At 46.6% G+C, this 57,671-nt stretch carries 49 protein-coding genes and 11 pseudogenes (1 of these 60 running past the window's edge); 31 read left to right on the top strand and 29 right to left on the bottom strand.

Annotated features, from left to right (window positions below; genetic code table 11):
- Nucleotides 1–877, bottom strand: partial view of a H(+)/Cl(-) exchange transporter ClcA gene (gene clcA, locus TZ48_RS11120; RefSeq protein ID WP_112479198.1) — the 5' portion only. 527 nt of this gene lie to the left of the window's left edge; 877 of the gene's 1,404 nt are visible here — the first part of the coding sequence; its start codon is at nt 875–877; its stop codon lies off the left edge, out of view.
- 543 nt (nt 878–1,420) lie between these two features.
- Here clcA and TZ48_RS11115 point away from each other — a divergent pair.
- From TZ48_RS11115 to paeA, 12 genes and pseudogenes are all read left to right on the top strand, one after another.
- A complete protein-coding gene (locus TZ48_RS11115) occupies nt 1,421–2,413 on the top strand; it encodes a CobW family GTP-binding protein (RefSeq protein ID WP_112479197.1) in 993 nt (330 codons plus the stop codon).
- A 168-nt stretch (nt 2,414–2,581) separates the two neighbouring features.
- On the top strand, nt 2,582–4,858 hold the full coding sequence (locus TZ48_RS11110) for a multiheme c-type cytochrome (RefSeq protein ID WP_112479196.1): 2,277 nt from the start codon (nt 2,582–2,584) through the stop codon (nt 4,856–4,858).
- Nucleotides 4,859–4,973: 115 nt separating this feature from the next.
- A pseudogene (locus TZ48_RS26325) lies at nt 4,974–5,551 on the top strand (AAA family ATPase); the annotation flags it as partial.
- 72 nt (nt 5,552–5,623) lie between these two features.
- Nucleotides 5,624–5,970: pseudogene (locus TZ48_RS26320) on the top strand (AAA family ATPase); the annotation flags it as partial.
- 74 nt (nt 5,971–6,044) lie between these two features.
- Nucleotides 6,045–6,947: a DUF58 domain-containing protein gene (locus tag TZ48_RS11100; RefSeq protein ID WP_239670802.1), complete on the top strand. Its 903-nt coding sequence runs from the start codon at nt 6,045–6,047 to the stop codon at nt 6,945–6,947.
- Entirely contained in the window at nt 6,944–7,510 is a 567-nt protein-coding gene (locus tag TZ48_RS11095) for a DUF4381 domain-containing protein (RefSeq protein ID WP_112479194.1), read from the top strand. The genes TZ48_RS11100 and TZ48_RS11095 overlap by 4 nt, the downstream gene beginning before the upstream one ends.
- Nucleotides 7,507–8,547, top strand: coding sequence for a VWA domain-containing protein (locus tag TZ48_RS11090; RefSeq protein ID WP_112479193.1), 1,041 nt, complete (start codon nt 7,507–7,509; stop codon nt 8,545–8,547). The genes TZ48_RS11095 and TZ48_RS11090 overlap by 4 nt, the downstream gene beginning before the upstream one ends.
- Entirely contained in the window at nt 8,544–10,226 is a 1,683-nt protein-coding gene (locus TZ48_RS11085; protein WP_112479192.1) for a vWA domain-containing protein, read from the top strand. Before TZ48_RS11090 ends, TZ48_RS11085 begins: the two co-directional genes overlap by 4 nt.
- Nucleotides 10,223–11,542 carry a BatD family protein gene (locus TZ48_RS11080; RefSeq protein WP_112479191.1) on the top strand — a complete coding sequence of 440 codons (1,320 nt, stop codon included), beginning with the start codon at nt 10,223–10,225 and terminating at the stop codon, nt 11,540–11,542. The genes TZ48_RS11085 and TZ48_RS11080 overlap by 4 nt, the downstream gene beginning before the upstream one ends.
- Before the next feature lie 27 nt (nt 11,543–11,569).
- The gene (locus tag TZ48_RS11075) at nt 11,570–12,478 is read left to right on the top strand and encodes a LysR family transcriptional regulator (RefSeq protein WP_112479190.1); all 909 of its coding nucleotides are present in this window, start codon (nt 11,570–11,572) and stop codon (nt 12,476–12,478) included.
- Between the two features lie 27 nt (nt 12,479–12,505).
- The gene (locus TZ48_RS11070; RefSeq protein ID WP_112479189.1) at nt 12,506–13,462 is read left to right on the top strand and encodes a Gfo/Idh/MocA family protein; all 957 of its coding nucleotides are present in this window, start codon (nt 12,506–12,508) and stop codon (nt 13,460–13,462) included.
- An 840-nt stretch (nt 13,463–14,302) separates the two neighbouring features.
- Complete coding sequence (gene paeA, locus TZ48_RS11065; protein ID WP_112479188.1) at nt 14,303–15,631, top strand: polyamine export protein PaeA; 1,329 nt, start codon at nt 14,303–14,305, stop codon at nt 15,629–15,631.
- A 190-nt stretch (nt 15,632–15,821) separates the two neighbouring features.
- On the opposite strand, the gene TZ48_RS11060 is transcribed toward paeA, so the two are convergent.
- Together TZ48_RS11060 and TZ48_RS11055 are read right to left on the bottom strand one after the other, a co-directional pair.
- Entirely contained in the window at nt 15,822–17,099 is a 1,278-nt protein-coding gene (locus TZ48_RS11060) for an NAD(P)/FAD-dependent oxidoreductase (protein ID WP_112479187.1), read from the bottom strand.
- Between the two features lie 14 nt (nt 17,100–17,113).
- On the bottom strand, nt 17,114–18,472 hold the full coding sequence (locus TZ48_RS11055; RefSeq protein WP_338062264.1) for a glutamine synthetase family protein: 1,359 nt from the start codon (nt 18,470–18,472) through the stop codon (nt 17,114–17,116).
- Nucleotides 18,473–18,760: 288 nt separating this feature from the next.
- Here TZ48_RS11055 and TZ48_RS26120 point away from each other — a divergent pair.
- The 12 genes and pseudogenes from TZ48_RS26120 to TZ48_RS10995 all read left to right on the top strand — a co-directional run bounded on the left by TZ48_RS26120 (nt 18,761) and on the right by TZ48_RS10995 (nt 29,457).
- Nucleotides 18,761–20,088, top strand: a pseudogene (locus tag TZ48_RS26120) (glutamine synthetase family protein).
- A gap of 58 nt (nt 20,089–20,146) precedes the next feature.
- Nucleotides 20,147–21,511, top strand: a complete 1,365-nt coding sequence (locus tag TZ48_RS11045) for an aspartate aminotransferase family protein (RefSeq protein WP_112479185.1) — start codon at nt 20,147–20,149, stop codon at nt 21,509–21,511.
- Between the two features lie 76 nt (nt 21,512–21,587).
- A pseudogene (locus tag TZ48_RS11040) lies at nt 21,588–22,696 on the top strand (extracellular solute-binding protein).
- 53 nt (nt 22,697–22,749) lie between these two features.
- Nucleotides 22,750–23,891: pseudogene (gene potG / locus TZ48_RS11035) on the top strand (putrescine ABC transporter ATP-binding subunit PotG).
- Nucleotides 23,888–24,804 (top strand): annotated as a pseudogene (potH, locus tag TZ48_RS11030) (putrescine ABC transporter permease PotH). Before potG ends, potH begins: the two co-directional pseudogenes overlap by 4 nt.
- Nucleotides 24,801–25,643, top strand: coding sequence for an ABC transporter permease subunit (locus TZ48_RS11025; RefSeq protein ID WP_042471290.1), 843 nt, complete (start codon nt 24,801–24,803; stop codon nt 25,641–25,643). Before potH ends, TZ48_RS11025 begins: the two are co-directional and overlap by 4 nt.
- Before the next feature lie 45 nt (nt 25,644–25,688).
- Nucleotides 25,689–26,231 carry a cupin domain-containing protein gene (locus TZ48_RS11020; RefSeq protein ID WP_112479184.1) on the top strand — a complete coding sequence of 181 codons (543 nt, stop codon included), beginning with the start codon at nt 25,689–25,691 and terminating at the stop codon, nt 26,229–26,231.
- A 56-nt stretch (nt 26,232–26,287) separates the two neighbouring features.
- Complete coding sequence (locus TZ48_RS11015; protein ID WP_112479183.1) at nt 26,288–26,671, top strand: MAPEG family protein; 384 nt, start codon at nt 26,288–26,290, stop codon at nt 26,669–26,671.
- Entirely contained in the window at nt 26,668–27,117 is a 450-nt protein-coding gene (locus TZ48_RS11010) for a hypothetical protein (RefSeq protein WP_112479182.1), read from the top strand. Before TZ48_RS11015 ends, TZ48_RS11010 begins: the two co-directional genes overlap by 4 nt.
- A 204-nt stretch (nt 27,118–27,321) precedes the next feature.
- Nucleotides 27,322–28,433 (top strand): annotated as a pseudogene (locus TZ48_RS11005) (NADH:flavin oxidoreductase).
- Between the two features lie 333 nt (nt 28,434–28,766).
- Nucleotides 28,767–29,054 carry a hypothetical protein gene (locus TZ48_RS11000; protein ID WP_112479181.1) on the top strand — a complete coding sequence of 96 codons (288 nt, stop codon included), beginning with the start codon at nt 28,767–28,769 and terminating at the stop codon, nt 29,052–29,054.
- A 124-nt stretch (nt 29,055–29,178) separates the two neighbouring features.
- Nucleotides 29,179–29,457 (top strand): hypothetical protein, encoded by a 279-nt coding sequence (locus TZ48_RS10995; protein ID WP_112479180.1) that lies wholly within the window; start codon nt 29,179–29,181, stop codon nt 29,455–29,457.
- A 213-nt stretch (nt 29,458–29,670) separates the two neighbouring features.
- On the opposite strand, the pseudogene katG reads toward TZ48_RS10995, so the two are convergent.
- The 7 genes and pseudogenes from katG to TZ48_RS10970 form a co-directional block, all read right to left on the bottom strand.
- A pseudogene (katG, locus tag TZ48_RS10990) lies at nt 29,671–31,837 on the bottom strand (catalase/peroxidase HPI).
- A 127-nt stretch (nt 31,838–31,964) separates the two neighbouring features.
- A complete protein-coding gene (locus TZ48_RS10985) occupies nt 31,965–32,285 on the bottom strand; it encodes a Dps family protein (protein WP_275426433.1) in 321 nt (106 codons plus the stop codon).
- A 417-nt stretch (nt 32,286–32,702) separates the two neighbouring features.
- On the bottom strand, nt 32,703–33,518 hold the full coding sequence (locus tag TZ48_RS10980) for a hydrogen peroxide-inducible genes activator (protein WP_239670799.1): 816 nt from the start codon (nt 33,516–33,518) through the stop codon (nt 32,703–32,705).
- A gap of 224 nt (nt 33,519–33,742) precedes the next feature.
- Nucleotides 33,743–34,246 (bottom strand): hypothetical protein, encoded by a 504-nt coding sequence (locus TZ48_RS24380; RefSeq protein ID WP_162674549.1) that lies wholly within the window; start codon nt 34,244–34,246, stop codon nt 33,743–33,745.
- A 35-nt stretch (nt 34,247–34,281) separates the two neighbouring features.
- Nucleotides 34,282–34,473, bottom strand: a complete 192-nt coding sequence (locus tag TZ48_RS24375) for a hypothetical protein (protein WP_239670798.1) — start codon at nt 34,471–34,473, stop codon at nt 34,282–34,284.
- 199 nt (nt 34,474–34,672) lie between these two features.
- A pseudogene (locus TZ48_RS10975) lies at nt 34,673–36,158 on the bottom strand (aldehyde dehydrogenase).
- Nucleotides 36,159–36,184: 26 nt separating this feature from the next.
- A complete protein-coding gene (locus TZ48_RS10970; RefSeq protein ID WP_081941385.1) occupies nt 36,185–36,733 on the bottom strand; it encodes a cupin domain-containing protein in 549 nt (182 codons plus the stop codon).
- 294 nt (nt 36,734–37,027) lie between these two features.
- On the opposite strand from TZ48_RS10970, the pseudogene aptA reads away from it, so the two are divergent.
- The 3 genes and pseudogenes from aptA to TZ48_RS10955 all read left to right on the top strand — a co-directional run bounded on the left by aptA (nt 37,028) and on the right by TZ48_RS10955 (nt 40,611).
- Nucleotides 37,028–38,364, top strand: a pseudogene (gene aptA / locus TZ48_RS10965) (omega-aminotransferase AptA).
- 5 nt (nt 38,365–38,369) lie between these two features.
- The gene (locus TZ48_RS10960; protein WP_112479179.1) at nt 38,370–39,866 is read left to right on the top strand and encodes a CoA-acylating methylmalonate-semialdehyde dehydrogenase; all 1,497 of its coding nucleotides are present in this window, start codon (nt 38,370–38,372) and stop codon (nt 39,864–39,866) included.
- Between the two features lie 7 nt (nt 39,867–39,873).
- Nucleotides 39,874–40,611, top strand: a complete 738-nt coding sequence (locus tag TZ48_RS10955; protein ID WP_112479178.1) for a glutamine amidotransferase-related protein — start codon at nt 39,874–39,876, stop codon at nt 40,609–40,611.
- A 71-nt stretch (nt 40,612–40,682) separates the two neighbouring features.
- Here TZ48_RS10955 and TZ48_RS10950 read toward each other — a convergent pair whose 3' ends face one another.
- The 3 genes from TZ48_RS10950 to TZ48_RS10940 form a co-directional block, all read right to left on the bottom strand.
- Nucleotides 40,683–41,630 carry a LysR family transcriptional regulator gene (locus TZ48_RS10950; RefSeq protein WP_112479177.1) on the bottom strand — a complete coding sequence of 316 codons (948 nt, stop codon included), beginning with the start codon at nt 41,628–41,630 and terminating at the stop codon, nt 40,683–40,685.
- 104 nt (nt 41,631–41,734) lie between these two features.
- Entirely contained in the window at nt 41,735–43,459 is a 1,725-nt protein-coding gene (locus tag TZ48_RS10945; RefSeq protein WP_112479176.1) for an alkaline phosphatase family protein, read from the bottom strand.
- 20 nt (nt 43,460–43,479) lie between these two features.
- Nucleotides 43,480–44,289 (bottom strand): formylglycine-generating enzyme family protein, encoded by an 810-nt coding sequence (locus TZ48_RS10940; RefSeq protein ID WP_112479175.1) that lies wholly within the window; start codon nt 44,287–44,289, stop codon nt 43,480–43,482.
- 202 nt (nt 44,290–44,491) lie between these two features.
- On the opposite strand from TZ48_RS10940, the pseudogene TZ48_RS10935 reads away from it, so the two are divergent.
- The 4 genes and pseudogenes from TZ48_RS10935 (at nt 44,492) to TZ48_RS10920 (ending at nt 49,215) form a co-directional block, all read left to right on the top strand.
- A pseudogene (locus TZ48_RS10935) lies at nt 44,492–45,842 on the top strand (anaerobic sulfatase maturase).
- A 33-nt stretch (nt 45,843–45,875) separates the two neighbouring features.
- On the top strand, nt 45,876–46,901 hold the full coding sequence (locus TZ48_RS10930) for a hypothetical protein (protein ID WP_112479174.1): 1,026 nt from the start codon (nt 45,876–45,878) through the stop codon (nt 46,899–46,901).
- A gap of 111 nt (nt 46,902–47,012) precedes the next feature.
- Nucleotides 47,013–48,239: a sodium/glutamate symporter gene (gene gltS / locus TZ48_RS10925; RefSeq protein ID WP_112479173.1), complete on the top strand. Its 1,227-nt coding sequence runs from the start codon at nt 47,013–47,015 to the stop codon at nt 48,237–48,239.
- Between the two features lie 586 nt (nt 48,240–48,825).
- On the top strand, nt 48,826–49,215 hold the full coding sequence (locus tag TZ48_RS10920) for a hypothetical protein (RefSeq protein WP_162674547.1): 390 nt from the start codon (nt 48,826–48,828) through the stop codon (nt 49,213–49,215).
- Between the two features lie 19 nt (nt 49,216–49,234).
- Here TZ48_RS10920 and TZ48_RS10915 read toward each other — a convergent pair whose 3' ends face one another.
- The 16 genes from TZ48_RS10915 to TZ48_RS10840 form a co-directional block, all read right to left on the bottom strand.
- Entirely contained in the window at nt 49,235–49,435 is a 201-nt protein-coding gene (locus TZ48_RS10915; RefSeq protein ID WP_112479171.1) for a hypothetical protein, read from the bottom strand.
- Nucleotides 49,413–50,156, bottom strand: a complete 744-nt coding sequence (locus TZ48_RS10910; RefSeq protein ID WP_112479170.1) for a potassium channel family protein — start codon at nt 50,154–50,156, stop codon at nt 49,413–49,415. Before TZ48_RS10910 ends, TZ48_RS10915 begins: the two co-directional genes overlap by 23 nt.
- A 9-nt stretch (nt 50,157–50,165) precedes the next feature.
- The gene (locus TZ48_RS10905; protein WP_162674546.1) at nt 50,166–50,480 is read right to left on the bottom strand and encodes a hypothetical protein; all 315 of its coding nucleotides are present in this window, start codon (nt 50,478–50,480) and stop codon (nt 50,166–50,168) included.
- 2 nt (nt 50,481–50,482) lie between these two features.
- The gene (locus TZ48_RS10900; protein ID WP_112479168.1) at nt 50,483–50,941 is read right to left on the bottom strand and encodes a hypothetical protein; all 459 of its coding nucleotides are present in this window, start codon (nt 50,939–50,941) and stop codon (nt 50,483–50,485) included.
- A 67-nt stretch (nt 50,942–51,008) separates the two neighbouring features.
- Nucleotides 51,009–51,419 (bottom strand): hypothetical protein, encoded by a 411-nt coding sequence (locus tag TZ48_RS10895; RefSeq protein WP_162674545.1) that lies wholly within the window; start codon nt 51,417–51,419, stop codon nt 51,009–51,011.
- A gap of 80 nt (nt 51,420–51,499) precedes the next feature.
- Entirely contained in the window at nt 51,500–52,051 is a 552-nt protein-coding gene (locus TZ48_RS24995; RefSeq protein WP_239670797.1) for a C45 family peptidase, read from the bottom strand.
- A gap of 6 nt (nt 52,052–52,057) precedes the next feature.
- Complete coding sequence (locus tag TZ48_RS24990; protein ID WP_239670796.1) at nt 52,058–52,654, bottom strand: C45 family peptidase; 597 nt, start codon at nt 52,652–52,654, stop codon at nt 52,058–52,060.
- A gap of 620 nt (nt 52,655–53,274) precedes the next feature.
- Entirely contained in the window at nt 53,275–53,607 is a 333-nt protein-coding gene (locus TZ48_RS10880) for a hypothetical protein (protein ID WP_112479165.1), read from the bottom strand.
- A 58-nt stretch (nt 53,608–53,665) separates the two neighbouring features.
- A complete protein-coding gene (locus TZ48_RS10875; RefSeq protein WP_112479164.1) occupies nt 53,666–54,241 on the bottom strand; it encodes a hypothetical protein in 576 nt (191 codons plus the stop codon).
- A gap of 141 nt (nt 54,242–54,382) precedes the next feature.
- Nucleotides 54,383–54,811, bottom strand: coding sequence for a hypothetical protein (locus TZ48_RS10870; protein ID WP_112479163.1), 429 nt, complete (start codon nt 54,809–54,811; stop codon nt 54,383–54,385).
- Between the two features lie 52 nt (nt 54,812–54,863).
- The gene (locus TZ48_RS10865; protein ID WP_112479162.1) at nt 54,864–55,088 is read right to left on the bottom strand and encodes a hypothetical protein; all 225 of its coding nucleotides are present in this window, start codon (nt 55,086–55,088) and stop codon (nt 54,864–54,866) included.
- Between the two features lie 64 nt (nt 55,089–55,152).
- Complete coding sequence (locus TZ48_RS10860) at nt 55,153–55,323, bottom strand: hypothetical protein (RefSeq protein WP_162674544.1); 171 nt, start codon at nt 55,321–55,323, stop codon at nt 55,153–55,155.
- Nucleotides 55,320–55,586 (bottom strand): hypothetical protein, encoded by a 267-nt coding sequence (locus TZ48_RS10855; RefSeq protein WP_112479160.1) that lies wholly within the window; start codon nt 55,584–55,586, stop codon nt 55,320–55,322. Before TZ48_RS10855 ends, TZ48_RS10860 begins: the two co-directional genes overlap by 4 nt.
- A complete protein-coding gene (locus tag TZ48_RS10850) occupies nt 55,583–55,948 on the bottom strand; it encodes a hypothetical protein (RefSeq protein ID WP_112479159.1) in 366 nt (121 codons plus the stop codon). Before TZ48_RS10850 ends, TZ48_RS10855 begins: the two co-directional genes overlap by 4 nt.
- Before the next feature lie 81 nt (nt 55,949–56,029).
- Nucleotides 56,030–57,424, bottom strand: a complete 1,395-nt coding sequence (locus TZ48_RS10845; RefSeq protein WP_162674543.1) for a YadA C-terminal domain-containing protein — start codon at nt 57,422–57,424, stop codon at nt 56,030–56,032.
- Nucleotides 57,346–57,671, bottom strand: a 326-nt coding sequence (locus tag TZ48_RS10840) for a hypothetical protein (protein ID WP_162674542.1), incomplete at its 5' end; no start/stop codon positions are given. The genes TZ48_RS10845 and TZ48_RS10840, both read right to left, overlap by 79 nt.

Genomic DNA, 57,671 nt, shown 5'->3' with positions numbered 1-57,671 from the left:
CGGTAAACAGAAATCGTTTGAGATCGTTTTTGTGGATACGTACAAACATATCCTGAAACAGTGTGACCAGCCGATTGAACACAACCCCAAAGCCACCAAACAAAGTCCCTAGCAATAGGAATAACCACAAGACAGTGAGATCAGGCGAGTCATATTGCGGCATCGTAATTACCGCATGCTGGCCATTGATAGAGCGGAATACAATGGTAGCCGTAACCGCAGAGATGAGTACCGCTTTGATTGAAATAAGCGAGTAACGAAAGTGCGGGCGCATTTCTTCCACAACAAACATAATGCCAGCAAGAGGTGCGTTGAAAGCGGCGGCTAGACCGCCTGCTGCGCCAGAGGCGAGTAGTGTGTGTCGACTATCGTCGTTCTTAACCCGGAACAGATCGGTAACCATGCGTCCAATGTTACCGCCCATTTGCACCGTTGGGCCCTCGCGCCCCAATACCATTCCGGAGCCCAGGGCACCTAAACCACCGAAGAATTTTACCGGTAGCACACGCCACCAACGAACAGGGCGCATATTGTCCATTGCTCCTTCAATTTCTGGAATACCTGAGCCAGCAGCTTCGGGGGCAAATTTGTGTACCAGAAAATAGCCGATGAACGCCAAGAATGCGCTAATGACAAAAGCAAGCAGCCATAAAGGCAGTACGGAGCCGATCTCATCTTTTAGCCAGTCGGTGCGAGTTTCAGTGACAAAGTGCACGCCGATCTCAAACAAGGTACCGATAAGACCTGCGAATACACCAACCACACAAGAGAGCAGGAGGACAGAAATGGGCGTTTTATCGCGAGAGAGAAACTGATTAATCGTTCCTTTTGGTACGTGGGCAAGCAACGATTGTTTTATTTTCTCACTTTTGGTCATAGGGATGGGTGCCTGTATGCGAGGAGTGAATCTTTAAGGTTAAAATTATACGACCTAGCAAAATTGGCAATAGTGGCAAGAATGAAAAGTAGTATTCCACTTATCACTACTTCTATATGCTTTGGTGGGAGGTTTCACCAATGCTCGGCCATTTTGACCTAGGTTCAAAAGCGTCACTTATTTTTAGCCTACAGCTTGAAAAAAGTCATTTTTGTACCATAGTTAAATCGTAGGGTTCATATTCGACAAACATGGAGGATTAAAGTCCCTACCTACAATTTGGATGTGCAACTTAAGAAACACATACTACTGCCTCGTTTTAATATCTTAGCCGCTCAACTTGGCTTGAAGATTCGCGAACTCACGATTGAGTAACGAGGGATCAAGGCGCGCGCAAAGTGCGCCTTTTGTCGTCTATGAAAACCGCGCACTCTCCTCAGATATCGCTCACTATTAGATAGCTTTCGTATATCAATACCGTAGCTAGAATAGTGCAGCGCGTTAGGTATATACTTTGGTTATTGACAGACATCGAGTAAGACAATGAAAAATCAAGTACCTACTAACATCATCACTGGGTTTCTTGGCGTAGGTAAGACTACGGCCATTCTCAATTTACTAAAAGAAAAACCGCAACATGAGAATTGGGCTGTATTGGTCAATGAATTTGGTGAAGTCGGTATTGATGGCGCCATGATGGCAGAGGGTGGAGCGATGATTAAGGAAGTTCCGGGTGGTTGTATGTGTTGTACGGCGGGAGTGCCCATGTCGGTGGGCATTAATGCGCTGCTCAGACAAAAGCCCGATCGCCTGATTATCGAGCCGACTGGCCTTGGTCATCCTAAGCAAGTGATTAAAACGCTAACCTCAGAACAATACCAAAATTACATTGATCTGAGAGCGACCATTGCGCTGGTGGACCCACGTAACTTGTCTGATGAACGTCATCTTGAAAACAACAACTTCAACGATCAGCTCGCATCGGCAGAAGTCATCATTGGTAATAAGATTGACGAGTGCACGGCACAAGATATCGACGTATTCAATGACTGGGTGACAGATCAGCAACCCGCTAAGATATTCCATAAACTGGTGAAAAACGGCCAACTTCCTCTTGAATTGTTGGATCTTGAAAGACGAGAGGCATCGGCAGAGGCAAATGGTCATGCTCATCATCACGACCATGACCATAGCGACTTAGAGCCTGTATTTGAGCTGCCGCCGGAGAAACCATACATTCGCCGTGAAAACCAAGGGCAAGGCTATTTCAGCTGCGGTTGGATTGTTGGCGAGGAGCACAAGTTTAATTTCGACGAGCTGTTTTCACTCTTTAGTGACCTAAACGCGGAGCGTGTTAAAGCCGTCGTTAACACCGATAAAGGCTGCTTCGCATTCAACGTCGCAAATCGAGTTGTGTCGGTCAATCAGATGTCACTTGAGGGCTATGAATCTCGCATTGAAGTTATCGATTCACAATTAATGCCATGGGAAGACTTGGAAGTCATCCTTCTGAGGCTATGTGGTTTGAACGCATAATATTGTAATCGGACACTGAGCATTGCAGATGAATGAGAGAGGCGAAATACCTCTCTTTTTTTATATGAAAAATGAGTAATTCCGCTGGTGAGCCTTGCCGGATGTTCATTCTAGGCTATTGTTATTATTGAAATAACAATAAGTTGCAAACAAGCAAAGGAATGTCGGATGAGCGTGGTGTATCGGGTGTTAAGTGCTGTGTTTATGCTGCTGGCAAGCGTAGGTTCCTATGGAAATGAAACGGATCTGCCGACGACGAACAGCAGAGAAGCGAGCTATGTTGGAAGCGAAGCTTGCATTGAGTGCCATCAAAAAGAAGTTGAGCAATGGAAAGGATCCGACCATGAGCGAGCCATGGATCACGCTACTCCCCAAAGCGTCTTAGGGGATTTCGACAACGCTACATTTGAATTTAAAGGTAAAGAGAATCGATTTTTCAAAAAAGGGGAGCAGTACTGGGTCAATATTGAAGGACCAGATGGCCAGTTCCACGATTATCAGATTGCCTACACCTTTGGCCACTATCCACTTCAACAGTACATGGTTGAATTTGACGATGGACGAGTTCAGTTAATCCCTTTCACCTGGGATTCTAGAGACAACGCGCAAGGCGGCCAGCGTTGGTATCACCTCTATCCAGACACTACGAACAGCGATGAGTTTTACTGGACAAATACAGGGCAAAATTGGAACTTTATGTGCGCCGACTGCCATTCGACTAACCTAAAAAAGAACTATGACAAAGAGACCAATCGCTATGCGACTAACTGGTCTGAAATAACCGTGGGCTGTGAAGCCTGCCACGGCCCGGCAAGTGTACATATTGAGCTTTCCAAGCAAAACAACCCAAACCAATTTAATTCAAGCAGTCACTATGGCTTCGATCGCGACCTTTCAAAAGCCGTATCCGAGTGGGTCTATCAAGAGGGAAGTTCTACGCTCAAACCTAAAGCCATCAAGGAAACCCAACAAGTTAAAGTGTGTGCTCAATGCCATAGTCGCCGAGTGCAATTGTCTGAGCAGTATGACCACGTGCAAGGAGATATCTTTGACAAGTACCTGGTCTCTAATCTAACGCCTGAGCTATATCATTCAGATGGTCAGATTTATGATGAAGTGTATGTCTTCGGCTCGTTTGAACAATCTAAGATGGCACAAAAGGGCGTAACCTGTACCAACTGTCACGAGCCTCATTCCGCCAAACTGAAAATTCCGGAACAGGCGGTTTGTGCTCAATGCCACGTCGCTTCGGAATACGCACCAGAAAAACACACCTTTCATGAGGCAGGTAGCGAAGCGAGCCAATGTACGACCTGTCATATGCCGGAAACGACCTATATGGAGGTCGATCCACGGCGTGATCACAGTTGGCATGTACCTAGACCGGATATGAGTAAACACATCGGCACTCCTAACGTTTGTTCTTCTTGTCATGAGGACAAGGGGACGGATTGGGCCATTCAAACTTTGGCACAGTGGTTCCCAGACTCGAACTATCAAAATAGTCAGCATTATGGGATTGCATTTTATGCGGCAGATATTGGTCACCCAGCGGCGGCCGATGCGCTTTCCTATATCGCGCAAGACATTAACCAAGCATCGATTGTAAGGGCGTCAGCATTACAAAGAATGGCGAACTACCAAGGGCAAAATAGCTTAATCGCGCTGGGTAGAGCGGTAAAAAATAGTGAGGCAATGATTCGAATTGGTGCTATTCAGGGTAGTGCCCCTTATCCTGCTCACCAACGTTGGCAAATCATTGCACCGCTGCTTAATGACGATGTTCTCGCTGTTCGTGCGGAAGCTGCTGGTGCGTTAGCGCAGTATTGGCGAGAGCTCAACCCCCAACAAAAAGATCAACTTAAAGCGCCACTGCAAGAATACATTGATATTCAGCAATACAATGCCGACCGTGGTTTTGGACGAACCAATCTTGGCAATGTCTATGCTGCTCAAGGCAAACCAACGCTCGCGATTAAAGAGTACCAAGGGGCGATCGCCATTGAACCCTATTTTGAGAACAGCTACATCAATCTTGCCGATCTGTATCGAGGGCAGGGTGACGAAGCATCCGCGGACAAAACACTCGCGCTTGGGATCAAAAACCAACCAAAATCGGCGGCGATTCATTACAGTGCTGCGTTGTCAAAGCTTCGTCAAGGCGACAAAACCACGGCTAGCCAACTACTTGATAAGGCGACACAGCTAGAAGTAAACAATCCACAGTATTGGTTTGTTTATGGGTTAGCGATGGAAACAGCGGATGTTCACGTCTCACTTAAAGCGGTTGATAAGGCCTATCAATTGAGTAGAAATCCAGAGCATCTGTTTTCTAAGTGCGACTTAATGCTTAAGCATAAGCACCAAGGCGCCGCGCAGTGTCTCAATCAATTGTCGAAGTTAGCACCACCAGAAGTTATACAGCAGCTAAAATCACGTTATTAACCGTGAAAAAGCATTACCTCTATAACCAAAAGTTATAGAGTGACTAAGTAGTATTAAGTCAATTATTGAGGTCTATTCATTTAAACGAAGACGAGCAAGCAAAAGGTGTGAACCCATGAATCAAGCGCAAACAGAACTTAACCGCCTAGTGACAGAAGTGGGAAAATCAGTGATAGGCCAACAACACGTGGTGACAGCACTGGTGGTCGGTTGATTACCAACGGCCACATCTTGCTTGAAGGTTTACCTGGTACCGCAAAGACTCGCTCCATTAAGTCGCTGGCCGAGCGTTTGAATACCAGTTTTGGGCGTATTCAGTTCACACCAGACTTACTCCCATCCGATGTTACAGGTACAGAGATATATCAAGACGTGGACGGCAAGCCCCAACTTCATTTTCAAGCCGGCCCTATTTTTAATAGCATCGTGTTGGCCGATGAAATCAACCGTGCCCCTGCAAAAGTACAAGCAGCACTCCTTGAGGCTATGGCGGAAGGTACAGTGACAGTGGGTGGTGATAGCCATAAATTGCCAGAGCTGTTTATGGTGCTGGCGACGCAAAACCCGATTGAACAAGAGGGTACTTATCCACTGCCAGAGGCGCAGATGGATCGCTTCATCATGAAAGTCACAGTGGATTACCCAGAAGATGACGCTGAGCGCGATATCATTCGTTTAGTACGAAATGAGGAGCGCGCAGTAGGTGGGCTAGACAGCTCGCAGCCAACGGATGAATCGGAGTCCGTGACCATTTCTACTGATTCCGTGTTTGCTGCTAGGCGTGAAATGCCAGAGATTGAAGTTTCAGAGCTGGTTGAAAACTATATTGTTAACCTTGTTATGGCGACAAGACAGCCAGAGCGCTACCCTGAGTCTTCTCTTGCAGATTGGATCCTCGTCGCTCATCGCCACGTGCGTCTATTGCTCTAGATAAGTGTAGCCGTGCTTATGCTTGGTTACAGGGTCGCAATTATGTCGAACCTGATGATGTAAGAGCGATCGCCAATATGGTACTTGGCCATAGAATTGCTTTGTCCTACAACGCACTGGCTGAACAAGTGACACAGCAAGATGTTGTTAATCACTTGCTTGATGTTGTGGCTATTGGCTAAGTCGCTAGAGGGACTTCTATGCTTCTAAACACGCCAATAATCACGATCATCGAATCCACACCTCGTATGAGCGCTTGGTGAAGCTGCAATCACAGGTTCAGTCGTTTTCGCTGTTACCACATTTAGTTGCTCAATCGCGAATGTCAGGGCGACATGGTTCGCCTTTTCGTGGGCGCGGCCTCAACTTTGAGGAGCTTCGTCACTATCAAATGGGCGATGATATTCGCAATCTCGATTGGAAAGTCACCATGCGTACAGGCAAACCCCATGTTCGCACTTATACAGAGGAGAAAGACCGCAACTTTATTCTCTGTGTCGACCAGCGAAGTGGAATGTACTTTTCCTCTATCGACACCATGAAATCTGTGGTCGCTACTGAGATCGCTGCATTGTCCGCATGGCGAATATTAAAAGACAACGACCGTGTTGGTTTTATTATTAGTCGCGCAAACCAACTCGAATACTTAAAACCACAACGATCTCAAAACCATCTGCTACATGCCCTAAAACGATTGAATGACGCGAACCATGCGTTAGATATCGCCAGCGAGGATAGTGAGCGCGCTAGCTTTTCTTCCATTATTCGAATGCTCGGAAACTTAGGACTTAAGAATGCCACCATCTTGTTTATCAGTGATTGGTCAGGCGCGACTGAGTTTGATCTAGATAGGCTCAAGTACCTTCAGCAGCATAATGATATTTTGAGTGTGGTGATTTCTGACCCATTGGAAGCGGCGCTACCGGCTGATATTTTAGATTCTGCTTCGTTGGTGTTTGGAGACGGAAAGTATCAGCTGAGCGTGACGGAAAAAATTAAATTGGACAAAGCGAACCAAGGTTTACAAGCACACGCTCATCATCGTCTGGAAAAGCTTGGGCAATTAATGGCTATGAAGCGATTGCCGGTGATTGAACTGTCGACCGATGGCAAACACATCGACGCATTTAAACGCGCGGTAGGAGGCTTTTCTTCATGACCCAAGCCGCGCCAAGTTCCTACATCCTTCGTAACATGTCGGAAGTTCCTAACCCTGATGCCATCTCTTGGTTTCCTCAAACCTTAGGTTGGCAGTTGTTGGCCTTGCTGATAATTACCTTCATCATGTACAAGCTCGCAAACGCGTATTGCGACAAACAGATGCAGCGTTATCGAAAAGAAGCAAAACAGGTATTGGATCTGCACCGGAACACCGATGAAATGTCGTTGGTTTGCTATGACGTGTTAAAAAGTACATTTCACTATTTGTATCCAAACCAACCACAGCAATTTAACCGAGCTTGGCTATCGACGCTGAGTCAAACATCAAAGGCTAACCTAGCAACAGACTTGGGTGAGAAGTGGCTAAAAACGCTAGTATCTAAATCCGTCGTGTTAACTGACCAAGAAGCAGAGCAGGTTTACAGCATGGTCTATCTTTGGGTTGATACCCACGCGACGCCACTTTGGCTCAAGCAATACTGGTCATTAAGTACAGCGATCTTGCGAGCCCTGAATAAAACTAAGCGTACTATCTTTGGCGTAATGGGAGAGACGCCATGAGTTGGGACAGTCTTTCTTTAACCCATCCTTTATGGTTGCTGCTATTACCACTGCCGATCTTAGTGTATCGGTTGGTGCCTGCATACAAAACGAAGCAGAGCGCTATTAAGGTACCTTTTTTCCGCAGTCTACTAGATATTCTTGGGGAAGAGCCTGAGCAGGGCGCAAGTCAGCTAAATCCGTCGTGGTGGCAACGGGCTATTTTGGTTGTCTCGTGGATCTTATTAGTCTTTGCAATGACCAAGCCAACCGTGTTGGGAGAGCCTCAAACTCGTGAGAAGCTCGGCCGTGATGTGATGGTTGCTGTCGATCTATCCGGGTCGATGTCGGAAATGGATTTTCTATCACCGGATGGAGAAGCGATTTCCAGACTTGACGCAGTAAAAGGTGTACTAACGGATTTTGTCGCAACGCGTGATGGAGACCGTCTTGGTCTGATTCTTTTTGGTGATGCCGCCTATTTGCAAACCCCATTTACCGCGGATCACGATGTTTGGCTTGCGTTATTGAACCAAACCGAAGTGGCGATGGCAGGTCAAAGTACTCACCTAGGCGATGCGATTGGCCTAGCGATTAAGGTGTTCGAGCAATCACAGGGGGAAGCTGAACGCGAAAAAGTCGTGATCGTGTTAACCGATGGTAATGACACAGGAAGCTTTGTTGAGCCTAAGGATGCCGCAACGGTAGCGGCAGCGAAACAGGTACGGATTCACGTTATTGCAATGGGTGATCCAGAAACCGTTGGTGAGCAGGCACTTGATATGCAGACCATAGAAAACATCGCTAACTCATCGGGTGGCCAAGCGTTTCAAGCGATGGATCAAGAGGCTTTGCAACAAGCCTATCAAGCTATTGGAGAGCTGGAGCCAAAACTGTACGAAAGCACACAGTATCGACCGAAACAAACCGTTCACCAATACCTAATGATGATCGTCGTTGCGCTGTATTTAATCGCATTTTCAGCGGCGACAATACGTCGTTCATTGTTCACAGCGAATCAAAATCCAGAAACTAAACAGCAGGAGAGCGAGTCATGAGCAGTTTGGCTATTGAGCAGTTCTTCTCTCAGTTTCATTTTATGCGCCCAATTTGGCTATTAGCATTCGTGCCGCTGGGATTATTGCTACTACTTCGCTGGCGCCGAGAAACAACCGCTGCTTGGAAAACGATTATTCCCGAGCATTTACAAAAGGCGCTCATCATAGGAGAGCAGGGCTGGAAGAGTCAGCTACCTCTTAAGTTGCTTAGTGCTATTTTAGGCATTGCCATTGTTATCTGCGCAGGGCCTACATGGGAGCGTGAACCTTCGCCATTTGGCGAAGATCAAGGCGCACTTGCCATTGTGCTTGATGTCAGCACATCTATGGATCAAACAGATCTACCACCGTCACGTCTAGAGCGAGCAAAATACAAGATTCGAGACCTATTGGAAGCAAGAAAAGGCGGTAAAACGTCGCTCATTGTTTTCGGTGGCAGTGCTCATACAGCGATGCCAATGACACAAGACAATCAAGTATTCTTGCCATTTCTCAATGCGATCACACCTGAAGTGATTCCAGTGCAAGGAAAGAGTGTCCAATCGACAATACCTGAGCTTCAATCGCAGTTAAAAAACTTTCCATCTGCATCGATTTTGATTGTTTCTGATGGTGTTTCTCAAGAAGGGATTAAACTCTATCAAGATGCTTTTCAAGACACGAACCAACTGGTGATGGTGTTAGCGGTAGGAAATGAGGCTATTCATAGTAGTTCTGCGACCGACTGGGACAGTTTGAAGCAACTGGCCAGTGCAACCGATGGCCGATATTACGCATTGACCACGGATGACAGTGACATCAACAGTATTGCGTCCGATGTAGAGCGTCATATGCAGATCTCGGGGGAGTCGGCGATGCCGTGGCGGGACATGGGTTACTACCTCGTGTTTCCAGTGATGGTGTTGGCGTTGCTGTGGTTTAGAAAAGGTTGGTTGGTTCAATGGGTTATTCTTGCCACGTTAATGAGTCCAAATATTTTCCTGAACCAAGCTCATGCAGAGACAGTTTCCGCAGTAGCAAGTAGTGAGCAAATCACAGAGCCGAAATCGGCCGTCGAAGAAATTTGGGACAGTGCGACTCAAACTTGGATGGACTTATGGCTGACACCAGAGCAGCAAGGCCAGTGGTACTTTAACCGAGGGGAATTTATCAAAGCGGCCAATCATTTTCAGGAGCCAATGAACAAGGGCATCGCTTTTTACTATGGACGCGATTTTGCCTCGGCGCAGTCTCAGTTTTTACAGGTACAGGGTGATGAACGAGCGGTTCTTTATCTAGGAAACGCCTTGGCAAGACAACGAGAATATCTTGCAGCACGAAATCTCTATAAAGATATTATCGAGAAAACCAATGATGAGAGTATCGCTGTGGTGGCAAAACAAAACTATCAAGCCATGAGTGAATTGGTAGACGAGATTAATCGAGTGAGTGAAAGCCAATCGGGTACCACTGACGGACCAGAAGAGTCGATGGAGCTTGGAGACAACCCGAGAACGGCCGACGGTGCTGAAGAAAATACGGCCTCAGAGCTGATGTTAAAAGAGACCTTGAACGCTAATGAGATACTGGGAAGTCAGGAACTTGCAGATAAATGGCTGCGTAAAGTTGAAGCAGACCCAAAAAACTTTTTGCGAAACAAGTTCCAAATCCAACTTCGTGAGCAGGGGAGCCAGCAATGAACATCGTTAAGTTAGCGAAACTCTTTACTCAAGCGGGTTCATTGTTACTTCTGGCCTTGATGACCTTGCTCGTCCCGATTTCGGCACAGGCAAGTATGACTATCAATCAGTTGGAAAGAGAAGGTGGCGTAGAGATAACCTCTTGGCTTAGCAAAGGGGACAACGCATCAGAGCCGGCCGCGATACGCGAGCAAGTCATTCTTTATATCGAGGTAGCCACACCAAGGTGGTTTACTGGCGGTACGCGTATCTCAGGCTTTGGTATGCCGGATTTGATTGTGAAGCAGCGCAATCAACTTGCCACTAACTATACGGAACGTAAAGACGGTCAGACATGGTCGCGCCAACGCTGGGAAATAACCTTATATCCTCAGCAAAGTGGAGAGTACCGATTACCCAAAGTGCCCGTTAGAGTTCAAGTATCGGCTTTGGATGGTTCAAATGTCTCTGGGACACTGTATACCGAACCGATGTCACTGTTTACCTATCTTCCGGATGCGTCGTTTACTCATGACGAAGCTTGGTTCTCTGCCAATGATGTCAAAGTGCAGGAATCTTGGAGTGCTTCGTCCGAAGAGCTGCATGCGGGGGACAGTATCGTAAGGACTCTCGAAGTTGAAGCTGACGATACACTCTCTATTATGTTGCCGCCACTTGGCGATGACAGCATTGCTGGCGTGAAAGCGTATCCGAAGCCCAGTGTTTTATTAGATAGCCAAACGCGAGGTGTATACAAATCAAAACGTGTCGATGAGGTCACTTACATTGTTACCACAGGCGGCGAAGTGGTGTTTCCAGAGCAAGTCATTCGCTGGTGGGATGTTGAAACGCAATCTGTGCAGGTAATGACTCTAGAAGCTAAAAAAGTGCGGGTTGCTCACACTTGGCGCTCGCTTTTCAATACGTACAAAACTGAATTCGTTATACTTTCGATAATCATCTTAGCGCTGCTAATAGCTTCGAGATTGATATATCGATTCTTTAAAACTCACCCAACACCACCTTGGTGGGAGTTGGCTCAATCCATTCGTCATCGTGATTGGCCGAGTGTTAGGCGTTTGATTTACAGAAAAGGTCTCCAAGTGAGCGGTGAAGTCGAACTCAAAAAAATGCGCAGTGATGCTTCTTGGCAACAAACCAGCCAAGAGGTGCAAGATGATAGGTTGGATGCCACCCAAAGTCGTTGGATGTGGCGTCAACTAAAAGACTCGAAACGTGGCTGCTTAAAGCACGGCTCACCAGAAAGTAGCGCTTCGAGAAAAAGCGAGAGTCAATTCATATTAAAAGGTTTAGATAGGTGGCGAAAACCGAGCTAAGCCTTTGCAGGTGATAAATAGGTAATAATGAAAAACACCGAGCTCAACCTTATCCCAGTCTTTGTAGCCATCTATGAAGAACAGAGCCTATCCAGTGCCGCGACACGTTTGGGTATTAGTCAGCCTGCGGTAAGTAAGGCACTCAAGCGATTACGTGAGATATATGAAGACTCTTTGTTTCATCGCAATGCCAGTGGCGTAGAGCCGACGACGTTTGCCAATGACATTTATCCTGCATTGGCAACGTCGCTTAAAAATTTCAATTCAACCCTAGAGGCTTCACGAGACTTTAATCCCAAAACATCAACCAAGACCTTTTCTATTGCTTCTGTTTCTGCCGCAAATTATGCCGTATTACCTGAACTGTTAGTTAGGTTTGCCAAAATTGCACCTAAGGTGTCGCTAGAGGTTCACCCACTATTTACCGAAGATCATGAGTCCGACTTGCGACTGCAACGTTATGATTTGGTCATTGATAGAACGCGTGCGGATGTGACGACACTAAAAACCAAAGAGATCTTCAAAGAGAAGCTCTATGTGGTCGCCGCTAATGATCATCCAAGATTAACTGGCGAGACAATAACAACGGACGAATATTTGGCCGAACAACATGTCGTTATGTCGCGCTGGCAGACACGTCAAAGCTTCTTTAGTGAAAAGGATTTTCCTGAGTTTGGTAAACGAAAAATAGTGTATCGTGCACCCGGTGAAGTTGACATGCTACCCGTGATCAGCCGAACGGAAGCCATTGGGCTTGTCACCCATTCGACGTTTACTAAGTTCTCACAGGGTCTGAACGTCAAAGCGTTGCCAATGCCGTTTAGTGCCTCAGAGCATGGGCTAAGTATGGTGTGGCACCCAAGCCGAAATTCCGACTCTGCACATCAATGGCTGCGAAATCAAATTGCCAAAATCGCCAGCACCGTAAATAAGTAAATCACTCAGATAGTAGGGAATGCATTCATGATTAAATGGGGTGTCATGGGGCCAGGAAGGATCGCCCATAACTTTGCCAAAGGCATCGCGGTTACCGACGGCGCTGTGATCCAAGCAGTAGCTAGCAGAAACGAGCAGCGAGCAAAACAGTTTGCTGATGAGTATCAGGTTGAAACTATCTATTCGGACTATCAAGCACTGACACAAGATCCCACGGTAGACATCATCTACATTGCCACGCCTCACGCCTTTCATTATGAGCAGGCCTTGATGTGCCTGAATGCTGGTAAGGCTGTGATGTGCGAAAAAGCGCTGACGATGACCGCCGAGCAATCTCGCCACTTGCAGCAAGTGTCGAAAGAGCAGGGCGTGTTTATTATGGAAGCGTTTTGGTCTAAGTTTTTGCCAGTTTGGGAGCAAATACAGCGCTGGAAGTTAAAGATTGGCGAAATTAAACTGGTTCAATCCAACTTCTGTTTCAAAGCTGAACGCAACTACAGTGATCGACTGTTTGATCCCGAGCAGGGTGGCGGAGCTTTACATGATATTGGCATCTATAATATTGCATTGTCGAACTACGTATTTGGTCAGCTGCCGACTCAGTGGCAGGTTTCAGGCGTCGTCGGTGAAACCGGTGTTGAGGAGAGTGTCTCTGCTGTTTTAGAGTACGAGAGCGGCAAATGCACCACTTTTACCTGCAGTTTTAACGTGACGACACCAAATACCATGTCGATCTTTGGTGAACTCGGACGAATAGAAATAGCAGAGCCATTCTTTGGCGCTGAGAAAGCTACGCTGACGGTGGATAGTGGCAGTGAAGTGTTTGAAATGCCGCACAAAGGCGCAGGGTTTGAATACCAAATCGTCGAAGCGATGGAATGTTTGAAGCTTGGCAAGATTGAGAGTGAAAGGCACCCGATGCGAGCTACTATAGACACATTAGAGATCATTGGTGAAATGCGAAGAGTATTAGGCCTTCGATAAAACCTTTATATTTCAATTCAAGAGTCGAATTTCACACTTAATGGTTTTGGTTTGTTACTAGCCCTCTGCGTCTTAGACGGTGGTGAGCGCAATGACCAATTCGGACATAAAAAAGACCCTCGCACCACCTGTAATAGTGCGAGGGTTAAAACGACATTAGGAGATCCATAGTTAAAGTAGGTGACGCCTACTTCAACCTTGGGGGTAAGTGAACATTGCTCAATCGACAATGCTCTAGTTTTTATCAAGTAGGTTTGGTAATTACCTCTATCGCTTGGGGTCGAGCGAGATAATGAGGGCATTCAGGCGCGTATGCGACTTAGCCGATTCTAGAAACACGTTGTGCTCTCGAACAGGATTTATATTAATGTATTACAAATAAGATTAATGAGATGTGGATCAAGTTTTTGAGATATTCATATTATTTGGCGTTTTCCTATATGACATGTCAATGATTGAGCTTAATTACATGTTTTTATTACTATTTATTGTTTTACCTGACTGAGGGTTGACTGAGTTTCAATGGTTTTATCAAAGTGTTGGTTGGATCTTTGAACGAATTAGTACATTTGTTGCTCTTTTTATTGTATTACTTTTTGGTATTTACTGTGCTCTCTTGCTGTCTTTTGCAGCTGTCTGATGACCAAGGATAAATGCACTCAACGACAAGCGGTTAGCCGCTCCTTTCTTAAGTAACTTGAATGGTAAATCTGCGTAATGTACTTCCTGTAAAGGGTGTTAGGTTGGTTATCGTCTCGACAAAATAATTTCGTGGAAGTTTTCTCATTATCCTCGCCAATTGTGGTAGAATGGCGCCACTTTTCTATTCGGATAGTCTCCATGAGTCTACTTGAAAACCTCTCTATAATTATGGCACTGATCTTAATCAGCTGTTTTTTCTCGATGTCAGAAATCTCATTGGCTGCGGCGCGCAAAATTCGTTTGCGTCAACTTGCAGACGATGGCGATCAACGAGCGACTTTAGTGCTTGGGTTGCAAACGCACCCAGGGAACTTTTTCACGGTTGTGCAAATTGGTCTAAACGCAGTAGCTATTATGGGTGGTATTGTCGGGGAATCAGCGTTCACCCCTTATATCGCCGCAATGCTTAGCAATTGGATTCCAGCAACATGGGTGGCTCAAACAAGCTTTGTGCTCTCTTTTACCTTGGTTACCAGTCTGTTTATTCTGTTTGCTGACCTTATGCCTAAACGCATCGCTATGGCGATGCCGGAGACCGTGGCTTTGGCGTTGGTAAAGCCTCTAGTGGTTTGCATACTCATCCTTAAACCCATCGTATTTGTGTTTAATGGTTTGGCGACTCTGATTTTTCGTTTGCTACGCGTTCCTGCTGAGCGCGATGATGACATCACTAGTGATGATATTTATGCGGTTATGGATGCAGGCGCGGAAGCGGGTGTACTGGATACCAACGAACAACAAATGATGGAAAGCGTATTTCAGATGCAATCCATCCCTATTACTTCTGCCATGACACCACGCGAGGACATCGCCTTTCTCTCACTGAGTGACGATGAATCGATGCTTAAACGCAAAATTGCTGACAACCCTCATCACAAATTCTTAGTCTGTGATGGGCAGCTTGATGCGATCAAAGGCTTTGTTAACTCAACCGAGCTGTTGATTCGCCTTATTAATGAACAGACGTTGGATTTGAAAAGCAGCAGTGTGGTTCAAAGCTGCCCGATCATTCCCGATACATTGAGCTTGTCCGAAGCGCTGGAGTATTTCAAATCTAATCGCGTCGATTTCGCCGTTGTGATGAACGAATACGCGCTAGTGCTTGGCGTCGTGACGTTTAATGACTTACAAAGCGCAGCAATGGGTAGCTGGGTGTTAGCAGAAGGTGAGGAGCAGATTGTCGCCCGTGATGAACATTCTTGGTTGGTCGACGGTGTCACGCCTATTACGGATGTTATGCGCACACTGCAAATTGATGAACTGCCGCATTCGCAAAACTATGAAACCATCGCTGGTTTTATGATGTTTATGTTGAAGAAAATTCCACGTCGTACTGATTCTGTTGTTTTCTCGGGGTATAAGTTTGAGGTAGTTGATATTGATGATTATAAAGTGGATCAGTTGTTGGTGACGCGTGTTGATAATAAAGGCGGTGAAAAGGAATTTGTAGGGTCAAAAAGCAGTTAGGTGTTAGTTACCCCCTCTAGCTCCCCCTATGTTGAGTTTGGCAGCTAACGCAGTTACGAGATGCACTCTGGGAGAACGTTCTTTTTTGTGGGAAGTGACGTGCGTGGACTAGGGACAGGAGAGAGTGGTGAGTGTGTGGGGACTTTGAAGGAGCCAGTGAAATTGTTGCTGGCTCCAGTTTTATAGTTTTTTATAGAATATCCCTTACCCGATAGTAAGACATCGCCAACACCAAAGCTGGTGTCTTAAACAGTCTCCCTCCAGGGAACGGCATATGCGGGATCTTATCAAAAATCGCAAAGCGTTCTGCGGTGGTTGCAACACACTCAGCCATCAATGTGCCTGCCATCCCTGTTGCAGCAATACCGTGGCCGGAAAAACCTTGAGCAAAGTAGACATTGGGCTTTAGGCGACCAAAGTGTGGTGCGCGATTCATGGTGATGGCGACATTTCCGCCCCAGGCATAATCAATTTTTGCATCGGATAGCTGAGGGAATATATCCACCATGCGTCCACGCATCGCTTTTTCGAGATTAAACGGTGCCACGCCAGAGTAGCTGACTCGTCCGCCAAATAGCATCCTGTGATCGCCGGAGCAGCGGAAGTAATCTAAGACAAAGTTGATGTCACAAGCGGCGATATGATCTTTCATTAAAGCGCCAGTAACGTCTTCACCCAAAGGCTCGGTGGCACAAATATAGGTGCCAACAGGCATCACTTTGTTTTCCAGTTTGGTCTCCAAGCCATCCATATATGCGTTACAAGCGAGGATGACGTGATTCGCCTTCACTGTGCCATTTTTAGTAAACAGGGTAGCTGGATCACCGTGCTCGATTTTGGTCACGGCGCTGTCTTCATAAAACTCTGCACCAGCCTGTTTGGCAGCGTTTACCAATCCAAGCGTGTAATTGAGTGGATGCAGATGGCCGCTGTTGCTATCGAACATACCAGATGTGTATTTTTGACTTGCGATGTGGTGATGCGTCTTTTCTTGATCCCACATCTCGAGCGACTCATAGCCGTAGTTTTCGGTGAGATCGTCATACCAAGCTTTGAGCTCTTTGTCGTGGCGAGGCTTAACGCCAACATGCACCATGCCATCTCGCCAATCGCAATCAATGTTGTACTTGTTGATGTTGGATTTGGTCAGCGCTAACGCTTCAACTGAGATATCCCAGAGCTTTCTAGCATCGGATTTTCCAACTAGCTTTTCTAAGGTGTCTTGCTCGGATGCCCAGCCGAAGATCGCTTGACCACCGCTTCTTCCAGAAGCGCCCCAGCCAACACGATTCGCTTCTAGGACGATAACTTTGAAGCCTTTATTGGCAAGTTCTAGTGCGGCGGTGGCTCCGGTGATGCCGGAGCCAATAACACAGACGTCGGCAACATGATCTCCTATCAGTTTAGGAAAATCGAATTGCTGATTTCGCGATGCCGCGTAATAAGAGTCTGTGTGCTTCACTTTCATTTTGTATCCTTACTTTACTTGTACCACTGATATTCTAATGGCGAGACTTGCGCCGAGAAGCGAGCTTGCTCATGTTTTTTGTTTGCTAGGTAAACCTTGCAGAATTCCTCACCAAAGCTGCGTTTCATAAACTGACTGTTGGCAAATTCATGCAGTGACATATCCCAAGAGATAGGCAGCATGGGTAGCTCTAGTAATGTTGCATCGCCTTCAATTGGCTCTGGTGGAGTGAGTTTGTTCTCTATGCCATCGAGTATTGATGCAAGTAGTACTGCAACGGTGAGGTAGGGGTTAACATCGGCGCCAGAGAGACGGTGCTCGATGCGTTTGTCTGACTGACCACTTGCCGGCACTCGCACTGCAACGGTTCGATTATCCCAGCCCCAAGTCGCGTGAAGTGGCACAAACATATTAGGCTGTAGCCTTCGATAAGAGTTAGCGTTAGGCGCGAAGATCGCCATGCTGTCTTCAAGGTGTGCTAATACGCCAGCAATGGCGTTGAGCAGAACGCTCTCATCTTCTCCAAAAACATTGGTTCCTGTTTCATCTCGCAAACTGATATGCACGTGACAGCCGTTGCCTGCGTATTCAGTGTAGGGCTTGGCCATAAAGTTGGCGTAGAAGCCGTGTTTTTTGGCGATCGCTCGAACCACACGCTTTAACAGCATGGCTTGGTCACAAGCGAGAAGAACATCATCAGTATGCTTTAGGTTAACCTCAAACTGCCCAGGGGCGTACTCGGCTGTGATGTTTTCAGCCGGGATATTCTGCTCTTCACAGGCGCTGATGATCTCATCGAGGAAGTCTTTGAACTCGTCGAGCTCTTCTAGGGAATAGACTTGGGTTTGCGTCATGCGATCGCCACTGATTGGCATCAGGGGTGGTTGTGGGTTGCCAGCTTCGTCGGGTTCAAGATCTTGTAGATAGAATTCCAGCTCAACTGCGATGCAAGGTTTGAGTCCTTTGTCAGCGAATTTTTCTAGCTGTACTTCGAGTACGTGTCTTGGATCGGCAAAGAAGGGTTGGTTTGAGGTTGGCTCAAACATTGTGACGATTGCTTGCGCGCTGTTTTCTTGCCAAGGAGTGGTCGTGAGTGAGCTTGCCACCATTCGGCAGATCCTATCACCGTCGCCTTTCTCAAAACCCAGTCCGGTTTCTTCTACCGTTTCCCCACAAATATCCAGAGCGAATACCGAAGCGGGTAGACAAACACCTTGTTCTAACACTTTGTTGAGTTGGGTGATAGGGACACGTTTGCCTCGAACAACACCGTTCATATCGAACAGGATCAAATCCAAGCTGGTGACGTCTGGGTGCTGTTCAATAAATCGTTCAATTGTAAGCGTTTCGTGACCAAGTTGAATTGGTTCGATGTTGTCTGTGCTACTCGCAAGTTGACTCGTTCCCACTGTGGCTCCTCCACTTTTCCCAACGATTCCTTATGTATCAAGCCCTAAGTTGGACTTAACCGTGTTGGTTGCTTTTTAACCATAGACACAATGTTCAGTAAAACACAACACTATTGTATCCAAAATGTTAATCACCATCTCAAAAGTTGCAAAATAATTAACATCATTGTTTGACATTTATACAGGTCGATGCCAATGCTAAATGGGAGCTTATTGATAAATTCGTTGAGCGAGTAACGAAAAGAAGGATTTATGGAAACGATTAGGAAATGGATAGAAGAGAACCGTATTACTGAAGTTGAGTGTTTGATCCCGGATATCACGGGCAACGCTCGAGGCAAAATTATGCCAGCGAAAAAATTCCTTCGAGAAGGGGCATGCGTCTTCCCGAAGTGGTTTTTTTCCAGACCGTGACCGGCGATTGGCCAGACGATGAAAGTATGATCGACCTGACCGAGAAGGACATGACTCTGGAGCCCGACCAAAACACAATTCGATTTGTTCCTTGGACGAAAGAGCCCACGGCGCAAGTGATCCACGACTGCTACACCGTAGAGGGTAACCCAGTCGATATCTCACCACGTGCTGTGTTACGCCGTGTGTTGAGTCTCTACGAAAAAGAAGGCTGGCATCCAGTTGTCGCGCCAGAGCTAGAGTTCTTCCTAGTTCAGAAAAACCTGGATTGGGACTACCCCCTTGAGCCACCAATTGGTCGTAATGGTCGCCCAGAAACAGCAAGACAGTCATTCAGTATCGATGCGGTTAACGAGTTCGATCCTATTTTTGAAGACATGTATGACTACTGCGAAGCGCAGGGTTTGGATGTCGATACTCTAGTCCATGAGTCTGGTGCAGCCAGATGGAGCTTAACTTCGACCACGGCGAGCGTTAGACAGAGCAGACCAAGTATTCCTATTCAAACGCACGGTACGAGAAGCAGCGTTAAGACATGATGTCTACGCCACCTTTATGGCAAAACCGATGGAAGACGAGCCGGGCAGTGCGATGCACATTCACCAAAGTCTAGTTGATGACAAAGGCAAAAACCTATTCGCCAACGAAGATGGCTCAAACAGCGAACTGTTCATGAACTACATCGGCGGCATGCAGAAGTACACACCGGCGGCAATTGCGTTTTTTGCTCCGAATGTGAACTCGTACCGTCGATTGGTATTCGGAGATTCGGCGCCGACCAATGTGGCTTGGGGTGAAGATAACCGTACTGTTGGTCTTCGTGTTCCAGTGTCTGACCGTGATTCAAGACGTTTAGAAAACCGTTACGCAGGCGCAGATGCTAACCCATACCTGGCGATGGCTTTGACCTTAGCGTGTGGTTACCTGGCATGAAAGAAAAACTTACGCCAACGGAGAAGAGCACAGGCGATATGACGACTGAACCATACTCGCTTCCTCATAACCTAGAGGATGCATTGGTTCTGCTAGAGAACAGCGATGAATTACGCGAAATCCTAGGCGACCGATTCGTATCGGCTTATGTGGCAATCAAACGCAAAGAGTACAAAACCTTCTTCCAAGTTATCAGTTCTTGGGAGCGAGAATTCTTACTTTTAAACGTGTAACTAAGGCAACGCTATCGAAAAGAGCATCAATTAAACAGCAGGAAATGGAAAGTAATTTATGTCAGTACAAAACGGATCAAAATGGATAGAGCAAGACAGCGCACACTGTCTCCATCCATTTACTAACTTCAAAGCACTAAACGACAAAGGTTCACGAGTGATTACTCGTGCAGAAGGCATCTACATCTACGATGAGCACGACAACAAAATCTTGGATGGTATGGCGGGTCTTTGGTGCGTGAATATGGGCTACAACTGTGAGCCTCTCATTGAAGCGGCGACTAACCAGCTAAAGGAGTTGCCTTACTACAATCTGTTTTTCCAGACTACGCATCCACCTGCTGTTGAGCTTTCGACGCTGCTTGCTGAAGTAGCACCTGAGGGCATGAATCATGTGTTCTTTACTGGGTCGGGTTCTGAGTGTAACGACACTGTGGTTCGCATGGTTCGCCACTACTGGACAAGCCTAGGCAAACCAAACAAACAAACCATCATCAGCCGTAAGAATGCTTACCACGGCAGTACCATGGCGGGCGCAAGCTTGGGTGGTATGGCGTTTATGCATGCTCAAGGTGGTTTGCCATTGCCAAACATTACTCATATCGACCAACCATATCACTTCGGTGAAGGTCAGGGTATGGATGCGAATGAGTTTGGCTTGGAACGCGCACGTCAGCTTGAAGCGAAGATCCTTGAACTTGGTGAAGAGAATGTCGCTGCGTTTATCGCTGAGCCCATTCAAGGTGCTGGTGGCGTAATTATCCCGCCTGACAGCTACTGGCCAGAAATTCAACGCATCTGTGATAAATACGAAATCCTTTTGATTGCTGATGAAGTGATCTGTGGTTTCGGACGAACAGGCGAATGGTTTGCTAGCCAAACTTACAACATCAAACCAGATCTGATGTGTATGGCAAAAGGCATTACCTCAGGCTATTTGCCACTTGGTGGTGTGATGGTTCGCGACCACGTTGCCAAGGTGCTGACAGATGCTGACACCGAGTTCGCGCACGGGTTTACCTACTCAGGTCACCCAGCTGCCTGTGCGGTTGCCATCGCCAATATCAAGGAGATGCAGAACCGCAATATCATCAACCAAGTTCGCGAAGATACCGCCCCTTACTTTGCTTCACGTTGGAGTGAGCTTTTAGAGCACCCAATGGTCGGTGAAGCAAGAACGAAAGGTTTGGTTGGTGCGATTGAACTGGTCAAAGACAAACAAACCAATGAGCGATACCACAAAGACGTCGATGTAGGGACGCGTTGTCGTGAGAACTGTTTTAACTCAGGTGTCGTTCTTCGAGCGGTAGGGGACACCATGATTTGTTCGCCACCGTTAATTATTACCCGAGACGAGATCGATGAATTCATCGAAAAAGCAAAACTCGCACTCGACAAAACACTCGCCGACGTTTCGCAGTAGCCGACGAGACTACCCAATACCTAGAAAAGCACAATAAAGGTATTAACCAAAGAGCAAACAGGAAACGGAGATCCAAATGGAGAAAGCAAAAGCATACTTTGGTGTGGCGTTAGGGATGACAATGGGGCTTACCTCAATGACATCTTTTGCTGCTGAGGAAAAAGTCCTCAACATTTACAATTGGTCAGACTACATCGCAGAAGACACCATCGCGAAATTTGAAGCGGAAACCGGCATCAAAGTCGTGTACGACGTATTCGATTCAAACGAAGTGTTAGAAGCGAAGATCTTATCGGGCAACACAGGCTTTGACCTTGTTGTACCGAGTAACGACTTCTTAGGTCGTCAGGCGAAAGCGGGGGCTTTCCAAAAGCTCGATAAGTCTAAGCTGACTAACTACAAGAACCTTGATCCAAAACTGATGGGTATTCTTGCTGACACTGTCGATCCAGGTAACGACTACTCAGTCCCTTACCTATGGGGTACGACGGGTATTGGTTACAACGTTGAGAAAGTGAAAGCAGTGCTTGGTGAAGATGCCCCTGTCGACAGCTGGGATCTCGTGTTCAAGCCAGAGAACATGGCAAAACTCAACAAGTGTGGTGTGGCTTCTTGAATGCGCCAACCGAAATCATGGCGGCTGCGCTTAACTATATCGGTAAAGATCCAAACAGTACCAATCCAAACGACTATAAGAAAGACGCTTTGGCGTTGCTTAAACAAGTTCGTCCATACGTGACCTACTTCCACTCATCGCAGTACATCAATGACCTAGCAAACGGTGATATCTGTGTGGCGATCGGTTGGTCTGGTGACGTACTTCAGGCGGCCGATCGTGCTGCTGAGGCAGACAATGGTGTAGAAGTGGCTTACTCGATTCCTAAAGAGGGTGCATTGGCTTGGTTCGACCTGATGGCGATTCCAAAAGAGGCGAAGCACCCAGAGAATGCTCACTTGTTTATCAACTATCTACTTCGTCCAGAAGTGATTGCTGAGATCAGTAACTATGTTTGGTATGCGAACCCGAACCCACCATCGCGTGAGTTTATCGACGCAGAGATTCTAGAAGATCCAGGGATCTACCCAACAGAAGAAGCGCAAGCGAAGCTATATAGCTCGAAGATGTTGCCACACAAAACATCTCGTGCCATGACTCGCGCTTGGACTGACTTCCTTAAAAACTGATTAGTACTATTTGGCGACTCGACTTGGGTCGCCGCGTTTGCTTGGAGACTACCATGACAGTGATGTCACTCGATACAGAGCTTAACCATCAACACGTTGCCCCAGTGCCACCCAAACCACTTCTAGAAATTCGAGGTCTGACTAAGGATTTCGATGGTCACGTAGCGGTGGACAACATTGATCTCACCATCAATCAAGGCGAGCTATTCGCGCTACTTGGCGCCTCTGGCTGCGGTAAATCAACGCTGCTGCGCATGCTTGCAGGTTTCGAACAGCCAACGGCCGGCCAAATCATCCTTGATGGTGAAGATTTGGCAGACATTCCGCCTTACAAACGACCTGTGAATATGATGTTCCAATCTTACGCGCTGTTTCCACATATGACGGTGGAGAAGAACATCGCCTTTGGTTTGAAACAAGACGCATGCCAAGCAAAGAGATCGACGCAACGGTGAAGCACATGCTCGAGCTGGTACGAATGACCGATTTCGCCAAGCGTAAACCGCATCAACTATCTGGCGGACAAAGACAGCGTGTTGCGCTGGCAAGAAGCTTAGCGAAAAAGCCCAAACTGCTGCTACTTGATGAGCCGATGGGCGCACTAGACAAAAACCTAAGAGAAAAGATGCAGCTCGAGGTGGTCGATATCTTAGAAAGCGTCGGCGTGACCTGTGTAATGGTCACCCACGACCAAGAAGAAGCCATGACCATGGCAACTCGCATCGCCATTATGAATAAAGGGCAGTTTGTACAGATCGGCTCGCCAGAGTCGATTTACGAGCACCCGAACTCCAAATTTGCCGCCAAGTTTATTGGCTCGGTCAACATCTTCGAAGGTGTGCTTGAAACCAACGAAGCTGACCATTCAACTGTTCGCACGCCAGATATGAGTAATCCGATCTCTATCAGTCACGGTATCTCTGGCGCGCCTGGTATCCCCGTATCGATTGCTGTGAGACCTGAGAAAATTACATTGTGCGATCATATGAATCCGTCGCCGAATCATTGTAGTGGACTCGTCGAAGATATCGCCTATATGGGTAATCAGTCGATCTATCACGTAAGACTCGACTCAGGAAAACTGGTCACAGCAACACTGCAAAATACCAGTCGTGTTAGGAAAGGAATGCCTACATGGGAGCAAAGAGTCAATCTTTGCTGGGACAAGGAAAGTTGTGTGGTACTCAAGATATGAAGAAACCAGCCAAACTTAATATTTGGAGCGTGGTACCGACGCCTAAGTGTCTGCTACTAGCCGTGCCGTACGGTTGGCTCCTACTGTTCTTCCTGCTGCCGTTTCTTATTGTATTTAAGATCAGTTTCGCAGAAGCACAAATCGCCATTCCGCCATATTCAGAGCTGTTGAGTTATGCAGAGCAACAGCTGCAACTGCTACTCAATATAAGTAACTACCAATACCTGATTGAAGATGATCTCTACGCGTCCTCTTACATTCAGTCGATTCGCATCGCCTTTGTCTCGACAGTATTGTGTCTCATCATTGGTTTTCCGATTGCGTGGGCGATTGTCCACTCTACGCCAAGTACCCGTAATGTGCTTTTGATGCTCATCATCTTGCCTTCGTGGACGAGTTTCCTGATTCGAGTCTACGCATGGATAGGCATCCTAAAAAATAACGGACTGCTTAATAATGTCTTGCTGATGTCTGGCGTTATTGACGAGCCATTGCAAATCTTACACACCGATACCGCCGTCTATATCGCATCATCTACACCTATTTGCCGTTTATGGTGCTGCCGCTGTACACAGCGCTGATGCGTGTGGACTACTCGTTACTTGAAGCCGCGAGTGACTTAGGTGCTAAACCAATGACAACGCTGTTTACGGTGCTCGTTCCACTCACACGAGCGGGCATCATCGCAGGCTCTATGTTGGTGTTTATTCCAGCCGTAGGTGAATTCGTTATCCCAGAGTTGCTCGGTGGCCCCGATACCGTTCTAATCGGTAAGGTCTTGTGGCAAGAATTCTTCAACAACCGAGACTGGCCTGTGGCATCCGCCGTCGCCATAGTGATGCTGCTTATTCTGATGCTGCCGATTCTATGGTTCCACCGCTATCAAAAACGTGAATTGGAGGCTCAAGGATGAACGACATCCCAGTTTACAACAGTAAACTTAAATGGGTGATATTGGGTGCGGGCTTTGCCTTCCTTTATTTGCCGATCCTGATTCTGATCATCTACTCGTTTAACGAGAACCGCTTGGTAACGGTTTGGTCAGGCTTTTCATTTAAGTGGTACTCTGAGCTACTACAAGATGACTTGCTAATGGGCGGTGTAAAACTCAGCCTTATCATCGGGTTCTTATCAGCAAGTGCTGCTGTGGTTCTTGGCATTATCGCCGCCTTCGTCCTTAATCGATTCGGTAAGTTCAAGGGTGAGACGGGCTTTGCCTTTATGATCACCGCGCCTTTGGTTATGCCAGAAGTTATTACTGGTTTGTCACTACTATTGCTGTTTATCGCAATGGGGCAAGTGTTCGATATCTTCAGCCAACGTGGCATGATGACCATTTGGATAGCCCACGTGACGTTTTGTACTGCGTATGTCACTGTGGTTGTGAGTTCAAGGCTTCAAGAAGTCGACCGCTCAATCGAAGAAGCCGCGATGGACTTAGGTGCGCCGCCTTGGAAGGTGTTCTTCCAAATCACGCTACCGTCGATTGCACCAGCGATTCTAGCGGGCTGGCTACTGGCATTTACTTTGTCACTCGATGACTTGGTGATTGCGAGCTTTGTATCAGGGCCTAGTGCAACAACTTTGCCTATGGTGGTGTTCTCCAGCGTAAGGTTAGGGGTGAGTCCTAAGATAAACGCACTGGCAACACTCACGATACTCGCTGTCTCCTGTGCCACATTTATCGCGTGGTGGTTGATGGCAAAGGCAGAAAAGCGTAGGCTGCTAGAAATGAAGATGAGTCAGCAGTAAACGGAACTAAATTGCTGATAATAAACTCAATTTGGAGAGAAATTCATGGATGTAGGGAAACAGCTAAAAACCATTCGCACAATGCGCGGACTATCGCAACGAGAACTGGCAAAGCGCAGTGGTGTTACCAACTCCATGATTTCTCAAATTGAGCAAAACTTAGTGAACCCCTCAGTGGGTTCATTAAAAAAAATCCTCGACGCTATTCCAATCTCAATGGGTGAGTTCTTTACGCTAGATGTGGAGCCGAAAGACGAAATCTTCTTCACAGCCGATCAAATGGCAGATTTAGGTGACGGCAAGATCAAGATGCTACTTGTTGGCGCCAAACGCGAGGGCAGAGATCTAGCCATCCTTCGAGAAATTTACCCACCAGGTTCAGACACCGGTACCGATTTCATGCAGCATGAAGGAGAGGAAGGCGGCGTCGTCATTCGCGGAGAAATCGAAATTACCGTGGGCAGTCAAACCCGTGTCCTCAAGGCCGGCGATTCTTACTACTTCGAAACCAGAAAGCCGCACCGTTTTCGTAATAGAGGTAAAGTTGAGTGTGAGTTGATAAGTGCAGCAACGCCACCGACGTTCTAATCGCGTATGATGTCGTTCAGTAATTCAGACTAATATTTACGAAAAAGGACATTCACGTGACGGTACTCATTCTTTGTTTACTTTTCGCCTCATTTCTTCCCTACCTAGTCAAAATCCCTTTGGCGATCGCGATGGCAAAAGAGGGTGGATACGACAATAACCACCCTAGAGAACAGCAATCTCGTTTAGAAGGCTTTGGTGCACGAGCGCTAGCATCCCACCAAAATGCTTTTGAGTCTTTGTTGGTATTTGGGATAGCGATATTGCTTGCGATTGCAACAGAGAACACGACTGAAAACGTACAACTACTCGCAATCGTACACATTGTATTTCGAGTCATCTATCACACCCTCTATTTAATTGATAAGAGCACACTGCGCTCTATCTCATGGTTTATCGCGATAGCGTGTTCGTTTGCCATTATGGGGCAGTGTTTGTGAAGCTACTCGTTACTACGCTTGTTTTTCTTTTCTCGGTTAATGCACAGGCAAACCTAGAAAGTGCTCTACAAGCATTAGATTCAAAGACAAAGCAATGTTTAGAGAAGCCTGAGACAAATTTCCGAAAAATTGATGATCCTTGGTTAGTTTCGAAAGACTCAACATCGAGAAAAGTGGCATTACTATTGATAAAAGACCGCTTGATGCAGTTCTGTGTAGAGTCTGAAGAAAAAGAACTTGTATATCAACTGTATCTCAAAAGCTTGAGGAACGGAGACTCAAAGCTATTGACCGACTGGTTTCAATTCCGACAAAGTGGGCTGCTAGCTGTACATAAAGACCTCATAGATACGGAGTTTCTAAACAACATCGAACGATTAAGAGAATCTGGCCTGTTTGGAGAATCATTTGACGTTAAAGAGGCATTGTCAGCCATTGATAAGTAAAGCTTATTAAGAGCGCTAAGTCATCTTCATAGGTGGTTTCTCTGTGAAGCAGTGAACCCTGAATAGGACAATCATCATCAATTAACCATCCAGTGCATCAATTCCTTAATCTAGATTAATATTTATCACCTACATTCCCTGTACTATCCGGTCTCGCTGCATTTTTTCGGCAATAAGCTTAACGATACTTTGAGGGGATTGGACTTGAGCCACTTGTTCACAGAAAGCCGTATTGGCAATTTGACACTGAAGAACCGCTTCGTGAGAAGTGCGACTTGGGAAAACATGGCAACGGAAGAGGGTCATATGACCGATAAGTTGTATGCCATCTATGAAGAGTTAGCCCAGGGCGAAGTCGGCCTGATTGTGACTGGCTATGCCAACATTGTCGAAGAAGAAAAACCTAACGCTGGCATGATGGGCATGTACGACGATTCGTTTATCCCAGAATACCAAAAGCTAACAAGTTTGGTTCACGACAACGACTCAAAGATCGTAATGCAGCTGGCCTATGGTGGTACCAAGACGACCTATAATGTTGGCGAGCGCGTTATCTTCGCACCAAGTGATGTACCTGAGATGGGGACTCAAACTCAAGGTACAGCGATGACCAAATCTGATATTGATTACATCGTTGCCGCATTTGCGAAAGCAACATTTAGAGCCAAACAGTCGGGCTTTGATGGTGTGGAGATTCACGCTGCGCACACGTACCTCATTAATCAGTTCTTGAGTCCATATTACAATCGTCGCGATGATGAGTATGGTGGTAGTTTAGAAAATCGCATGCGTTTCTTACTCGAGATATATCGTGAATGCCGCAATCTTGTGGGCGGCGATTTTCCGATTTTGGTTAAACTGACCGCCACTGAGTTTTTTGAAGGGGGACTCACCTTTAAAGAAACTCGCAAAGTGTGTAAAAAGCTCGAAGAAGTTGGTGTTGATGCCATTGTGATCTCTGGCAACATCCACGGAAAAGCCAATACGATGGTAGGTGAAGAGCATGATGGCTTTACTATTCAAGAAGAGGGCTACTTCCACGAGTATGGGCAAGTCATAAGCAAGATGTGTCGATTCCCGTTATTACGGTGGGTGGATTAACCGACATCGCTGCCATCGAAGCACTCGCCAACACAACAGACATTCAATACTTTGCACTATCACGTCCACTTCTTTCTGAGCCAAAACTCATTAAGAGATGGAAAGCGGGAGACCGAGCACCTGTTGAGTGCGAGCGCTGCTCTAAGTGCCGTACCAAACGTGGTAACTTCTGCGTGGTAAACAAAGAAAGAAAAGCTCAACTAGCCGCGCTTTAGAGTTCGTAGGTTGTACATTTAGATCCTTAGCAAGGAATGCTTTTTACTTCAAAACGCCCGATTTACCACATCGGGCGTTTTAACGTTTAATGTTTCTATAAAATCAGTGAGCCGCTTTACAAAACCTATACTCTTCTCGACATATCACGATAAGTGAAATCGTTTATGCTTGCTACAGATGGTGCTTAAATCTAACTCCATTCACGAGCCGTTAAGTGAAATGAAAGATTTGATTGAAGCCCGGCTGTTCTAGTACGGAATGAGACGAATGCGGTAATCGTACTTTTTAAAGGCTATTGGCATCCGCGTATGAAGCATAAGAGTTAGGGTGAAATGAAAAAACTTTTGACAGTATTTATCGTTGTGTTTTTGAGTGGTTGTTCATTGTTTGTAACGGGTGACTATTTAGGAAAGGAGTGGCCCGGTAGGGAGCGAGGTGAGCTGATAGATCATTGGGGAGAGCCCCGCGAGCTGATAGAGAGTGACAGTGGTGAACAAGAGATTATTTATAAGATCTTTAATGACCGCTGCACATACACATTCTATGCCGATGCAAATGGAATAATTACCGGCTATCAGTACAAAAGTACACTTCTAGGCACTTGTAAACCGATAGGTTAACGCTGGCGAGCATTCTCTGGCTTGCTTCTATTGTTGTTTTGTATGACAATTCTGCTATTGCAAACAACGTTGTAGTGGCGAAGCAGCATCGATAAAGAGTAGCTCATTAAACAGGATTGAGAATATGAACGATAAAGTGTTTCAGATTTGGCAAAAAAAGCGCGAGCAAGGCTTTCTGAATTGGATCTCTAAAAGTACGTTTGCCGCAGTACTTTTCTATATGATCTTTAGTATCGTTTTCCAATACTCTGCCGTGTCAGATGCCGGTATTCTGGTGTTTCTGCAGAGTCAGGCCAAGAACTTTGGTTTGTTCGCCGGCCTTATGGTAGCCGCTAACTGCGCACTTTGGCTGTATCGCGAGTCCAGCTATAAGAAGGAAGTAAGTCGTAGAAACGGTGCATAACCGTATCTAACAGAACAGGTTCGTGTTGAGAAAAGTGAAAAAGAGGTGCCCGTTCTGGAACCGACGACGTTTTATGCCAAGCGCCAGCAACTCAACAAAATTGCCAACTCTGAAGGCTTCGTTAAAGCTTTTGATTGCGTAGAGCGTAAAGTCAATACTAAAAGGGAAAGCTTGGTCGCTTTCCCTTTAGCTTGTTGTCGCTATTATGACAGCTTATAGATCAAATCGATCTGCGTTCATCACTTTTGTCCATGCGGACACAAAATCGTTGACGAACTTCTCTTTGTTATCGTGTTGTGCGTAGAGTTCAGAGTAGGCTCTTAGAATCGAGTTTGAGCCAAACACCAAGTCTACGCGCGTTGCGGTCCATTTCACCGCACCAGACTGACGGTCGCGTATCTCATACGCGTTTTTACCCACTGGGTCCCAGGTGTAGTTCATGTCAGTCAGGTTAACGAAGAAGTCGTTGGTCAACTGACCTACGTTGTCAGTGAAGACGCCGTGTGGGCTGCCGCCGTGGTTCGTACCTAGGACACGCATACCACCAACCAATACTGTCATTTCAGAAGCCGTCAGCCCCATCAATTGAGCTCGGTCGAGCAGCATTTCTTCTGGTGTCGGCACGTAGTCGTCTTTAAGCCAGTTTCTAAAACCATCATGAACAGGCTCTAGAACTTCGAATGACTCTTGGTCTGTCATTTCATCGGTTGCGTCGCCGCGTCCAGGTGCGAATGGAACACTGACATTGATACCCGCTGCACTTGCTGCTTGTTCAACCCCTACGTTACCGGCCAAAATAATCACGTCAGCAATGCTGGCACCACTTTCGTTGGCGATACCGGTTAGGACGTTTAGTACGCGAGCGAGACGATCTGGCTCATTTCCTACCCAATCTTTTTGCGGAGCTAGACGGATACGGGCGCCATTCGCTCCACCGCGATTATCGGAGCCACGGAAGGTTCGTGCACTGTCCCAAGCGGTCGCGACCAAATCGCTAACTGACAGGCCACTTGCGGCTATTTTAGCTTTCACTGCATCCACGTCGTAGCTTGTACTGCCCGCTGGAACAGGATCTTGCCAAATTAGGTCTTCAGCAGGAACCTCTGGGCCGATATAGCGCACTTTTGGTCCCATATCACGGTGAGTGAGTTTAAACCAAGCGCGAGCAAAGACTTCGGAGAAGTACGCAGGATCTTGATGGAAACGCTCAGAAATTTTGCGATACTCAGGATCCATTTTCATCGCCATGTCGGCATCGGTCATGATTGGATTGCGGCGTACCGATGGGTTTTCCGCATCAATCGGCATATGCTCTTCTTTGATATCAACGGGCTCCCATTGCCACGCGCCAGCAGGGCTTTTTTTCAGCTCCCAGTCGTAATTGAGGAGTAGGTCGAAGTAGCCATTGTCCATTGTGTTGGGTTTGTCGTTCCAAGCGCCTTCAAGTCCACTGGTCAGTGAATCGCCGCCTACACCACGCTTGGTCTTGTTGAGCCAACCGAAGCTTGGTCTTCAATCTCGGCGCCTTCTGGCTCAGGGCCAAGAAGAGAAGCATCGCCGTTACCATGGGCTTTACCCACGGTGTGACCGCCGGCGGTTAGCGCCACGGTTTCTTCGTCATTCATTGCCATGCGAGCAAAGGTGACGCGCACATCGTGAGCGGTTTTAAGCGGGTCTGGATTGCCGTCAACACCTTGTGGGTTAACGTAGATCAACCCCATCATAACTGCTGCGAGTGGGTTCGCCAGATCTCGCTCGCCTGAGTAGCGACTGTTAGGGTTGTCGCTGGTGGCCAGCCATTCTTTTTCTGAACCCCAATAGGTGTCTTTCTCAGGATGCCAAATATCCTCGCGACCAAAGCCGAACCCGTAGGTTTTAAGCCCCATAGATTCATAGGCGATCGTTCCTGCGTAAGCAATTAAATCCGCCCAACTGAGTTTGTTGCCGTATTTTTGCTTAATTGGCCATAACAGGCGTCGTGCTTTATCTAGGTTGGTGTTATCCGGCCAAGAATTGAGTGGTGCGAAGCGTAAGTTACCTGTACCAGCACCGCCACGTCCATCTGCAATACGGTACGTACCAGCTGCGTGCCAGGTCATACGAATCATCAAACCGCCGTAGTGACCCCAGTCAGCCGGCCACCAATCTTGCTGTCGGTCATTAGGGCGATAAGATCTTGTTTCAGTGCGGTAAAATCTAGGGTTTTGACAGCTTCTTGATAATTAAAGTCCGCCAATGGGTTGGTTTTTGTGTCGTGCTGGTGAAGGATGTCTAGGTTAAGCGATTTCGGCCACCAATCAATCTCGGTGCGGCCGTTTGTAGTCATTGAGCCATGCATTACGGGACATTTTCCCATGCCGTGCGCGTTATGATGCGACATAATAACTCTCCTGTTATTGTTATTACAGTCCTACCTATACAGCGATTTGGCCATCTACTGACTGCTGTGAAGCTGCATTTCACAGCATGGCCAGAGGGTTTAGCACTTCGTTACTGATGTTTACGCTTTATTTTTGCAGTGAGCGCAACATCCATGCGGTTTTTTCGTGGATGCGCATGCGATCAGAGATGAGGGCGATACTGGATTCGTCTTCAGCCTGCAGCGCCAACTTCATTGCTGCTCGCGCGGTTTTCACGACTTGCTCGTGGCTTTTGGTCAATATGCACACCATCTCATTGGCGCTAGGCACACCTTCAACTTCTTGTATTGAGCTCAATTCGTAAAAGGCTCGAAAGGTCCCTGGAGCTGGGACATCGAGGGTGCGGATGCGCTCAGCAATCTCATCAACCGCAGTCGCTAACTCAGTGTAGTGTTCTTCAAACATCATGTGCAAGTCCCTAAAATGGGGCCTTCTACATTCCAGTGAAAATTGTGAGTTTGGAGATATAAAGTGTAAGAGTCAGCCAGAAGTCGCTTTAATCCTTCCGCTGTTTTGAGTCTGTTTTCACTATCAATACCGATATCAATATTGGTCATAGATACTCCTTACGTTTGTAACTAAACGATGAAAAAGACGTTATCTGTTCAATCAAAACGGTCATTAAAGTATTGATGACGTTGTAAGGGTTGTAAAAATGAAATAATCGAACATAGTGTTCGATTATCTCGATTGATGGTGATCTTATCTTCAATTTTTACAATCATCGCTGTTCAGTCGGTCTTCATGTTAGCCCTGACAATGATTGCCTTGCGAGTTGTGAGAGGTACTCTAGGTTAGAAACGTTTACGTAGTTAGGCCTGTAGATCAAGCGATACGTCGATGAGGGCCAGGCTCATTGAGCGGAACTACTGACAAGTCGCAATGCTGCGTGACCAACTGTTCAACCGCCATTTGTGGAATCAATGTTGAACCCAGTCCACTGATCACCATTTGCACTAGCGTATTGAGACTGGTAGCGCGATAACTTTGTAAGGTGTCTTGCTCTGGAATATTACATAGGTTGAGAATTTGGTCTTTGAGGCAGTGACCTTCGGCGAGTAGCATTAAGTTGGCACGGCTAAGCTGCTCGGTTGTGACGTTGGGTAACTCGGTGTAGTCTCCTCCTTTTGACGCCACCCAAACGAAGTCTTCTTGCCAAAACTCCAGGCTCAACAGACCATGACAAGGGTAGGGAAGCGCCAAAATAGCCGTATCGATTTCTCCGCGCTGTACTTTCTCTACTAAATGGTGCGACTCTTCTTCGATAAAGGTCAGTGATGCGTTTGGGTGATGGTGTTGCAATGCCGACATTAAGCGTGGTAGCAAGTAAGGCGCAATGGTTGGAATGATGCCGATACTCATAGGAAAGCTAAACGGTTGGCTGTGGCTTTCCGCAATGTGTACCAACTCATCCACCTGTGACAAGATGCTACGCGCTTTCTCTACTACTTCACCACCATGTTTGGTTAGTAGTACCTTCTTATTATCGCGTTCAAAGATTTTGATACCAAGCTGGCGCTCTAACTCGTTGAGGCCGGTACTCAGGCTAGACTGACTGACATGGCACAAGTCAGCAGCTTTGCGAAAGTGCATGGTTTTTGACACAGCTAAAGCATAGGTGAGTTGTTTTATCGAAATCATAGTGCCTCACAGGAGATGCGTTCGACTGTTATAAAAGTAGATGATGATCTCGCTAAAGTCTCTATAGCCGACGGAAATCATTAACTTTTTTGTTACTTTTCATCACCATCCAAGGCTGCGCAGCTCGTTAGCTATCTTTGCTGATAACTGCTTAGTTTTAAAGTTGAGGTATTCTGCATCACACGCCAGGTGTTGCATGTCTTCAACAAATTTTTCTGGGCGTATTAGCCGCATGCTTTGCTGGTTTTTGCAGACAAAATCGACACAAGGCAAACCTTGTTTGTTCTGGTACTCAATGATAAAGCTAGCGGGGTCTGCTGCTCTAATTGCTGGTGCAGGTCTAACATAAAGTCTGGGTAGTGATGACTCAACCAGTCTGAACAGTGAGCAGTAAAATAAGGTCTAACAGATTCGTGCCCGAAGTGTGCTTGAAGGTAATACTTGGGGTCTAATGTCGAGTTATGAGGGAGGAGGTGGCAGTCTCGCTGTAATTGATAGGGAAAACGTGATTCCACCCAGCGTGCGACGTCGAACAATGCACCCCGCATAATATAGTGGAGGGCACTATACAGGTGACCGTAAACCAGTTGGTCTCGATAAAACAGTCTTATCCAGTCCCCTTTAAGCTGACTAATGTACTCTTCAGGAATGAACGTTTCTGCTGATACACTTTGGCAATTGTCTGCAGCGCGCGTGTTTTGATCATGTTGACGATGCCAAAACGCCACATCGAGGGCGAGCAGGTTTGGCCACGATTTTACGTTTACTTTGTCGCGTCTTGGTTCATTGAACGTAAAGCAATCGGCTCCAAAGCAACGTATTTTTGCCGCTCAGTGTGTTTTTGATAGAGCGAGAGCGGATCGTCGAGATATCGCTGCTGCTCTTTACCGAGTTGGCTCTCCCTGTCCGATAGTGCTGTGTGGTGTCCTTTTTCCCACATAATCGATCCAAACATAATCTACCTCGAGGATAGCGTTGACTTACTGAGTATATACGCTGCAAGGCTGTTAGGGAGATTAATAATTATTCGTATTTGGTCAGGCTGAGCATCTAGCATTGAGGTGGGGAAGAAAAATATTCTTATAAACAATAGATTACCGGGTAACTCTTCAGTGAGTTACCCGGTACGTGATTGAGCGCAAATACACGGCGCGCTAATCAAGCTCTATCCAAGTAGATTTAAGTTCGGTGTATTTGTGCAGGGCATGCAAAGATTTGTCCCTACCATTGCCGCTTTGCTTGTAGCCACCAAATGGCATGGTCATATCGCCACCATCCCAGTTATTAACGAACACGGTACCTGCTCTGAGAGCTCGAGAGCAGCGAACCGCCGTAGAAATATCTGAAGTCCAGATTCCTGCCGCTAAGCCGTAGTCACTGTCATTGGCGAGGGTGATCGCTTCTTCGATCGAGTCGAAGGTCGTCACACAAAGAACAGGACCAAAAATTTCCTCTTGGAATATCCTCATATCCGATGTGACGTCGGTAAACACAGCAGGCTGAATGAAGTAGCCATCGGTGTGTGTCATAGCGGGCCTACCACCAAATGCGAGCGTCGCACCTTCATTTTTCCCAATGTCAATGTAGCTAAGCACGCGCTCGTACTGAGCGGCATCAACAATTGCTCCAACGCGGGTATCTTCTAGAAGCGGGTCATTAGGCTGCCACTTCTCCATGTATTTCAACAGCAGTGCGACAAACTCATCTTTGATCGAAGAGTGAACAAGCAAACGGGAGCCCGCAGTACACACCTCGCCTTGGTTATAGCAAATAGCGGACGCAGCGGTAGCGGCCGCTTTTTCTATGTCTTTGACGTCGTAATGCACGATATGGGGACTTTTACCGCCACATTCCATAAAGGCACGTTTGAGATTGGATTCTCCAGCAAAGGAGAGCAGTTTTTTGCCGACAGCGGTGGAGCCAGTAAAGGTGATACAATCGACATCGTTATGAAGGCTAACGCCTGTCCCGCCTCATGCCCAAATCCTGGGAGTACTTGAAATACGCCTGCTGGGATCCCGGCCTGTTTGGCAAGATCGGCCAAAAGGATAGCGGTCAACGGAGACTTCTCAGACGGCTTCACTATAACCGAGTTACCAGTGGCAAGTGCCGGGCCAATTTTCCATGCAGCCATGACAGTAGGGAAGTTCCACGGTACAACCGCTGCAACCACACCAAGCGCTTCTCTGGTGACCAGAGCGAGTGCATCTTCAGTAACAGGAGCCACTTCATCGTACACCTTATCTATGGCTTCCGCGTTCCATTGAATGCAGCGCGCGGTTGCTGGAGCGTCATAGCCCATTGCATCCGATATGGGTTTGCCCATGTCCAGCGACTCGAGTAGTGCGAAGTCTTCTCTGTGCTCATCGATCAGCTTGGCATAGTTGAGCAAAATCGCTTTTCTTTCACTAGGTGCTAAGCCACTCCAAACGCGACTTTCAAATGCCGCACGCGCTGCTTCAACTGCTGTATTAACATCTTGCTCACTGCAGCGAGCTACGTGGCAAGTGAGTGCCCAGTTGCCGGGTTAATAATTTCAAACGTATCGCCGGAAGCCGAATTGACAAATTCACCATTGATGAATGCCTGAGTTCGAAAACTCAATGCCTCTGCCTTGTCATGCCATGTCATGTTGTCCATAAATACCCTTCCTTAATTCCTTTTGGTTAGAAGCTTGCCGGTGAATTTGCACTGATAATGACACAATCCACATCAGTGGTGTTTCTAAATCGGTGAGGGCGCTCGCTATCAAAGTAGTAGCTGTCGCCTTCGACTAAACGGGTAACTTGCTCTTCAACAGTGAGTTCAAGCTCGCCTTGCACTATGACCCCACATTCCTGTCCTTCGTGACTGAGCATTTCTTTACCCGTGTCTGCACCTGGAGCGAGCGTTTCCCTTAGCATGCCGATGTGGCGATCTTCGTGATAGTGGCCAATTTGGCGATAGCTGATTTTACCGCGACCAATTTCAGGCTGCTCTGCTCGTCGGGTAAAGAACTGCTCTGGCTGGGGCTCATCGACGGCGAAAAACTCCGCCATAGAAGAGGGGATCTTGCTGAGCAATTTACTCAGAGAAGCGACAGACGGGCTAACCGCGTTACTTTCTATCTGTGAAATAAACCCATTGGTGACCCCAGCGCGCTTTGCTAACTCTCGTTGCGAGAGTCCCGCGCGTTCGCGTAGCGCTTTGAATCTTGATCCAATCTCCATTTCCATGAAATGAATGCTCCCTAGATGACTCATAGTGATTAGTAAACTAAACACAATCCTAGCTCACTAAACGCAAAAAACCAGAAAATGTTTATAATTTTATCATTGCACGGCTCAAAAGAACGTTCTATAGTCAATTTTGTTTAATATTTAATAACATTGCATTTACATAAAGCGGTGTGAGTGTTTAGCGGTGTTTAGTAAAAGAAACAATCATTCATTCAACTATGAACAGTTCAGTTAAGATCAGTTCAACTATGACCGTTGGGGTGCACTATGCATGGGACGAACAATAAAAGCATGGATTCGCTAGTAAGCGAACAATCAACCAATAAAGACGCTTTTTGGATGCCTTTTACGGCAAACTCGCAGTTTAAAGCGTCACCGCGAATGTTGGTATCTGCTGAGGGGATGTATTACACCTCAGAGGATAAAAGAAAGATCCTTGATGGTACTGCTGGACTTTGGTGTTGTAACGCAGGGCATGGCCGACATGAGATCAGTGAAGCCGTGGCAAGCCAAATTCATAATTTGGACTTTGCGCCAACGTTTCAAATGGGGCACCCGTTGCCGTTTCAATTTGCAGAACAACTGGCAGAGATTGCCCCATCGGGCTTGAATCGAGTATTTTTCACAAACTCGGGTTCAGAGTCTGTTGATACCGCTTTAAAAATTGCGTTAGCTTATCAGCGTGCGATAGGGCAAGGCACAAGAACTCGCTTAATTGGCCGAGAGCGTGGCTACCACGGAGTAGGATTTGGTGGCATCTCCGTTGGGGGCATTGTTAATAATCGCAAGGCGTTTGGTAGCTTACTTACTGGCGTTGATCACTTGCCGCATACATTAAGTATCGAGCATAGCGCCTTTAGTCATGGCTTGCCGGATTACGATCCGGGCTGGGGGAGAGTCTCAATAACATCGTTACCCTCCATGATGCGAGTAATATTGCCGCAGTGATTGTGGAGCCAATTGCTGGCTCAACAGGGGTGATTCTTCCGCCGAAAGGCTATTTAAAACGCCTACGAGAGATCTGTACCCAATATGGTATTTTGCTCATTTTTGACGAAGTGATTACCGGCTTTGGCCGTATTGGTAGCCCGTTCGCTGCGCAAGAGTTTGATGTTAAGCCAGACATTATCACCACGGCTAAAGGGCTGACTAACGGCGCTATCCCAATGGGAGCCGTGTTCGTTAGCGATGAGATCTATCAAGCAATGGTTTCTCCCGAGAGCCAAGCCATCGAACTTTTCCATGGCTACACGTATTCAGGTCACCCAGTCGCGGCGGCGGCGGGTCTCGCTACCTTGGATATCTACCGTAATGAAAACCTCTATACCCGAGCGGCGGACCTTGCTGACTACTGGCAGCAAGCGGTACATAGCCTGAAGGGCTTACCTCATGTGAAAGATCTACGTAATTACGGATTAATCGCGGGCATTGAGCTCGAAGGTATTGCAGGTAAACCCGGCTCTCGTGCTTATCAGGTGTTTACTAAGTGTTTCGAGAAAGGCGCACTGATTCGGGTGACGGGCGACATCATTGCACTGTCACCTCCTTTGATTATTGAAAAACAGCATATTGATGATCTGTTTACGCTTATTGCCGATGTTCTACAAAATATTGAATACAAGGAATAAAACTTATGTCAGTTTTGGTATCAAACTTTATTAATGGCGAGATTGTTGAGAGTAGTAGCCAGCGAAATGCCGATTTGTTCAACCCTGCTAATGGCGAGCTAAAAGGGCAAGTTCAGCTTTCTAGTGCAGAGGAAGCCTTGGCGGCCGTCGAGGTTGCCAAAAAAGCACAAGTTGATTGGCAAGCGACTCCGCCGTTGCAGCGTGCTCGCGTCATGTTTCGCTTTAAAGCCCTATTGGAAGACAATGCCGATGAGCTGGCAACATTGATTTCGACCGAGCACGGCAAGGTTCATAGCGATGCGCTGGGGGAGCTAACTCGCGGTTTGGAAGTGGTCGAGTTTGCTTGTGGTATTCCACACCTACTTAAAGGCGAGCACTCGCTAAATGTTGGACGTGAAATTGATAGCTACTCAATGATGCAGCCAGTAGGTGTTTGTGTAGGGATAACGCCGTTTAATTTCCCGGTGATGGTACCGCTGTGGATGATTCCTGTGTCTCTTGCCTGCGGTAACAGCTTTATTCTTAAGCCTTCGGAAAAAGATCCGAGTGCTTCGCTAATGCTTGCAAAATTGCTAAAAGAAGCCGGTTTGCCAGATGGCGTATTCAATGTTGTGCAAGGTGATAAAGAGGTTGTTGATGCATTGCTGGAAGCGCCTGATGTTGCGGCAGTGAGCTTCGTTGGCTCGACACCAATTGCGGAAGCGATCTACTCAAAAGGCAGTGCTAATGGTAAGCGCGTACAGGCACTTGGTGGTGCGAAAAACCATCTAGTTGTTATGCCGGATGCCGATCTTGAGGGCGCAACGAACGCGATTATGGGCGCGGCCTATGGTGCGGCGGGCGAGCGCTGTATGGCGATTTCGGTAGCGGTTGCAGTGGGCGATGAAGCGGCGGATAAGTTGGTTGCAGCTCTTAAAGAAAAAGTGCAAGCACTGCGAGTCGGTCCCGGCCTTGGCGTTTCTCCAGAGAACGAAATGGGGCCATTGGTCAGTGAGCCACACATGAATAAGGTACGTGAGTACATTCAAACGGGAGTTGATCAAGGCGCGACGCTAGTCGTCGATGGAAGAGATATTGATACGGGTGCTCCAGGTTATTTCGTAGGCGGTACACTATTTGATAACGTGACCGCAGATATGACCATTTACAACGAAGAAATTTTTGGTCCAGTACTCTCCGTGGTTCGAGCGAAAGATTACCAACACGCTTTAGCGCTTATTAATGAGCATGAGTTTGGTAATGGCACAGCGATCTTTACCCGTGATGGCGATACTGCTCGCGATTTTGCAGAAAAAGTTGAAATCGGAATGGTGGGTGTGAATGTGCCAATTCCAGTCCCGATGGCGTTCCACAGCTTTGGTGGTTGGAAACGTTCTATTTTCGGTCCATTGAATGTGCATGGCAATGACGGAGTACGCTTCTATACTCGTATGAAGACAGTGACAGCACGCTGGCCAAAAGGGCAACGTGAAAGTGAATTTGTAATGCCAACAATGAAGTAGGTGATGAATGAAGATAGGGATTATTACTTGTGGTCATGTCGATCCACCGTTATCCGATTATGGTCAATACGCTGACATGATTGAGGGCTCGTTGGTCGAGATAAACCGTGACTTTACGTTTCAAGACTACGATGCCACCAAAGGTGTGTTACCAGCGCTGGATGAATGCCACGGCTTTATCATTACTGGCAGTGTGCATAACGCGTATGATAATCACCCGTGGATACTCATGCTGGTGGATTGGATCGTCCGTTGCGAAGCGCAGCGTAAGCCTTTAGTCGGTATCTGCTTTGGTCATCAGCTGATCGCGAGAGCACTAGGCGGTAAGGTGCAAAAGTCCGATAAAGGTTGGGGACTAGGAAGCTATGAAGTGCAGATGCAAGCGCAAAAGAAGTGGATGAGCCTGTCGGTAGACAGTGCAAGACTGCTGGTTAGCCATCAAGATCAGGTCACGATTGTTCCTAAAGCGCTTACGGTGATTGCAGGTAATGAGTTTTGTCCTAACTTCATGTTGGTCAAAGACAATCATATCTTCACGGTTCAAGGGCACCCGGAGTTTAGTGTGCCCTTTACTCAGAAGCTGGTGGAAAAACGTCAGCATCTCATCACGGCAGAGCACTATCAGCAAGCGTTCGTTGACCTAGAACAGCCACAAGACTCAGCACTTATTTTGCACTGGATCGATAACTTCTTTGTTATGGCACAACAAGGGAAAAGCGCAGAGCGAATGCAACAAGCGGTCTGATAATTGTCTTGGGTATAACCGTCTCCAATAGGCCTGGTGTCTTTCTTCTTTCTAATGAAGAAACATCAGGCCTATTTGTACATCAAGTGATAGTCAGGAATATAACTTTCCCAGATAGCCGGCTCACCAATCGCCAGTTTTAGCTCGTTGATAAACTCCGATACCAGAAGAGTTTGTTTCCTGTGTGGATAGAGGGCGTAGATACCTTTGTCGAGAGTCGACAGAGTATGGTCAGTCAGTAGAGGGACTAACCCGAGCTCATCAATGGGCTTCTCAAGGTTGAACAAATCAATTACTGCGTAACCCAAACCATCGCGCACAGCCGCAATCAAGGTGCGAACGTCACTGACTTTGTAGTTGCCTTGCATCTTAAACGAACGAAGCTCGCCGCCATTAGGTTCTGTACTCATTTTAAAGGTATCCAGGCAAACGGTGCCGTTGTTGTAAATTATGGCAGGCAAGTTAATCAGTGCTTCTGGTGTTGTGGGTTTGCCGTAAGTATCAATAAACGAATTCGACGCTATTACAGCAAAGTTAGAATTAGCAATCTTTCTGGCAATGAGGTTGGAGTCGTCCAGTTTGCCCATCCGAATCGCCACATCATAGTGATCGGCAATGATATCGGTACGCCGGTCGTCTAAATGCAACACCACCTGAACATTGGGGTATTTACGCATAAATCGCGTCACTACAGGTTGGATATATTGCTGGCCGAGGAACATGGCAGAGACGATACGAATGACGCCTTTTGGCTCAGATTGGTAGGAATCCGCAATGTTCTTAATATTATCAAGAGTATCAATGAGCTGATAGGCTTCTGCTAAAATATCCTCCCCGGCAGAGGTCAGGGAAAACGAACGTGTTGAGCGATTGAGTAATTGAACACCTAGGTGTTGCTCGAGCTTCTTGATCTGTTTGGATAGTGAGGAGTTGTCCATATTGTTTAACGATGCGGCTTTGGCAAACGAGCCTTGTTGGACGACATCGACAAACAGTTTAAGTTGCTGGGTAATGGACATGGATTTGCTGCCTTAACTAAATGATTCGTAAACATAATAGTTAAGGGGTATCAAGAATGAAAGGGCGTTTGATTTACTTAATCAAACGCCCCTCCCAATGAACGCTAGTTATCGACAACCTCTTCAAGGATATTGCCGGTTGCACCGCTTGGCGCACTAATGTTTAGGTAGCCAGAAAGCGTAGGCGCGATATCATAGGGCGTGACTGGGCGGCTGATGGTCTTAGCTTCCAGTTTGTTACCTGCAAAGATAACCGGCACATGAGTATCATATCGCCAAGGCGAGCCATGCGTTGACGCAATGGTGAGTCCGTCCATATCGTTGATATAGGTACGTGAGCCAAACACCATGTACACATCGCCTGAGCGCAGTGGGTGATAGTTGTTTCGAATCAATTGATTCACACGGGAATCCGCAACGCGATTGTTCGCAATGTCTTCACTGGTCACTGCTGCGGCAACGCCTTTTACTTTCATCACTTCTTGTGCGATGAGCTTTTGAACATCACTCAGTGATAGGTTTTTTTTGGCAATTAAGTCGTGATCTAGGTAGATGTATGGCTGTGCGTAAAGTTTAATGACCTCTTCACCCAATCCAAACTCGCTCTTTAACTTGCTCATCAACTCTTTGGTGAGTAGGGCATCTTTATTGAAGTAGAACGGCTGTCTAAACCCTAATGTATTTAGCGTTGGTGCAGCTTCTGGTACGCCATGATCAGCAGAAAGTACGATTAGCGTATTGTCTAGACCTACGGAATTGTCGATATGGCTGAACAGATCCGCCAAGGTTTTATCAAGTCGAATTAAATTATCTTCAGTCTCTAAACTTGAGGCACCATACAAATGCACCACGTAGTCGTTAGAAGAGAAGCTGATGGCTAAAAAGTCGGTTGCGGAGCCAGTTCCCAGTTTTTCTTGCGCCATCAGCGTTTTTGCAAAGTCAGCAGTGATTTCATCACCCGCAGGGCTAACCGTTAGCATGGTCGAGTAGTACTTGTATGACGCAGGTCCGTATGGGTGCGGGAAGGATCGTGCAAAGCCACCAAGGTCGACTTTGTGGTCTTTAGCACGTTCTTGCAAAGAGTAACTTTCTTTAGGCAAGGAGAGTTCCCAGCGTTGACCTGAGTAGCGTTTAGGGATCGCTTTTTCATTCCAACGATTTAACCATTGAGGATTGCTGTCGTAATAGTAATTACTGGTGACGAACTCTGACTGCGCTTTCGAGAACCAGAAAGCTTTGCCGCTATGACCTGCTAAAGATATCGCCCCGCGGTCTTTGATGGATACAGAGAACACGCGAGATTGACCATTGTTGGAGATAGTCAGTTCATCACTAAAGGTGGTCGACAAAATAGGGTCTGGAGAGCGTCCGTCGCCGGCAGCGGCTTTTTGAGTGGGGTCGATCTCCGTTGCTTTATCGACACCAGCTCCCGTTGCGAGCATCGCGTAGTTAGGATCCTCGACATTGTAAACCAGTCGGTCAAGCGAGCGATCAAACCAGACGTTGCCCACCATCCCATGTACAGCAGGTGGCGCCCCCGTTGCTAGGGAGACATGACCTACGATTGTTTCGGTATTGGCGTGTTCATAGTTGGCGTTTTTGTAGTAGACCCCTTCGTCCATTAGATAGCGAAAACCACCATGGCCAAAATTGTGTTTGTATCGTTCAATGAGATCGGCACGTAATCCATCTACGGTGATCTGTACTACCAGTTTCGGCTGGTTGGCATCGGCATGTGCAATGGTTGGCAGCAAAAGCCCACCAGTAAGTGACGCTGTCACCAAGAGTGCGCGTGTCACGCGAGAGGGTGTACTGAGAGTATGTTTCATACAGGTTCCTTGCCAAGACGTTAGTGATCTTTTGCCAGACGTAATCCCATGTCCGACATAATTATAGATTGGCTTGCGAAGTCACGACGGAAATTTTCTGATTCATCAGCGTCATAGGAGAAGCTTCCACCTCTAACGGATTTATGTGACAAACCAGAGTCGGAGTGTTTGGCATTGTTGGGATTATCGACAGGAGAAAAACGGTAAAAGCCGTCATCAAAGGCATCTTGAACGAACTCGCCGACGTTACCTGTCATGTCATAGAGGCCAAGTTCGTTGGGTTGTTTAAGTCCTACAGGATGAGCGCGATTGTTTGCGTTTCCGACATACCACGCGACGTCGTCAATGTTGTTAGAACCCGCATAGGTGTAGCCTTTGGACTGGTTACCGCCTTTTGCGGCAAATTCCCACTCTGCTTCCGTAGGCAGGCGATAGTTTTCACCCGTCAGCTCATTTAATCGCTCGACAAAGTAATTGGCTTGTTGCCAGCTTAGGTTGTTCACAGGCACGTTAGGGTCGGCAAAAAAGCTCATCGATGAACCCATAACGGACTCAAATAGCTCTTGAGTGACTTCAAATTTTGAAAGGTAGAAGCTGTTTACGTTTACAGTGTGAGCTGGGCGCTCTGACTTAGAGGCTTCAGGAGCATCGGATCCCATCACATATTCGCCACCTCCTACCAGAACCATGTCTTGGTTGATTTTGAGGGCAATAGGGTGATCTGGCTTAGTGGCGCAGCCGGAAAGTAGGATAGGTAGCGCGATGATAGCGAAGACTACGAATAGTTTGGTCGCATTCCATGCCTGCTTTTCCTCTGTGTGATGGTTCATGTGCGTTGCTCTTGTCAGTCAAAAGTATCCTCTTAATATTAACTTCAGCGCACTTTCCTTTTGGTTATATGCACTATAACAATCACCGCTCTGCACTTGGGATACACTGAGCTCGTTATCCGATATGAGGTCTATTTCTATGGTTTCTAGCGCGAACGCGACCACATCTCCTGTGGCATCTTCTTCTAACGCCGAGTCACCGATGCAGTTAACTCAAGGGCCACAATTTCAAGGAAGACCCTCTAAGCGAATGCACGTGATGGCAAAACCAATTGGTGCCGTGTGTAATATCGACTGTAACTACTGCTACTACCTGAGCAAACAAGACTTGCTTGAATATAAGAAAGGCTGTTCACCAGAGATGGACGGAGCCATGCTTGAGCAGTACATCAAAAACTACATTCAAGGTCAGAACACCCCGGAGATCATTTTCTCTTGGCAGGGTGGTGAGCCGACCATGCTTGGTCTGAACTACTTCAAAAAAATCGTCGAACTACAGACGAAGTACCAGCCACCAGGTGTGAAGATCTCCAACGACTTACAAACCAACGGCACCTTGTTAGATGACAAGTGGTGTGAGTTTTTAGCTAAGTACAACTTCCTCGTCGGCTTAAGTATTGATGGGCCACAAATGCTGCACGATGCTTATCGCACCAACCGTGCCGGTCGTGGTACTCATAAACAAGTCATGCAGGCAGTCGAGCTATTACATAAACATAAAGTAAGCTTTGCCACGTTGACGTGTGTGAACAATCTAACCAGTAAAAACCCTCTAGAGGTCTACCGCTTTTTGCGTGATGAAGTACGTTCGCCGCAAATGCAGTTTATTCCTATTGTTGAACAAAAGACGTTTCGTACCGATGCGCCTCAGACAGGGCAATCGAGTGAGCAGTTAAGACAAGGCGATAAGCGCCTTATTCCGGGTAATGCAAACTCTATTATGGAGCTTGGTGTGTGTCGGATGAGGCTTGGGGTAATTTTCTTGTCGCAGTCTTTGACGAATGGGTTCAGAAAGACATTGGTAAGGTGTTTGTCCAGTATTTTGAAGCCAGTGTAGAGACGTGGATGGGACGCAAAAATCCACTGTGCACTTTAGGGTCACTGTGTGGAAAAGGGTTGGCAATGGAGCCAAATGGCGACGTGTTTAGCTGTGACCACTATGTCTACCCAGAATACAAGATTGGCAATATTAATACCGATAGCTAGAAAATATGGCTTACAGCAAAGGCCAGCAAGAGTTTGGTTTTGCAAAATCTCGTACTTTGACGAGCCAATGTCAGCAATGTGACTACCAATTCGCTTGTTATGGAGAGTGTCCAAAAAATCGCTTCATCAAAACTCGAAATGGAGAGCCTGGTTTGAACTATTTGTGTGCAGGGTGGAAAAAGTTTTTCTCTCACGCAGACAAAGCGTTAGCGTACATATTGCGTGCAACTGGAAATCCGGTAGCCCATGGCAAGTTTAGTGATAGAGCGGTCGCTGAGCAAAGAAAGATGGCCATGCAAAGTGTTGTTCAGAAAACCAGTACAACTGGCTTTAATCCAAAGTTCTAGCAAGGTACTCAGTATCCAATTTAGGAGCGAATCATGAATATCAAACCTTTGGCGCTGGCAAGCCTGTTACTGGCATCAATTAGCCATTACGCAATTGCAGATAATACCGTTATCGATGCATCAAACGCACAGGTGGTGTCTTCTGCGCAAGCGTCTACCGAGCAGCGCATTCAACGTTTGTCTTATGTGGCACAAAACCAAGCAGAGAGTGCAGAAGCGCGCGTCGATGCACTGCATGAGCTTAGCCAATACCCCAATCAGAATGCGTTAGTGGCGGTTACGCGTGCTTTGAAAGATAGGAATCCTGATGTTAGGGAAGCGGCAATAGTTGGTGCAAAACCTTATCAATTTGAGTATCGATGGAAGCTAGTATCCCCGTTGCTATCTGATGGTGAGGAGTCGGTACAAATAGCGGCAGCAATTAACTTATTGCCAGATTACTCGACCATGGCTGACGAACAGCAACAGGCGATTGATAAGATTTATCCTACAGTGACCGCATACCTTGAAAGACAATCTGGCAAGCGCAGTCAATTACTATTGGGTGACGTCTATCGTTGGCAATTGCAGTGGCAGAAGGCAGAGCAGCAGTATCTTGCGCTTATAGATGATCCGGAGCTGACGACACAAGCATCACTTAGTTTATCTGATAACTATCGCGCTCAATCTAACGATAAACAGGCGTTAAATGTGCTTAACCAAGCTATCGAGCGTGACGATTCTTCGGCACAGCTTCAATATGCGAAAGCGCTAACTTTGGTTCGTATGGAGAATAAGTCAGAAGCCGCGAGCGCAATAGAGAAGGCGACAGAGCTTGCTCCTGAGAACAGTTACTACTGGTATTTGAATGGGGTATTACAAGAGCCATTAGATGTAGCAAAAGCGACCCAATCTTTTGAGCAGGCCTATTTGATTTCAGGCGCACCAGAGCAGCTTTATGCGGTGTGCGATATGTACGTTCGTCACAGCAACGCGAAATCAGAGGCATGTTTAGAAGAGCTAGGTAAGGTGGCACCGCCGTACGTGATTGAGCAATTAAAAGCGAAGCAAAATCTTTGAGCAGTTTCTCAACTATATGTAACAAAATAAAAAATTCACCACAAAAGAGTTGGATAGCATACTGAATACAGGCATCCTGTAGTTATTATTTTGTTACAGGATGTAGGGACTATGATAATTGAAGACGGTGTGATTCATATCGATTCTTTTCTAGCGGTAACCATGGGCATTATTGTTTTGTTTGTGGGGCGCAGGCTTAATCAGGTTGTGGGGTTTCTAAAGGAGTTTAGTATCCCAGAGCCTGTATCGGGTGGTATTGTTTTCTCGGTATTGTTCGCACTCTTCCACATGGCAACGTCGCTTGAAGTCTCTTTTGATTTGATGGCTCGCGACGTACTCTTGGTTTACTTCTTCACCACCATTGGTATTAACGCCAGCTTAGGCGACTTGATGAAAGGTGGTAAGCCACTCATTATTTTGCTCGCCATCACCGTCGGCTATATGCTGATCCAAAACGTCACGGGTATTACCGTGGCAACGGCCTTTGGTTTGGAGCCGGTAGCAGGTCTTCTCAGTGGTACGGTATCGCTGATTGGCGGCCACGGTACCGCAATTGCTTGGGCACCAAAAATTCAAGAGCAGTTTGCCCTTAATACAGCGATGGAAATTGGTATTGCGAGTGCCACCTTTGGTTTGATTCTGGCTAGTATCATGGGTGGTCCAATCGCTAAGTTCCTGATTAAACGCTATGACCTTAAGCCCGCTGAAGAACAACACTTAGATGTGGGTGTGGCTGATAACAAACCAGAGCCGAAAATCACTTCTTATGATTTCCTCGATGCCATGCTCGCCATTCATACCTGTATTATTGTCGGTGTGTTCCTTAATGAAGGGGTAGAGTATCTTGGGCTACAACTGCCTCTGTTCGTGACCTGTCTGTTTGCAGGTATCATCCTTTCGAACATTGTCCCGCACAACTATCCACGTATTACTGGCACAAAATGGCCTGCAAACAAGCCTGCTGTGGCGTTGATTGCGGACATGTCGCTCGGTGCGTTCTTGGCGATGTCACTGATGAGTATGCAGCTTTGGACGCTAGTAGATTTGGCCGGACCGATATTTGCCATTCTCGGCGCACAGTTTGTAGTCGCGATTTTGGTTAACCTCTTCATCATTTTCCCTGCGATGGGTAAGAACTACGATGCCGCCGTTATCTGTTCTGGATTTGGTGGTATTTCACTAGGCTCGACACCAACAGCAATGGCCAACATGTCAGCCGTAGCACAGAAGTACGGTAACTCGCATCAAGCGTTTATTGTGGTGCCATTGGTTTGTGCGTTTTTTATCGACTTAGCGAATGCGTTTATTATTCCGTACTTCATGGGGGTATTGGCTTAAGCGTTTTTGGAACTCATATAAAAGACGCCTAGGTTGTAAGGCTTTGCAACATGGTGGTGTTGAGAGTAGGAGGGGCTCATATCGAGCTCCTTTTATAGCGAAAAGATGCAAACTCACAACCCATCTACTCCCACCTCAAGCTAAAGGTTCCGTCATTCCTGCGCAGGCAGGAATCTAGTCACAGCATGCGATAGCCTCTAAGTTAAACTCGCTTTTACCCCAAAGTAAGTTTGCGGCCGCTTAAGCTTCATGCCTCCAAGTAACCATTTGGGCTATTTTTTCTAATACTTACCTGTCGTCTATTAAGTCGGTGGCTATTCATAGCCTTACCTGTGTTGCGATTAGGGTAGAATGTGTCCGCTTCGAACATGGTGCTAATAATTAATTACTTGATCTCACACTACCTTTATGTCGAAGGTGGCATATATAATACAATTATTTGTCTTACTAGTCTGACAGTTAAACTTGGAAAATCATGACGTTACCCGAACCATTCCCACTTCCAGCAGAGTCTTTGCCCGTAAGACTAAGAGAACTCCTAAAACCTATTGGCACTGCTCCGGATTTGCGCGTGGAGGTCGTTTGCATGCAAGAATCTGATATGTATGGGTTAAATGCAGAACACTTGCATCTTCAGATGGCAGTTGTTCCTGAAGAAAACTATGAGCCTGTTGAAATATTGAGCGAAGCTGGCGATGGTGTTGTGGCATTTTCTGTTCCTACTGGTGCTGAAAAAGGGTGCTTAACTAATTTGACTCCTTCGATATCAGGACATGACTATGTAGTTGCCTCTTGGGGAGATAGTTCCTTTTACACATTCTGCTTAGCTGAAAAGGTGTGGATGACATTGGGGCTTACACCACGTTGTATAGGAAACGATAACCAACGACTAGTATATGACGCATTAAATATACCTGAGTTTGAAATTGTTGAAGGAGAAGTTTCAAACGAGTATCAGTGGAACTTACAATCATAAATACTTTCTCTGTCATAGCTTAGTGGCTCTGTGTACAAGTAGAGCACGACTTAGCGTGCTCCATTATTAGGTTGAATTTATCCTCATCAATGCTGGTGGCTTGTTTCGCATTAGGACAAGGGTTCTCACTGTAGTTCTCTTGGTTGGTCATGGCATGTAGAGCCACAACCACCAACAACATAAAACCAGCTAGTAACTTAATCTTGGTTTTGATTTGCATGATTAAGATCCGCCACTTCTTTGCGAAGTAGTTTTAGTTCTTCGAGTAGTTCATTATTTGAAGCATCATAGCCGTCCGTATCTTCCAAGAAGATGCTAGCCACATAAGCAGTAAACGAACCAAATAGACCAACACCAGCAGTCATAATCACACCAGCCACCACGCGACCTTCAAAGGTAATAGGGTAGAAGTCGCCATAACCGACAGTTGTAATAGTCACGAACGCCCACCAAAGTGCGTCATGTGCATTGTGAATATTGGCGTCTGGGTTACCCGCTTCCAATTGCAGCATGGCAATGGCACCAAAGATAACGAGTAGAATTGAAATCGTCGCTACCAGTGAGAAGGTACCCTTTGGCTTATTCCTAAATACATGGTTTAGGATAACCTTGGTAGAACGTGCCGCTTTAAGGATGCGAAGCACGCGAACCACACGAACTACACGCCCATAACGGAAGGCGTCTAGCATTGGGATGCTCGATAAAAGGTCAATCCATCCCCATCGCATAAACTCTAGCTTGTTACTTGGTTTGATAAAGCGGATAACAAAATCAACTAAGAAAACGCAGCAAATACCAACATCAGCGAGGCGTAACACCTCGCTAATGTCTTCTGGTAACTCAAACACGCTTTCAATGAACAATGCCGCCAATACATAGACTGATAGCATTAAAATAAAGAACTGGAACGGTCCTACCTGTTCGGCTTGTTTGGTTTCCATGATGACTCCTTAGAAGTAGTAGAACGCGTTAACCCAACCTTTGTTTTCGGCTTGCTGCTTCATTTCATACTTAAAGCCAACACTCACGTTATCCATAAGCATGTAGCCACCACCTAGTTCAACCTCACCAACCCAATCGCTTGCGTTTGAGCTAAACGTTGTTTTAGGATTCGCATATAGCCAGTGACCAGCATCGAAGCCGTACATTGCGTACAAACCACCTTGGAACAGCGTGCCACCGTATTTAAGGTCAGTACCCGCATACATCATTGGTACCAGCATTACGTTATCACTAATATCAAACTTCTGGACCACACCAGCCAACACTACGTCTTGGCAAACGGTATCGGTCGTATCACCAATGCCGTTAGGGTAGCGGTGACGTGCTGTAGAAAAGTCGATAGACAACCAAAGCCACTGTCATGGTTCACGTTGAAGTATTTAGCGCGTAGAGCTACACCGCTGTACTTAGCGTCTGCAGGATTACCCAGTGAAGATTCGTCACCAGGTTGATGATCAGATAGGCCAACATCCAAGGATAGGATGTGAGAGCCACCGCCATATACGAATGATGCGTTAGTGAAGTCGCTAGAACGCTGGATACCAACACCACTATAAGAGGCCGTTGGGTCACCGTAGTTAACTGATTCTGCGCCTAGTAGTTCTGGATTCTCAGGTACAGCAACCTCACCAGTGTTCTCGTCTAGATAAGCCGCGTGTGCTTTAAAACCTGCTATAGTCATTGCTACAGCCAGTATTGCGAAAGGAATATTGTGTTTAGTCATGGTTCGTTGCCTCTTAATTAACAATAGGGTGGTCGTCCATGACCGTAGGGTGCGCTATGGCGCTTCGTTAGAGTCGGGTGCCAGCACACACCAAGTCTTTAAGTGCTGTATGTAGCTGGCGTTCGTAGAAGTCGAAGTAAGTCGATGTGCCGTTCTCTGTGCATTCAATCCAATCTGACTCGGCCTTAAAGCGCTCGCGCCAACCAAGAGAGTTCTTTAGGCGAATGGACCAAACAGGCTTATTTGTATTGAATCGACGCTGGTCACTACCTTCATAAATAGGCATTGCAGCAGTGATAGACATAGATGAAACCTTACTGCTTTCACCTTCCCACCACGCTTTAGTGTTGTCGTCTGATACTTGGAAGCCGTTGGCTGTTAAGAACGTCAATACTTCTGGTGTGAATTTCATTGTGGCCACTAATACTTGTTGGTGAACCGATAGAGCAGGGCTATGACTAGGATGATATGAAGCCAATCAATATCACCTAGCCGTTCGCCGAGTAGATAGAACCCATGCCAACAAGCGTTGAATGCTAGGTCTATCATGCCAGTGGATTAGTAATTACGAATACGCACTGGCTCGTGTTGTTCGTCGGTGTAGATAGCCATATCAACTTTCTTACCGTCTACTGCGAAGTAAGTTGAAGTAACAGTACCCATCAATTCACCGCGACCTTTCCAAAGCGGCTTAGAGCGTAGCGCTTCAATTGCTTGTTCTTCGCTGGTATCAATATCAGCGTTAGCAACAAACTTATCTGCGAATTCTTGGCGGTCAAGCGAGTGCGCACCAAATTCATGATCAACAAAGTCATGCTTTACATAGATTGAATGGTTAGCGTGAGCGTACTTGTCACCAAACGTATAGTTGTAGGTATCTGCATAGCCGTTCTCGATGTGAACTGCTTTACTACCAGCATCAAGCATCACGTAAGAGAAATAAGCCGTGTACTTCTCTTGTTGGTCATACATGTTAAGCAGACCTTGAGTTGATTTAGCGTTGTAGGCTTCCCAAGAAAGATGGAACGAAGGAACACCTTCTAGAATCTCACCACCGTCATGCTGGCGTGCTGTACCTTCATCAGCCATAGTGTTCATTAGAATTGGCATACCGCTTTAGAAACACCACCATAAGGAATTAGGCCAGCCACGTTTGGATGATGCGAGTATCACCATTCGCGTCAGTATGGTTAAGAACGATAAGGCTTCGTAGTTGATGCCCATGTAATCGAAGTTAGCTGCGCCCCACGCCTTACCTTTACCGTTCGTTTGGCCCATCACCGTGCATTTAGCTGGTGCCTCTGCCTGTAAGAAGCCCATACCACCATTGCGTTGTGATTCTAGGATTGCTTCATCTGACATAGCCACAGCTAGAAGATACTCTTCTGGAAGGTTAAGCGCGTCTGATAGACCTTCAATGTATTGCGCGGCATCTGGTGAGTGCTTGTGTAGCTTCTCGAATACTTCGGCACCAGCAAAGCTAGCCGCTAGAGAATCAACGCTTAGACCAGGTAGCATTACGCCAAGCATTTCATTAAAGCGATTGATTGAATCAATAATCTGTTCTCTACCTTCGGTACCAACATGCTTACCAAGCGCATAAGTAGAACCAGTAAACTTAACCTCTGCGATTTGGTCAGTGTGTTGAATAAGTTCAGCGTTCGCGCCACCAGCTAGAGCCAGCATTAAAGTAGCTAGTATTGTATTCTTCATAATCGTTGCCTCAATTGCGTTTGTTTTAAAACCCTTTAGGAGCTCTTTTGAGTCTCAGTTGGGGCTCAAATAATATCAGAGCCAAAAAAAATATCCAGAAATGAAACTCTGGATATTCTTTGAAATGGATTAGAAATTGTTAGTAATGATTAATAATCGTTTATGGTTCTTGCTGGTCTGCTTTTTGAGCCTTGTATTGCTCGAAGATTTCAACAATGTCGATTCCCTTGCTTTTATAGCCTCATAAACGAACTCATACTCATCCTTATTAATGCAGTACATAACTGGCTTATTGTGCGCCAGTACTAACACGGTGCCGTCGCCTTTTACCGCGTCTGCAGGATTGGCCTTAAATTCCCTCATGCCAACAATATGATCAGCATAGGCTTTATTTATTTTGCACATTGTACGCCTCTAACGTTTGGTATCTAAAGTGATACTCAAATGTAACTCAATAAATAGGTAATTACCAATGCAATTCGTCATACGCGTACACGGTACCGATGCCAGCGGTTACTACAATTGCGATCTCAAAAATAAACCACCAATCAGCACGCTTAATCTTGGAGAACATCAGCCGCGCCTCATTCCTTGGCTGCTTCCCTAAACTCGCGCTGCAGTCAGACGCGCTCCATAGCTTTGGATATAGTATTGCTAGCCATTGCACCAGCTATTGCGCTTTGTCGAGACATAGAGGTTAATAGGTTTTGAGTTTGCGGGTTCTTATAGTCTTTGCCAGCACGCATTACTTCCCACGCTGATACTGATACAAAAATTGTTGCCATTACCACACAGGAGGTAAGAACCTTAACCTTGCGCTTTAGCTGGTGGACCTCTTGCCACGCTTCAATTGCTTCGCTTTCCCAAAGACCGTGGGCGCTACGTGCTAGCTCTAGCTGACCATGTAGAAAGTCGCATTCGTTCTCTAGTGTTTCGTAGTCTGGTTTACTCATAATTTCGCTGCCTCTATTGAAAAAGGTGGCTGACCAGCAGCCACCAGGTAAAACTAACTTAGAACTTGAAACCAACTAGTAGTGAAGTAACAGAGCTATTTAAGTCTTGAGCACCAGTGAAGCCAACGAACTCATGCTTAGTAGTACCAAACGTATGAGTTAGGTTGATTGAAACGTCTTTATACACCTCGTAGCCAATGCCAACGAACGGAGCCACACCAGTAGACTTTGATTTATCCTCAAGCTTTAGTGGTGAACCGTCGCGTAGACCTTCGGCTACTTGGTAAGAAGTTATCGTAGTGTACGTTGCACCAGCACGAAGGCTTAGACCTTCTAGAGCACCTTCTTTAAAACGGTAGCCACCGTAAAGCGTGCCTTGGTTGTTTGTTTGAGTTCCTTTGTAATCAAAGTAGTTATCTGCTTCAGCGCGATGCTGGTAATTCTCTAAGTCTTTACCACCGCCAAAGTTACCCTGAACACCTACAATCCAAGTCTTATCAATGTGAGTCTCGATAGCGATAGAGCCAGACTTATCGAAGCCAGCACCAGCCATTACCTGAACGTCATAATCTGCAGCTTGAGCAGAAACAGCGAAGGTACCAGCGATAAGAGTTGTGATTAGTGTCTTTTTCATTTTTACATTGCCTTATAGGTTTTGATTTATATTTGGCAATCCATTGCTGGCAATCCTAGCCTCTCCCTACACACATTCCTTATTTGCGAAGTGCCCAATACGGATACTTTGAAAATAATTCCCATCCTTGGGGAGCGAGCCTTATTGCGCTGGTAGTGTCAGGGTTACCACGGCGCGAGTAGAGCCAGCCGTCAGTTCACGGTCTTGAAGTGAAGTCTTAACATGCACTTCGTTTGGGCTGTCAACGTTCACATCGTGGGGAATGTTCTCAGATTCACCAGTAAGCACGAACGTATCATTAACGTGTGTAGCAAAGTGAGAAGCTTTATCAGCGTTAACGCCAGTAATAGCCGTAGATACAAGAACTGATGTAGTAGTCTCGTCAGCTTTATTGCTGGTTACCGTAAATTCAACGGCGTCGCCCCACATGTTGCCAGTACCAATAGAACCGTGAGATTCGCTTACAGTGATAGAGCGGATTTCTGGTGTAGTTAGATCAAAAGTTGCATTGGTGTTCGCCATAGCTGGCGCTGTAGCTGCGATAAGTGTCGCTAGAATTAGTTTGTTCATTGTTAGTTGCCTCATTTGGTTGAAAGGGTTCCCCGTACTTGGGGATAGGGTATTAGTTAGTTACTAGAGTTAGTGTGGTTACTACTTTAGCTTCGCCAAATTTCAGCGCTGATTTGGCAGTATCCACTTTGGTCCATAATGTTTGTTCGCTAGAACCAGACGGCATATTAATTAGGAAGCTTTCACCAGACGCTTTAGTTTCCCCGTCGGTACCTGTTTTGTAGGTGATGTCATTTTCGTGATCAGTTAGCTTTCGTGTAAGTTCCGCCCACTTCATTTGAGGCTAGTGCGCTGGTGGCAATTCCAGCTAGCACGCTTGCGATTATTAATTTCTTCATCTGTTACTCCACAAAGATGTCATTAGTTGATGTTGCGCCAGCACCAGCAGCCGCACGTAATAACTCGACTTCTGCTTCTAGCTTTTCAATTTCCGCCTGTCTTGCTCGTAGCTCGATGTTATATAGGCGTTGTGGGTCTGGCTTCTTGCGCTCCCCAAATCGAATAGGTATCACCGCTTGCACATAGATAGAGTTTTCATTGCGGTACCTGTCATTATTTCGGTGGTGGCTGTCGTACCAATTGTCTTTATTCGCATCACTACCAAGAGCGCCCCCATTTGAATGGTCATATCTGGCTGGTAAGTGGCGTCAATTTCCACACCGCTTTGGCCCCTTACCCTTATGCGGTCACCTTGGGCCATTGTTGGCGAAGGCATGTAGGCCGCTGTAGCTTCGAACGCCAGCAATGCCGCCAGCGCCAGAACTGTCTTCTTCACGATTTTTCACTCTTTAGAGTTGGTCGATGAAGCGATACCTTGCTTTGAATTTCAGTCCTTACTGATTCACCCTTCTGGGGAATAGAGCGAGTCGATACAATTTTGTGTACCCACTGGTCACGCTCATCAATCTTTAGATTTAGGTTTAGCTTCTTGTTCTCGTCTGGTTTCAAATAGACTTCACCCAATACCTTTTCATCTACGATGATTTCAAAGCCACGCGCTTTCGCGTCTGTGTTGGTTAGACTGATTTGAACGCTTGTGCGGTCAGTGCCTACATACTTCTTAATCTTCGAAGGTGATTGGCTATGCGCTGCAGCAATACCAGGTAGCAGTAGCGCGAGTAGTAAATACTTCTTCATTTGGTTGTTGCCTCTAGTTAACTTACAAAACACCCTCATAGATGCTTTGGAGGTTGACCTCATCCTTGAGGTCGAGAGGCATTACTTGAACTTGTACTGAACGCCAGCACCAGCAGATAGGTTAGACTTGGTACGTTTACCTGCAGTCTCGTAGTTAACAGTCATAGAAGTAGACCAGTTAGCATTGATTTGGTATGCACCACCTAGAGCAAGAGCTTTCTTAGAACCAGAAGCACCCATGCCAACACCAACACCGTACTCACCAGCAGTAGACAGAACAGGACGAGCGTTCGCTACAGCGTGAGAGGTAGCAACTACACCATCCATACGGTCTTCAAGAGCAAGCATGTTATCGCCCATTGCCTTCATTTCAGACTCTAGACCGTCGATACGCTTGGTATTCTCACCGATGCGAGCAGAGTTACCAGCAATCTTAGTGTCTAGTTCAGTGTAAGCACCGTCAGCTACACGTTCAGCCCATTTAGCAGCAGCATCACCAGCCTTGTAGATTTCTTCAATCTTCGCACGGTTATCAGCAATTTCTAGCTCTTTGTCTGAAATGTCACTAGTGTTTGCACCGTCGTTGCCGCCACCATTCTTTTTCAGGTCATCAATTTGAGCTTGAAGCATTGCTATTTGATCTTGCAGAGTTTCTACCGCTGCAGTACCGTTAGCGTTTACTTCGTTAACTGCCTTCTGACCGTCTTCGTAAACTTTAGCTACTGCTTGAGTCGCTTGGCGTCTTGCTTCTTCGTCAATGATAATGTCGAATTGACCGTTAGAACCTGCTTCTGAGATTTCTTTACGTAACTCATCAACTGCGGCAGTACCACTAGCTTCTAGAGCATCAACACGTTTTGCAGCCAGGATGTTTGACTTAGAGATTTGCTCGTAAGCTTTCTCACCAGCCGCTACCGCTGCTTTACCTTCTGCGTAAGCTTGAGCACCAGCGGCTTCCATGCGGTCAGCGCGTTTTGCTTGCATAGTCGCTGAACGTGCTAGCTGGTTGTAAGCTTGCTCACCATCTTTGCGAAGTTTGGCGTTAGAATTCTCACCATTTCCACTGATTTCAGCCATTTCTTTACGTAGGCTAGCAACCTCATCAGCACCTTGCTTTTCTAGAACGTCAACGCGTTTAGCGTGCATGGTAGTCGACTTCTCAAGAGCTTGGTAAGCCTCTTTACCTTGAGCTTCAACGTTAGCGATTGCAGTTTCACCACGCTTCTCTAGTGAATCAACACGTTTAGCCGCCATTACATTAGACTTAGCTAGCTGGTTATAAGCTTTCTCACCATCTGCTTTTGCAGTGCTAATAGCTTTTTCACCTTCTGCGTAAGCTTGAGCACCAGCGGCTTCCATGCGGTCAGCGCGTTTTGCTTGCATAGTCGCTGAACGTGCTAGCTGGTTGTAAGCTTGCTCGCCATCTTTGCGAAGTTTGGCGTTAGAATTCTCACCATTTCCACTGATTTCAGCCATTTCTTTACGTAGCTAGCAACCTCATCAGCACCTTGCTTTTCAAGAGCTTGGTAAGCCTCTTTACCTTGAGCTTCAACGTTAGCGATTGCAGTTTCACCATCTGCTTTAGCGCTTGCGAACGCTTCACCAGAGCGCTTTTCAATAGATGCTGCTCGCGCTTCACCGTCTTGGTACATTTGACCAGCAGCAGCGCCAGCAACTTTTACAGCGTCTTGAGCTTCTTTACGCATACCTTCGATTGACTCGT

The sequence above is a fragment of the Vibrio variabilis genome (genome assembly GCF_003263785.1).
Classification (GTDB): Bacteria; Pseudomonadota; Gammaproteobacteria; order Enterobacterales; family Vibrionaceae; genus Vibrio; species Vibrio variabilis.
This window is presented reverse-complemented; position numbering and strand designations above follow the sequence as displayed.

Bases quoted from the DNA above. Each gene is read 5' to 3' on its own strand.
- TZ48_RS10940 (WP_112479175.1), bottom strand. From the start codon at position 44,289: ATGAACCATCACACAGAGGAAAAGCAGGCATGGAATGCGACCAAACTA.
- TZ48_RS11000 (WP_112479181.1), top strand. From the start codon at position 28,767: ATGAAAAAACTTTTGACAGTATTTATCGTTGTGTTTTTGAGTGGTTGT.
- TZ48_RS10845 (WP_162674543.1), bottom strand. From the start codon at position 57,424: ATGGCTGAAATCAGTGGAAATGGTGAGAATTCTAACGCCAAACTTCGC.
- TZ48_RS10945 (WP_112479176.1), bottom strand. From the start codon at position 43,459: ATGAAACATACTCTCAGTACACCCTCTCGCGTGACACGCGCACTCTTG.
- TZ48_RS11025 (WP_042471290.1), top strand. From the start codon at position 24,801: ATGAACGACATCCCAGTTTACAACAGTAAACTTAAATGGGTGATATTG.
- TZ48_RS10910 (WP_112479170.1), bottom strand. From the start codon at position 50,156: ATGGAAACCAAACAAGCCGAACAGGTAGGACCGTTCCAGTTCTTTATT.
- TZ48_RS10850 (WP_112479159.1), bottom strand. From the start codon at position 55,948: ATGAAGAAGTATTTACTACTCGCGCTACTGCTACCTGGTATTGCTGCA.
- TZ48_RS24990 (WP_239670796.1), bottom strand. From the start codon at position 52,654: ATGAAGAATACAATACTAGCTACTTTAATGCTGGCTCTAGCTGGTGGC.
- TZ48_RS10880 (WP_112479165.1), bottom strand. From the start codon at position 53,607: ATGAGTAAACCAGACTACGAAACACTAGAGAACGAATGCGACTTTCTA.
- TZ48_RS10955 (WP_112479178.1), top strand. From the start codon at position 39,874: ATGAAGATAGGGATTATTACTTGTGGTCATGTCGATCCACCGTTATCC.
- TZ48_RS24995 (WP_239670797.1), bottom strand. From the start codon at position 52,051: ATGCCAATTCTAATGAACACTATGGCTGATGAAGGTACAGCACGCCAG.
- TZ48_RS11020 (WP_112479184.1), top strand. From the start codon at position 25,689: ATGGATGTAGGGAAACAGCTAAAAACCATTCGCACAATGCGCGGACTA.
- TZ48_RS10960 (WP_112479179.1), top strand. From the start codon at position 38,370: ATGTCAGTTTTGGTATCAAACTTTATTAATGGCGAGATTGTTGAGAGT.
- TZ48_RS10915 (WP_112479171.1), bottom strand. From the start codon at position 49,435: ATGCAAATCAAAACCAAGATTAAGTTACTAGCTGGTTTTATGTTGTTG.
- TZ48_RS10900 (WP_112479168.1), bottom strand. From the start codon at position 50,941: ATGACTAAACACAATATTCCTTTCGCAATACTGGCTGTAGCAATGACT.
- TZ48_RS10995 (WP_112479180.1), top strand. From the start codon at position 29,179: ATGAACGATAAAGTGTTTCAGATTTGGCAAAAAAAGCGCGAGCAAGGC.
- TZ48_RS11085 (WP_112479192.1), top strand. From the start codon at position 8,544: ATGAGCAGTTTGGCTATTGAGCAGTTCTTCTCTCAGTTTCATTTTATG.
- TZ48_RS11095 (WP_112479194.1), top strand. From the start codon at position 6,944: ATGACCCAAGCCGCGCCAAGTTCCTACATCCTTCGTAACATGTCGGAA.
- TZ48_RS11115 (WP_112479197.1), top strand. From the start codon at position 1,421: ATGAAAAATCAAGTACCTACTAACATCATCACTGGGTTTCTTGGCGTA.
- TZ48_RS10980 (WP_239670799.1), bottom strand. From the start codon at position 33,518: ATGATTTCGATAAAACAACTCACCTATGCTTTAGCTGTGTCAAAAACC.
- TZ48_RS10950 (WP_112479177.1), bottom strand. From the start codon at position 41,630: ATGTCCATTACCCAGCAACTTAAACTGTTTGTCGATGTCGTCCAACAA.
- TZ48_RS10970 (WP_081941385.1), bottom strand. From the start codon at position 36,733: ATGGAAATGGAGATTGGATCAAGATTCAAAGCGCTACGCGAACGCGCG.
- TZ48_RS10870 (WP_112479163.1), bottom strand. From the start codon at position 54,811: ATGAACAAACTAATTCTAGCGACACTTATCGCAGCTACAGCGCCAGCT.
- TZ48_RS11070 (WP_112479189.1), top strand. From the start codon at position 12,506: ATGATTAAATGGGGTGTCATGGGGCCAGGAAGGATCGCCCATAACTTT.
- paeA (WP_112479188.1), top strand. From the start codon at position 14,303: ATGAGTCTACTTGAAAACCTCTCTATAATTATGGCACTGATCTTAATC.
- TZ48_RS10985 (WP_275426433.1), bottom strand. From the start codon at position 32,285: ATGATGTTTGAAGAACACTACACTGAGTTAGCGACTGCGGTTGATGAG.
- TZ48_RS11060 (WP_112479187.1), bottom strand. From the start codon at position 17,099: ATGAAAGTGAAGCACACAGACTCTTATTACGCGGCATCGCGAAATCAG.
- TZ48_RS11075 (WP_112479190.1), top strand. From the start codon at position 11,570: ATGAAAAACACCGAGCTCAACCTTATCCCAGTCTTTGTAGCCATCTAT.
- TZ48_RS10920 (WP_162674547.1), top strand. From the start codon at position 48,826: ATGCAAGAATCTGATATGTATGGGTTAAATGCAGAACACTTGCATCTT.
- TZ48_RS10930 (WP_112479174.1), top strand. From the start codon at position 45,876: ATGAATATCAAACCTTTGGCGCTGGCAAGCCTGTTACTGGCATCAATT.
- gltS (WP_112479173.1), top strand. From the start codon at position 47,013: ATGATAATTGAAGACGGTGTGATTCATATCGATTCTTTTCTAGCGGTA.
- TZ48_RS10865 (WP_112479162.1), bottom strand. From the start codon at position 55,088: ATGAAGTGGGCGGAACTTACACGAAAGCTAACTGATCACGAAAATGAC.
- TZ48_RS11080 (WP_112479191.1), top strand. From the start codon at position 10,223: ATGAACATCGTTAAGTTAGCGAAACTCTTTACTCAAGCGGGTTCATTG.
- TZ48_RS11045 (WP_112479185.1), top strand. From the start codon at position 20,147: ATGTCAGTACAAAACGGATCAAAATGGATAGAGCAAGACAGCGCACAC.
- TZ48_RS24375 (WP_239670798.1), bottom strand. From the start codon at position 34,473: ATGTTTGGATCGATTATGTGGGAAAAAGGACACCACACAGCACTATCG.
- TZ48_RS10875 (WP_112479164.1), bottom strand. From the start codon at position 54,241: ATGAAAAAGACACTAATCACAACTCTTATCGCTGGTACCTTCGCTGTT.
- TZ48_RS11110 (WP_112479196.1), top strand. From the start codon at position 2,582: ATGAGCGTGGTGTATCGGGTGTTAAGTGCTGTGTTTATGCTGCTGGCA.
- TZ48_RS11090 (WP_112479193.1), top strand. From the start codon at position 7,507: ATGAGTTGGGACAGTCTTTCTTTAACCCATCCTTTATGGTTGCTGCTA.